Genomic DNA, 57,671 nt, shown 5'->3' on the forward strand with positions numbered 1-57,671 from the left:
GGCGGGCATCAAAATACTTGTTCAAGATTGAGGTCTGCAACGGTTGTTATCCCCTGCTTATATCAGCATCGCCCTGCTCTGGATCGACGGAGCATGAATCAATGCGGCCTTACCGGCTCTTCCGATGGAGCGATCTAGACAGCTTCATCCGCATGATATGAGAGTGGCTCTCTATCGTCGTCCCGGCCGTGAGCGTGTGGCCGCCTTACGCCGCTTACGGCCCCAATTGAAAAGAACGATGGAATCATCGGAATCATCAGAGCTCTGGGTCTTCCAGGCTATTGCTGATGGGCAGCAGCCGGATTTGGGCCGAGCGAACAATCTATGCGCAGAGGCCAATTTACGTGCCCCGCTCCCAAGCGTCATACCAGCCATGACACAAGCGAAAATCGAGCACCCAGTCAACGGTTTGAGAGACTGCAATTCGAGTCATGCAGTCCACAGACTCGACGCAATCTTGATATGCGTCGGAGATGCGACAGCGCCATTTGGCGGAGCCGTGACAATCGTTGATGCATAGTTCAATAAATTCGCGCGATTGATGTGCCTTCTCGACCTCTGCAGCAGAGATGCGTGGCACGGGCTGGCCGCTGGATGGCGAGTACCCGTCGGTGCTGCCCGAGGCCTCCTCAGGTGTCCGGATGAGGTAGTCAACGACATCATAATCCGATCTACCGGAGTCGTTGCTGAAGTGAACCTTCGTCTTGACTTGCAATCGATCACTCCCGCGGAGCGTCAAATTTGCCCTTCTTGCTGAGGACCTATACCTCCATTCAACGTCTAGGCTTCCGTTGTCTGCCTCGGCACTCTGCGTCAGCGAGATGCCCCAATGGCAGTCGGTCGGACGACATTTGCTCCATGCATGAACCAGGGCTACGTCGAACTGCTGATCGATAAAAATGTGTGTGATAATACCCGTGTTCGGAGTCTCATTGGACACACTTTCCGGCAAAGTCGGCGATTGTCGGGCCTCCGAGATCGCGCGGCACCGGAGTTTTCGCGTTGGCGTGCTCGCCAAATACTGGGTTGAGAAGCGCGAGCGTAAGCAGCGTGACCGCGAATAATCGCGACATCTTCTTTGTCCTGTTAGTTTGACATTCAAGAAGTTGGCAACAACCATGCCAGCCAGCTGGATTGGGAAATGGGTGGGTTTGGAGCAGATCTCGTGTGCCAAGCTCAGCGGTGCCTCGTCGTAAGTCCGACAATCGAGTGCACCAGCAGACGCGCGTGTTAAGCACCATACCCGTCGTCTTTGGATGCGAGCGCGAGCTTGATCGTTGCAGAGGAGGTCGCCGATGGCATGACCGACCCATGCGTTGACCAGGTCAAACTGCGCAACTATGTTGCCGCCCGAAAGGCTTCGCAATGCCGGTTGTTGACCTCGTGTCGATCACGCCCCAAACACGTTGGCAACGGCGTACCTCTTTTTTCCAGCGAGACGTTGAGATAGCGAATGCCCACCGCTCGCCTTTTGCGCCCGGGGGCGGCGCCTCTGCGGGCCGAAATCCCGACAAATTGAGAGCTTGGCAATGGTCGCCGCCGCGGCGTCACGGCAGGTATCACCGACGTTGGCTGAGAAGGAAGGGTTGCAAGGCTAATGTGCCGTTCTCTTTTGAAATACCCTGGACATCATCGTCCAACAGTAAGGTTTTGCGATCGGAACTTTCGGTTCGCAAAAGAGAAGCGCCACAATCCGATGCCAACCAAAAAGCGCTTCCACCAATGCGAGTAGAACGATAGGTCGCTATGACCTTAGGCCAAGACGGCGCAGTCTATAGTCGAGTTTCGGTCTGCTGATCTTCAAAAGGCGCGCGGCGGCCGATACGTTGCCGTCTGCTTGGACCAGCGCCGCGCGATAGGCGGCGACTTCCATTTCTGCAAACGACCCGTCCGTCAACGATGCGCCTCCATTGACCGAGGCAGTGTTTTTGTCTTGCACTGAAGCTGGATCCACTCCAACTAACGGCGTGCGTCCCAGTCGTCCCTCACTTGTGAGCTGGATTGAGAATGGCGGTAGCAGCTCCGAGCCACTGAACAGATGACCGATATCTATGATGCTGCCGTCGGCGGCATAGACGACGCCGCGCTCGATCAGGTTCTGCAGTTCGCGGATGTTGCCGGGATAATCGTATTTGAGCAGCGCGTCGGTGGCGCGGCGACTGAAGCCCATCAGCTGCCGGGCGTGGCGCGCGCAATAGATGCCGAGGAAATGCGCCATCAAGAGCGGGATATCGTCGCGCCGCTCCCGCAGTGGCGGGATCGCAATCGGAAACACGCAGAGCCGGAAATACAGATCCTGCCGGAAGCGGCCGGCCGCGACCTCGGCGGTCAGATCAACGTTCGATGCCGCCACCACACGGACGTCGAGCGAGATGGTCTTCGCGCCGCCGACCCGTTCGATCTTTCGCTCCTGCAGCGCCCGTAGCATCTTGCCCTGGGCCGAATAGGTCAGTGACGCGATCTCGTCGAGAAACAACGTGCCCCCCGAGGCGCGTTCGAAGTAGCCGGCGCGCGAGGAGATGGCGCCGGTGTAGGCGCCTTTCTCTACGCCGAATAATTCGGACTCGACAAGTTGCTCCGGGATAGCCGCGCAGTTGATCGCTACGAACGGACCGCTACTGCGCCGGCTCATGGCGTGCAACTTGCTGGAGAACAGCTCCTTGCCGACGCCGGATTCGCCGACGAAGAGCACGGTGGCATCGGTCGCCGCGACGCGTTCGAGCTGGCGGCGGGTGCGGACGAACGCGGCCGAGACGCCGACCGCGACCGTACTGTCATCGCCCGCGGCGGCCGGGCTTTGGTCTGCCGCGACCGGGACCTTGCCGATCGCTTGCACCGAGCGGCTCTTCCATTCCAACCCGAAATAGTTGCGCTCCGGCGCGTCGTCGCCCCATGCATCGGCGTGTTGGCCGACCACAACGCAGCGTGGCGCACCCATGGCGGCGCATTCAACCTCGCGGAAGATGACGGGCCAGCCGCACAGCTTGGTGGTGTAGCCGGAGGGATAGCCGACCTGAAGCCAGCAGACCGGTTCGCTGGCGAGGCCATAGCTCGCAAGGTGCTCGGCGGCTTCCGAGGAGTCCTCCCACAGGAATTCGCCAAAATACGTGCATTTGTCGCTGTCAAATTCGAAATGTCGCGTCGTCACCTTGACGAAGCCCTCCAGTGTATGCACGCGCGGCCCGGCCGCGAGCGCGTGAGTGAGGTCCTCGTTCGGAAAGCGCTTCTGGATCAACTCGGCATCGCGCATGCCCTGCATGTAACCCACGCGCATGAATAGCGCCTTCGCGGTCTCGACCCCGAAGGCGTCGATGATCTCGGTGCGCAAGCGCCCGAGCACCTGCGACTGCATCAGCACCATGCGCTGGTCGTTGAGCCAGATGCGGCCATCACCGAGCGCGAAATGCAGCGACTCGGCGAGATCGTTGAAGGTCGGCGCGGCGCCGGTCTCGAGTTCGCTGCTGGCACCGCGGGTGAGAATCCGCGCGGCCCGGCGGGATGCCTCCGCCAGTGAAATCCGGGTTTCATCCTTCCTCATGAAGCGCCTTCGTATTCATGAAATCACAAATAGATCGATGGGAGTTTCATTATTTCATGAATTCGGGGCGATGGAAGGCCTTTGCGGGGGTCCCGCGCTGTGTACGGCGATACGAGAACTAAGTAACTGCTCAGATTAGGTAATTTAACGAATTCATCGTTCGGCCGGAGTTGCCCGGATTGGCTGGCACCAACCTTGCTAATTGCTGAGCCGTTCGCGGGAGGAAGCGAGGCAAGAGGACCGGTTTACGGTCTCGAACCAGAAGTGCGGCGCGCCATCAGCCCGCCGCGCGCGAGGGCAACGGCTTTGCCCTCTTTCTCCCCGGCAAGCCGCGGTCGCAACGGCCGCACCGTCAATTGTTCCGCGCGAAGCGGAGGGGAGAATCTATCGATGAATATGCAGGCGCGCGATTTCATTGCCGTCGACCGCTGGCGCGGCAAGGCGTTCTTGGGCGAATGGAGCGTCACCGACGGCGGCGTCATGGACATCAGTGACCCGGCGACGCGCGCGGTGCTCGGTTCGGTCGGCATCGCCGATCCGAAGGACATCGCGAAAGCCGCGCGCGAGGCGCGCCAGGCCCAGCCCGCATGGGCGTTGAGGCTCCCGCAGGAGCGTGCAGCAATCCTCAACAAGGCGGCCGATCTGCTCGAGCAGAACGCCGAAGAGCTGATCGGCTGGATCATGCGCGAGAGCGGTTCGATCCAGCCCAAGGCTGCGATCGAGATCGAGCACGGTGCAGGCTTCGTGCGGCATGCGGCGGCGATCGCGATCGAGCCGAACGGCATCATGCTGCCGTCGATGGAGCACGGGCGATCCAACACAGCCAAACGCGTGCCCCATGGCGTGGTCGGCGTGATCTCGCCGTTCAATTTCCCGCTGGTGCTCTCCATCCGCGCCATCGCCGCGGCGCTCGCAGTGGGTAACGCCGTCGTCCACAAGCCCGATCCCCGCACGGCGGTATCAGGCGGGATTATCGTCGCGCGCATCTTCGAGGATGCGGGACTGCCCAAAGGAGTGCTGCAGGTCGTGCCGGGCGGGGCTGCGGCAGGTGAGGCGATGTGCGCCGATCCCAACATCGCGATGATCTCCTTCACAGGCTCGGCGGAAGGCGGCAGCAAGGTCGGCGAGGTTGCAGGTCGTCATCTCAAGAAGGTGCAACTCGAACTAGGCGGCAAGAATTCACTGATCGTGCTCGACGATGCCGATGTCGACGTCGCGGCCTCCAATGCCGCCTGGGGTGCATTTCTGCATCAGGGACAGATCTGCATGTCCACTGGCCTCGTGCTGGCGCATGCCGACATCGCCGATGCGCTGGCGACTAAGATCGCCGAGAAGGCGCGACATCTGCCCGCCGGCGATCCGTCGTCCGGGCAGGTTGCGCTTGGCCCCATCATCAGCGACGCACAGGTGGCGAAGATCCAAGCGATCGTCGACGATGCGGTGGCGAACGGCGCGCACCTGCTGGCTGGCGGTGGCCACGACGGGCGATATTACCAGGCGACCGTGCTGGTCGGCGTGAAGCCAGGCATGCGCGCGTTCGAGGAGGAGATTTTTGGCCCCGTCGCCTGCCTCGTCAGTTTCGCCAGCGACGATGAAGCGGTCGAGTTCGCCAACCGCTCCGACTATGGCCTCGCCGCCGGCGTGATTTCCGGTTCAATCGCGCGGGCGCGCGCCGTGGGCGGTCGCCTTGCAGTCGGCCAGCTCCATATCAACGACCAAACGGTCAATGGCGGGCCGTTCGCGCCGTTCGGCGGGCGCGGCCGTTCCGGCAATGGCAGCCGGATCAGCGGTCCGGCGATCTGGGAAGAGTTCACGCAGTGGATGTGGACCTCGGAGAAGCCGCAGGCGACGCCGTATCCGTTTTGAACCGCTTCGTAACACCGCACAGCTTCCGGCACTTGCCTGCCGGAAGCCCTGCGCCTCAAACCGCCTGACCTATGGAGATTAGGGATGAAGATTCGTGCCGCCGTGGCCCGCGAAACGGGCGCGCCGCTCAAGCTTGAAACGATCGACCTCGAAGCCCCGCGCCCCGACGAGATCCTCGTCAAGGTCAAGGCCACGGGCGTCTGTCACACCGATCTCGTCGTCCGCGACGGCATGCTGCCGACGCCGCTGCCGGTCGTGCTCGGCCACGAAGGCGCTGGCGTCGTCGAAGCGGTCGGGGCTGAGATCACCAAGGTGAAGCCCGGCGACCACGTGGTGATGACCTTCAATTCCTGTGGCGCGTGTCCAAGCTGCCAGGATCATGCTGCGAGCTACTGCCATGAATTCTTCCCGCGCAACTTCTTCGCCGCGCGCGCGGATGGATCGAGCGCGCTGTCGGCGGACGGCGCTCGTATAAACGGCAATTTCTTTGGCCAGTCGTCGTTCGCAACCCATGCGCTTTGCCACGAGGTCAATGTGGTGAAGGTCACCTCCGACGTCCCGCTCGAACTGCTCGGGCCGCTCGCCTGCGGCGTGCAGACCGGCGCCGGCGCGGTGATGAATGCGCTGAAGGTTTCCGCCGGAAAATCCTTCGCAGTGTTCGGATCCGGATCGGTCGGATTGTCGGCGCTGATGGCAGCGCACGTGGTAGGTGCCACCACCATCATTGCGGTCGATATCAACCCTGCGAGGCTCGAGATCGCCAGATCGCTTGGGGCCACACATGCGATCGATCCGCGCCAAACCAATCCGGTCGAGGCGATCATGCGGATCACAGGCACGGGCCTGAATTTCGCGCTCGACACGACCGGCCTGCCTGCGGTGATCCGTAACGCCGTGGAGAGCCTTGGCCCGCGCGGCGCCTGCGGCATTCTCGGCGCGTCCGGGCCGGATGCGGAGATCGTGCTCAACGAGACGCATTTCATGAGCGCCGGTCGCCGCCTGATCGGCATCGTCGAGGGCGACTCCGATCCCGCCGTCTTCATTCCGATGCTGATCGATCTCTACCGAAGCGGCCGTTTTCCGTTCGACAAGCTCGTCAGGTTCTACACTCTCGATGAGATCAACACTGCGATCCACGATTCCGAGATCGGCACTGTGATCAAACCGATCGTGCGCATGAACTGAACGAAAGGTCATTCGTAGCGAGCAAGGGCCGGGCCTGGCACCTCGTCCGCCTTCAAGAAAAGATGGCAACAGACCGATCCACCGCATGCCACCCACCATCGAAAAAGGAGAAAACATGTCCAAGCAGCAGCTCGCAGCGATCCTACAGATGAGCGCGCAATTCCCGCCGCCGGCCAATGGCAGCCCGGCGGAGATGCGCGCCTGGTTCGAGGCGATCAACGCCCAGACGCCGATCCCGGATGGCGCGATGATCGAGCGGGTATCGTCGGGCCCTGTCGGTGGCGACCTGATCCGCTATCCCCACTCGAACGACAAGTGCTTGATGATCCATTTTCACGGCGGCGGCTTCCTCTTCGGCTCGTCACGCTCGCACCGCGTCGTTGCCGCCAATCTCGCGCGAGCGTCCGGCGTCGCCGTCCTCGCTGCGGACTATCGGCTCGCGCCCGAACATCCGGCGCCCGCCGCTCATGACAATGCGCTCGCCGTATACAAATGGGCGCTGGAGCAGGGCTTCGCGCCATCCGCGATTTGCCTGTCCGGCGACTCGGCGGGCGGTAACCTCACGATATCGACCGCGATGCGTGCGCGCGACGAAGGGCTGCCCATTCCGGGTGCGCTGGTTGTGATGTCGCCGGCACTCGACTTCACCGGCCAGAGCGCCTCGTTCCGCACCGTCACCGACGCCCCACTGCTCACCCCGAAATTGGTCGAGCTGTTCAAGCACGTCTATTTCGGCGCCAGCGTTCCCACGTCGCCTTATCTTGCGCCGCTGAATGGTGATCTGTCGGAGCTGCCGGCGACCTTGATTCACGTCGGGTCGTGGGAGCTGCTGCGCGATGACAGCCTGCAACTCGCTGAACGACTCCGCCAGGCGGGCGTCTTCGCAGAGCTGAAGGTCTGGGACGGCATGTGCCACTCCTGGCAACTGTTTGCGCCGATGCTCGACGAAGGCATGGCCTCGATCGAACAGGTGGCGGCCTTCGCGCGAGCGCGCCTTGTTCATTGATCCCTCAAGGCGTTCGCCGGATTTGGGATGTCAGGAGCGCCTCGAGAGACGTCAGTTCAATAGTTGCCCGAGCGGCTCATGTTTCGGGAAGCCGAGCAATAAATATCCTCCCGTTTCCGACTGCCTGTCGCGATCCCTCGACCAGTTCGCTCGTGCGTCTGACGGCTTCGCGACCGAAATTCTGTCCGACTTCATGAAGGCCTGGATCGATCCGATGGGGCGTTTGGACTGTCCGGGACACCTTCGAGGCAACGGCACAAGCAGCCTTCGATGAAGCCTGCGGCCAACTGGCCGAATACATCGTCAGGCGACGGCAGAGCTGACAATGCCACAGCCAATCATACGCCGACGTATGAGCCTGGAGCAGCTCACCAGAGGCTATGAAGACCTTCCGGCCGAACTGCGCGCCAATCCGATAGGCGCATCCTTCGCACTTGCGTCCGGGGGTCTGCGCGCTTTTTTTGATCTGGAATGAGCCGAACGCCACATTATCTCCGACGACTATAAGCGCGGCTTCATGTCGATCGACGAATCCCGAGTCGAGCGTCAGGAAATCACGTTTTTCGGGGGCATGGACCTCGCGGCGCTCATCCATAATTTGCAGAGCGACCCGGCTTCGACGAATGCATGACCCGCATGCGGGACGGCGATATCGAAGGTACCTACGTCGGGCTCGATTTCGGCCGGATGCTGCATCTGAACCAAGTGCCGTTTCGGTTCGTGGTGCCTCAGGGGATCGCAAGGCGCGACTACGATATCGAAATTCTTTATCCGAACGGCCTGATCGCGGCGGCCGACGCCAAATCTAAAATCGAGGGCACCTCCATTGGCGAAAATACGATCAGGAACACGCTTCTCAAGGCACGCAGGCAGTTCCCCGACGACATGCCTGGAATTGTGTTTGTAAAAATCCCGCCACCATGGGCTTCCGCTCCCGAGAACGTTCTTCTCACAGTGAGCTGTGCACGGGAATTTCTTCGAGGCACGCGACGCGTGGTTTCCGTTAAATTCTATTTGTCACCCATCATCATTGGGCCGGATTTTCTCCGGCACAATCACGTCTGCAAGGAAATATCGAATCCGATCGCCGATTTTGGCAACGACAAGGACTGGGATATTTTCGGCAAGTTCCATCTGCCGCCAGAATTCAACGGAATGCCGCCTCACTGGCAGCGGATCATTGTTTTCCCGATGACAAACTAGCTGGAGCGCGTCCGGCCGCGCCGTGACCGGGCTCTACGCCATCCGCACGCGCGGGTGTCACCGAGCCCCGCAAGTGCGGGTCTCGGCCAGAAGTAACGATCCCTCGCGCAAGATCTTTGGATAGCCTATGGCTGGCTTCATTTCATTAAATGCTTCAGAGCCTGCGGCCCGAAGCCCGGTCGCAGGGAGGACGACTCGCAAATCGTTGCCGAGAGTGATGCGACGGTGAGGGACGGGCGTCTTTCGTCCCTCGCACGTCTTCGCAAGCTCTTCCTGCCTGCTCAGTGCCCGCTTGGCTTTGTCCAGCCAGGGCTGGAGCAGCTTTCGGTGATGGAGAGGAAGAGCAGTGACGGGCGGGTTTGAGCCCGCCGGATCAAGAGAGAGCGCCGGGGGCTCGACCCGCAACTGCTCTCCTCAGGTCCCCCTCGATATGTTCAAGCTATCAGATTCTCCTGCGGCCGCTGCCGCCTTCGGCATCTCCTCGCTCGCCATAGCCTCTTCCATTTTTCGTGAGTTGCGGCTTCTACTGCTCAGCCTTGAGCGCGCCCTCCGCATCGGCGCGAAGATTTTGGGTGGCGCCATGGAAGAGGGCTTTCGTGCCACTGGCGGTGCCGGCGCCTCGGATCGGAAAACCGCCCATGGCGCCTGTGAGGCCGCAACGGGCTTGTTTCGTCGCGGCTGGCTCCTTGGCGATGGGACGGACACCGGCAAGGACCACCAGGTTGCCGGCATCCTGCTTGACGATTGGCTGAAGGGGCGGCGGCGCGGCGTCTCGATCACCATGCAGGACAAACGCATCGAGGATGCGCAGCGAGAATTGTCGGCGCGAAGCATCGAGCGGCTGCGCGTCACGCCGCTCTCGCGCTTCCGCCAGCGCACGCCGATCCGGTTCGACGAAGGCATCCTTTCTACGACCTATGCCACGCTGTGCACCGACGAGCGTGGTGAGAGGCTTTCACGCGTCAGGCAAATCGCACGATGGTTGGGCGCTGATTTCGACGGAGCGATTGTTTTCGACGAATCCCATGCCATGCAGAATGCCCTCAGTGGGAAAGGCGAGCGCTGCGACCAGACGCCGTCGCAGGGGCGGGCGGGCCTGTGGCTCCTACATGTCCCACCGAAGGCTCGCGTGGTGGCCTACGTATCGGTAACCGGCGCGACGACCGTTCATAACATTGCTTATGCCCAATGTCTTGGACAGTGGGGTGGTGCGGATTTCCCCTTCGCCACGCGAGCTGAATTCGTCGAGGCGATGGAGCAGGGCGGTGTCGTTGCCATGGAAGTCCTGGCGCGTGACCTCAAGCCGCTTGGACTCTATGCGGCCCGCTCGCTCTCATACAAGAGTGTCGAATATGAGCTGGTCGAGCACAGTCTCACTCCCGAGCAGATCCGCATCTACGACACTTGTGCGGGCGGGTTCGGCAACATCAATAGCAACCTCGACGCGGCGATGCAGGCTGCCAACATCGCCGGTGACACTGGAACGCTGTACGCCCAGGCGAAATTCGTCGCGCGCTCGGCCTTCACCGACAGCACGATCCACATCGTGCCGGGCCTGCCGCTGCCGATCTGGAAGCAGCTTCCGAGCGAACCGACGCGCATCTCTCGGCTTCAAACCGATGCCGGCGAGCGCTGCATAGGGAGCATGGTTTCACCAGCCTGGCTCATAGGCACGCTCGCAGCCGACGTGCCGGCGATCACGGCTGGCGCGATGATTGCCGCCCTTATGGACCGGCGGACCCTTTTCGAGCTCGCAGGGGGCTTTCAGCTCCGCCGCGTACGCGTGATGGGTGCTAGCCGCATTGAACTCTCCGCGCTCAACGACGCGATGCGGGGCTGCCTCAAGGCTTGCCGCTTCTTCCACGAAAACATCTCCTGGAAGCTACGCATGTTCATCCCCGCAGATACGACCGCACATGGGATCCTCGTCAGGACGCCGGAAGGCCATCCGCTCGAGCGCGAGGCGGCGTGATGGGACGCCAGCTTTCCGAACTGGCACACCGTCTCGCGCGCGAGGCCGAGGCGGTGTGCCGCTTCTATCTCTCCAACGGCCGTCGCCAAGGCCGCTACTGGATGGTTGGTGATGCCCGCAACGCACCGGGACGCTCGATGTTCGTGCGGCTGATCGCCTCCCCCAAGGGACCAGCTGGCAAATGGACTGACGCGGCAACGGGGGAGCATGGCGACCTGCTCGATATCATCCGCGAAAGCTGCGGGCTTGTTGAGTTCCGTGACGTCGCCAAAGAGGCACGGCGATTTCTCAACTTGCCTCGCTCGGACCCCGCCCCGTCCTCTAAGGTCGCTAACAATGGAGCACTGGCCGGCTTGCCCGAGGCGGCCGTGCGCCTCTTCGCCATGTCGCAGCCGCTCGCCGGAACTCTGGCCGAGGCCTATTTGCAGGCTCGGGGCATTGCACCTTTGCGCGTTGATGGTGAGCTGCGCTTCCACCCGCGCTGCTACTATCGATCCGATGAGGACGCCGAAACAGAGATCTGGCCGGCATTGATCGCTCGTGTCACTGATCTCAACGGTCGGATCACTGGCGTGCATCGAACCTGGCTTGATCCTGACGGCTTCGATCGCGTGCGCCTTGGAAAAGCGCCAATCGACACCCCGCGACGTGCCATGGGTGACCTTCTCGGTCATGCTGTCCGATTCGGGACCGCCGATGACGTACTTGCGGCGGGAGAGGGCGTCGAGACGATGCTCTCGCTTGGCTGCGCAGCTCCGAGGATGCCACTGGCTGCGGCGCTTTCCGCAAACCATCTTGCCGTCCTGCAGCTTCCGCTGACGCTACGCCGGCTCTATATTGCACGCGACGACGATCCGGCCGGCGATCTCGCGGTAGCGGCCCTGACCGAGCGCGCAGTCGAGGCCGGTATCGAGGCGATTGCCTTATCGCCTCGGCTTTCAGACTTCAACGAGGACCTACAAACGTTCGGCCTCGGTGAACTCCGCTCAGCCTTGCAGCTCCAGTTTACGCCGCAGGATGTCGCGCGCTTCATTTGCCCCGATGGCGACCAAGGCCGGCTAGATGCGATCTCACGCTGACGCCTGTCACTCCCAACGGTCGACTTTCCAACGCCGCCTTAAAGGCCAACGGGATTGAAATCGCTAGGAGGACCCAAAACCAAGCCGAAGCATCGAGCAAGCCATCTTCTGAAAGGATCTGCTGCCTGCGTAGCGACGAGCCGGCCCGGGGCTCAACCGATGCTCTCCTTTCCGGCCGAGTTGCCCCAAATAGGTGCCGCTCATGGCCTCGGTCACCACTCATTAATCCAGATCCGCATTTCGCCTTCGCCACGGTTGGCCCAGCTGAACCACGGAATGAATGTCAAGCGCTGCGATTGCCGCTGTCCAGGCGCTTTGTCGTAGTGATAAAGCGGTGCTTCCTCAGAGAGCGCGTGCTGCAAACGAAAGCCCTCAGCCTGCAGCAAAATCTTGCGGGCAAAGAGGCCCTTGCCTTCAACAATCGAAAACCGGCTCTCTGCATCCAGCCAAACATTATGCAGATCCGGGCCGTTGTCGGCTTCTTCCAGACAATAAATCAGGGGGCCACGCTGAATAGCCACTTTGCCGGCCAAGTGGCGAAGTTGTGGATGACCATACACGCGGCGTGCTTTCATGGGCAGCTGCAACTTGAAGCGATCGCCCTGCCGCCACGTGCGGTGAATGTGCAAATAGCCTTTGCGCGACTCGCAGTTGACAGGCTCACCATTCAGTCTGGCCTCAGGCTTGCTGCACCATTCCGGCAGTCGCAGCGCGAGCGTGTGGGTGATTGGCTGCTCCGATTCCACGGCAATCTCCACCTGGTCCTCCCAGGGATAGTTCCCGCTCATGCGCAGTCGCAGCGTATGCTCTCCGACCGGTAATGCCACGCTGTTGCCAACGTAGAGATTGACATAGAGCGCGTCGGAGCGTGGCGTGTAGATGTAATGACCAATTGATGTGAAAATGCGCGCGATGTTCGGCGGACAGCAGGCGCAGCCGAACCAGCGCTGTCGCACCGGCGAGACATGACTGTAGATGCGATTGGACCGCAACGTTTTGGGATGAACTTCGAGTGGATTGGCGTAGAAAAAATGGCGTCCATCCAACGCGATACTGCCCAGAACAGTGTTATAGAGCGCGCGCTCCATCACATCGGCATAGCGACTGTCCGCCTCCATCTCCAGCATCCGGCGGGCGAACATCATCAGACCAATCGACGCGCAGCTTTCCGCGTACACAGTATCGTTCGGCAGATCGTAGTCGCTGCTGAACGCTTCGCCGGCGCTTTGCGAACCAATGCCGCCGGTGATATAGATTTTCCGCTCCATGCTTTGCCATAGCCGCAGGCAAGCCTGGCGATGCTGCTCGTTCTGAAGCAGACGCGCCAGATGGGCAACCCCAGTCATGAGGTATGCAAAGCGAACCGCGTGACCTGTTGCAGTCCGCTGCTCCGCGACCGGCAGGTGCGCCTGGCTATAGGCTTTATCTTTGACCATCCAGGGCGCGACGTGTGATTTCCGGCGACGGGATCGCTTCTCATATTCTATGTCATAGAAGTGCGGCTCCGTGCCGCGTTGCTCTACGAAATAATTCGCTAGTGTAAGATATCGCTGCTCCTGCGTCGTTTCGTAGAGGCGCGTCAACGCAAGTTCGATTTCTGGATGGCCATCATAGCCGTGCAACTGATACTGCTCCGGACCAAAAACCACGGCGATGTGGTCAGCAAGCCTGCAAGCGACCTCCAGCAGGCGCCGTTTGCCAGTCGCCTGAAAGAAAGCGACGCCCGCTTCAATCAAATGGCCGGCGCAGTAAAGCTCGTGGCACTCGCTTAAATTGCTCCAGCGCTCCCCAGGCGCCTTGACCGTGAAATAAGTGTTCAGATAGCCGTCGCCGCACTGGGCGGCCGCAATTAGTTCAATCAGGTCGTCGGCGGTTCTCTCCAGTACTGGATTAGATGTTTGACACAGCGACCAGGCAACCGCTTCCAGCCATTTCGCCACGTCACTGTCCTGAAAAACCGTGCCGTAGAACTCGCCCTTTATTCGGTTGGCGGCGATCCGGAGGTTTTTTATCGCATGGCTCGGTGTGACTTCGGGAATACGGTCGTTCAGCGCCTCCCACTGATGAGGAATCGTCACTTCCCTCACCAATTTCTGACATTGTCCAATGAGCGGATCCGTGATCCGTAAGTCATAGAGATTGACTTCCGTAACCGTCGGCCGATTCATCTCGCTCTCCTTCGTGTTGGGTGCACGGGCCCATGTTCACGAAAGCCTGCGCCATATCTCATTGTTGGGATTGCGGGTACGTATTGGCAGCCCAGCATGTCCTGCCCGCTGTGGTCAGCTCATGCGTCTTTCACGTGCTTCCAAACCCCGGCCTGACGAGCGATTGAAGCATCAATTGGTCATGCAACCTGAACCAGGAGCGGAGAGATAGCTTACCTTCTTCGAATAGAATCGGACATTCCATGACGCTCGACACGAACGGCATTGTCGATCTCCGTACATCGCGCTGACCAGCACGTTCAAGGCAGCAATTTCCGTGCCGGGAATGGGCAGATCGTTGGTCTGCAACAGCACGTCCCCGGTATCCACTAGTCGATCGCGGCTTCAATGTGGAGTCTGCGCACCGCTTTCGGTGCGGATGGATTTTCGCTTTGCGTTGCTGCTACTCCAGTTACGGCGGGGCGTCGCGTCACCTGTCCGGTGGCGCTCTATCCGGCCACCTCCGAGTCCGAGACGATTTCGTTCAACCAGCTCAACCGACAGACCGGCCACCGCATCAAGTAGCTGAAGGTCGACGCCGACGCCGGCGACGAACGAGGACATCGTCAAGGGCTACAGCTGGAGAAGAACCAATTCATCGAGGTGACGAAGCAGGAGCTCGAGGAGATCGCGCTCGGATCGTCGCCGAGCTGGCGCTGCATGATCGGCTGCAGGCAGGCATTTCCGAATTCGCTGACGCATGGGGCCAAGGCAAGACGTGGCATGGGTTCGATGCCTGCGATGTTGACAAGCTGCGTGATGCGTTCGCGCTGGCCCAAGCGATCCTGGACAACAAGCATCTGGAGGTCGACTACCGGACCTTCTCCAGGAAGACGGTGGGCGACAGCAAGGCGCTCGAGCGGGTCGAAGGTGCCGTTGTCCGTCTCCTCGGCGGCATCCTCGATCTTCCGCCCGGCGCCCGGCCACGCGAGGCGCTGAGGGCCATTGGCCTTGAACGCTTCGCGCCTCCGCTCCTGATTGCGGGACGTATCGACTTGGACGGCGCCGATCTCTCGCGGATCTCTTCGGCTTATTTGGGTGTCTCTCCGAATGAGGCAGGTCACATTCGGTTCAGAGAGCCGCCCGCGTACCTTCTCACGATCGAAAACTTCGCGAGCTTCAACCGACACGTCACGGAGGCCGATGACGGTCGGATGGGAACGACGATGTATGTCGGCGGCTATCCGTCGCTCGCCACCCAACAGGAGCTGCGATTGATTGCAAAGATGGTGGGCGAGCACACTCCGGTCTTGCATTGGTCGGACATCGATCCGGACGGGACCTGGATCTTTCATACGATCGAAAGGGGGATCGGGCGCGTCATCCGGCCGCACCTGATGAGCGCGAAGATCGCCGAGCAATTCGGCAAGGTCCCCTTGAAAAAGACCGCTCCGGTGCGATATCCGCCAGATTCAGGCATCGCTGAGCTCGCCGCGTACCTGGTTCAGGATGGTGCCAAAACATTGGAGCAGGAGGAACTGGATCCCATTTTGCCTCAGCTGGCGCCGTGAGGTATTCGCTCAATGAGCGCTCGCGAGAAAAGCGAGTTCAATTTCGCAAAAACGGCCGTCCTCGAGCGCGACGCCGGCACCGCCGCGCTGACGGAGTTTGCATCCCAGGAGGCGGTGCATTGTCGAAACTTCCGAAGTCGCCATTCTCTCACAGGTGCCTGTTGCGTGAGGTGCGCAACTGGCTTGGTCCTGCCTTGCGGGAGTGTGAATAGCACGTGAGAGCGGCTGCGTTCCTGAGAATTGACGCGGCATACCGCGGATGGCAGCGGCAATGCAAGACGCCGAAAAACGTCGATAGAAGCGCGAGCGCGACTAAAATCTGCAAGCTCACGTTGGATATAGAGTTGCAATGATCGCGGATGGGCAATTTATCCTGGATGCAACGCTTGTGGTTAGGTGGCAGTGCTGGCTGTGGAACCTCCTTATGCTAGCGATTTCGAAGGTGCCGCGTCTGATGCCAATTCTCGTATAGAGATCATTCTCCAACGTTGACGTGACGACGTTTGTTTGAACCGTCGTCACGCGACAAGTCACGTCATTTGCGCTTCTTTGTATTCGAGAGCTTCTCGCCTGCGCCCTTGGCCGACTCCCCACCAGCGGACGGCAACTTTGACTTCTCACCGCTTGTGAAAGTGAAGGTATCGGCGCCGGCGCTGATGCCATTCCATGCGACCGGCTCGGCGAGGGAAAGCAGCCAAAGCCCCTGAAACCCGGATGCACCGTTGATCTGCCCGGTCCACACCGTCGTCGAGCCGCAGCCTACGAAGTTCACCGAAAAGCTGATCGCCGTGCCATTATTGGTCTGGGCAAGCCAGCCGGTCATCGCCTGAGGCGCCCCTTCGTCGCAGCTATTGCTTGCGTTATTCGTATAGATGCCGGAAATCGCGCCTGTGCTCTGGTCGTAGTTGTCGACCGCCAGAGTTGAGCCGTATTGGTTAGTCCAGGTCCAGATGGACTGCGCCGCCTTTGCCGGTGCCACCAATAACAGCCCTACGCAGGCTAACCCCATCCATTTCGTCATTTTCGAGTTTGCGTCAGACATTTCCAAACTCCGTGTTGCTCCCAAAGGATGCTCCTCACATATATAGATGCAAGCGAGACAAGTTAAACGGGTAATGCTATCTGGTAGCGCTATCAGGTTGAAATATTTCGATCCTGTATGTTAGGAAAGGCAATCTGTTGTGATTCACAACAGCGCGCGTCATGGCCGGATTGTTTTGCCGATGCTGTCTGCAGATTCTGCGTCATCATTTGCAGAAAAGTTGTGCGCCCACGACCGGGACCGCGCTCTATGATTTGCGGTCATCGAGTCTTCTCTCGCCTTTTCGGGGAACAAGGATTTTCGATTTCGAAGTCAATCCACTTTTGAGATCCGTTACATGCCCGGTTTGGATGTAGGAGCGATCATGCTTGGCTCGATGAGTAAGCCCCGACTTGCCCATCGTGAAGCAGGATCTAGTCCAAAGGCGGCGCGACACGCTTTGATGCATGGATGGATCTGACATATATGGTGTCTAGATGTACGTGGTCATTCGCAAATACACCAAGGTTCGTTCGGTTGTAGATGCTGCTCGTCGCGCCAGGAGCGGCGTCGGTCAGATCCTAAGGGAGTCGCACGGGTTCAGATCATATTATGTATTGGATGGGGCGGAAGGCACCTGTGTTGCCGTGATGATTTTTGAGGATCGCGAAAGTGCCAGTGCGGCTAGCAAAAAGCTCTCGGAGTTTGTTCAAGAAAGCCTGCATGAGCTTCATCTCGGAGACCCCGAAATCATCGCGGGCGAAGTTTTGGTCGATATAGAATCCGATGGGTGACTTTTCGTAAAAGACGACCCGAGAGCTACATGCGCAGATCAGATTGGTTGTTCGTTGGGACGAACATAGATAGAACCCTTTCCTTCAACGGCACAATCAAAATTCCATTTCGTTGACAATGCACCAAACGCGCCTCACGATTGTTGCCGCGCCGCTGGTTGCATTGGGATGGTCGGCATCGACGAGGTGAACCGGCATCCGGTCATCCAAATCCGCTCCTACAAACGTGCCGAGGTCGCCTGAATATGGTTCCAATCCCGGAAACGCTCGGTCTGATCAATTGTAACGTTGGCAGTTGAGCGAGCGCAAATTGCCAGATCTCGCGATAGGATTGATGCACGAAGGCGAGGAGCGATGAATTCGACGAAAAAGTTTCCGGTAGATGCCGTCCGCCAATTGCGAAGATATCTATCCCTGAACCCTCGGTCTGCAGCACGATCTAACGAAAAGGTTTGCTCCAGTGAAAATGCGCTCCACAATTCGCAAAGCCTCGGTATTGTCGATTTCGTATCCCCGAGATCGCCGCGCCGCTGCGAGCTGTAGGCCGCCCCTTTCAACCAGATAGGCAAGAACTCCATGTGAACCTTTATGGCTCCGGAAATATCGTCCAGAGCTTGGCCCATCCGCGACAAGGTTTGCTGCGGTTTGTTTCGTGCCAAAACTTGAGATTAAGCCGCTATACGACAACAGAATTGCGCGCAGCGTTTGTGACGGATGGGAGTGCCGTTCACCTCAACGCAGATGGGAGCCGAGGCCGGCGGTAAGATGACCGGCAATCTTGGGAGCTTTGGCAGTCATTGCGATCTCTGGCTCGGAAAGTCCTCATCGGCTAGACCGAGATTACCATGCTGCGAGAGCGCGCGCTTAATCCTTAGTTCAGCGCCGGCGATCAGGCGGAAGATGCTGTTCAGCAGAGGCCTTTCCGTCTTAGGTGGAAAAGTCATCCATTGCGGAATGAGGCGGTCCCTTCGTGTGTTGCTGCCGAAGCGGAGGAGCTTGATGGTCCTACGGAGTGGCTCTGCGGTTATGTCGGCGCTGCGTTCGGTCATGCGTGCTTTGTTCCAGGCGTCCATGATCGTGACGATAGAGAAGGCCGTTGCATCGGGGTAATCCTTAGGCAAGCATTGTGGATGAAGGTTATTGCTGCAGGTCAGTGCCGGGCGGCAGGTATCGCGCTTCCGCACGGGCGAGTTCGTCGTACCTCAACAGATCGAAGACTTCGTCGAGCGTGGCGACATCTGACTCAATGCTGGCAATGCTTTCCTCAGCGATGATGCGACCGCAGACCTGTCGCATTGCCGATATCGTAGCTCGCATGGAGTGGTTAGCCCAGATCACTGTGGAGATGCGCGCATCGCGATATGCAGAGACCGGTGTTCGATAGTATTTCGTTGGAACGATTACGACGGGCAGTCGGTTCTGCCACGTACTCGCAAACGAAAGGATCTCGTCAGCGGTGCTCTTTCGCGAGTGAATAAGGATCGCATCGGCCCCTGCGGCAGCGTAAGCGCTGGCGCGTAAAAGTGCTTCGTCCATTCCACGGCCGGCGATCAACGCTTCGATTCGAGCCACGAGGACTAGGCCGTCCGCGACCGTGTCTTTCACCGCCCGCAGCCGGCCGGAGAATTCATCGATATCGGCGAGGGGATGACGCGCGCCGACAAACGAGTTCATTTTCGGAAAGCAGCTGTCTTCCAGCGCGACGCCAGCAGCGCCACGTTGATGGAGCTTGCGTGCCAAGAGACGCGCATTGTTGAAATTCCCGAAACCGCCGTCGCCGTCAACAAGAACGGGAAGTTCGGTCGAGTCGACAATGCGCTCGACCACGTCGACGAGCTGGCTCCATGAAGCTTCGTTGGCATCGCGGTAGCCGAGAGAGCAAGCAATCGACAGGCCCGACGCCCAAAGAGCTTTGAAGCCTGCCCGCTTGGCGAGTGCGCCGGAAAGTCCGTCATGCGCTTCCATAAGGAAGGAGAGCTCGTTGCTGGAGCAGACTTGAGCGCGCAGCGAGTCTGCGGGCGACGAGTCAGCGCTTTGATCAGGGCCGTCGGTGAAAGTCGATTGTGGTTGATGTTCCATGTCGAAATCTTTGCAGATGTTGACCAGCCCGACGTTCATCAACCGATTAGGTGACATGTTTCTGTAATCTAAATCAATGACTAGCGTTGGTAGTTGACCTGGGGGCAAGAGCTTTGCATGTCGCGGGACTTGATGCGAGAGTCTCGGCTAAGGCCCGACAATCGTAAGACGTTCGTTGCGTTCGTGGCACAAATTCAAAAAGACGGATGCCTTCACCCAGTCAACGCGTGGATCGCGTTCGCCGCACTGCATCGTTGATCTTGCAATCATCCGCGCGTCCATGGGACCGGGTGACGCGTGCTAAGGGAAGGTCTCGCGCTCTGGGGCCTTTCGGGCTGAAAAACTTCAGGCGCCTTCCGCTGCCACCGCTCTCGGCGAGATAAAGCATAACATCCTCATCCAGCGATTGACCTGAAGCCGAGCAGCAATTCCCCCCTTCTTTTCTTTTGTGAGCCAGCGCGAGAAACTGCGAATATGGCGCGAAATATCCTCGGCCGTTCATTCTCTGATCCGACCGGGACCGGCTCGGGCGCTCCGGCTGCCTCCTTGAAAGCACGAAGGATGGCATTGAGGGGTCTTATTGTCAGGATGGACACGGCGCTTGCCGGTAAGACGAGTCGCCGCGCTCCTCACGATTGCAGCAGACGATTCACAGATGTCGTGAGCGCGATCAACGGTAGGTATGGCATCCAGGTTAGACACGGATTGGTGCTGCGGTGCCCAATCGCCGACTGGCGACGGTGGAAGGCCATCGCTGGGCTATCGAGGACAGCCTTCGAGTGCGGCCTTGAGCACAACGAAACTCGCTCCTGCCTGGCATCGCCATGTCTCACCCGTCACGCTCGCGTTCGCCATGATGGCCGTCATCCGTCATCGGCTTGCTCAAAAAAACGTGGCAGACCGAAGCATCGTTCTTGATGCCTGGTCGATCCAAGAAATCCGCTGGCATCGCCATGAAGCCAACCCTGCGGCGCATCCCGCACGTCCGAATCCACGCCTGGTCATCCAGGCGCAAGGCCGATCAGACCAACGCGCGCAATGCCTATCTCAGGCAAAAGAATGCAGCTTTAGTGCTAAGGGCATCCTTCAGATTTGAAAGGACGATCCTATTGCTCGATCGATCCTTCGGGCACCCTTCCCATTTGGTCTGCACCATTCGTCGGCAGGACCCAAAGTCTATCCTGTGTGTGCTCCAGCGGGCCCGCTATCGCGTCGAAGGCGGCCTTCAAATTGGCATAGGCGGCCTCCTTCAACTCGACGTCGGCGGGATCCGCCTCCGCGTAGGCGGCCGCCGCCTCGGCATAGTTCGGGTACAGGGGCATTTGAGCCTCGTTGGTCCAGCCTAGGCCGAGATATGGGAAGTGATCGGCCGGCAGGGTGATCCGGCTGTCGTCCAGCTTCGCAAGGTAGTCCGCCGCCCAATCGTGGATTGTATAGGCTTCAAGTTTATCCATCATCGACCGCCAGCGCTTCTTACGCTCATCGCACGGCATCTTGGCCGCCTCGGATATCGCGGCCGCGATCTCTTCGGGGCGGTTCGGATCTACGAGCAGTGCTTCATCCTCATCGAAATCTTCAGCCGCACCGGCAAACTTCGATAGAATCAGAACGCCGGGTTCGGCCGGATCTTGTGCAGCAACATATTCTTTCGCCACCAGATTCATGCCGTCCGCCAACGGCGTCACGACACCAACGTGCGCGGCACGGTAAAGACGCGCGAGTGCAGCCTGGCTGAAAGAATCGTTTTTGTAGTGGATCGGATTCCATTCGTCCGTGCCATGCTCGGCATTGACCCGGTCGATCGCTTTCTCGACATCGGCCTTGTACTTCTGATACTCTTCGATGTCGGCGCGGGAGGAGGGTGCGATCTGCAACAGCGAGATGCTGCCCGGCTCGGCCGCCAACACGTGATTGAAAGCTTCGACCCGCTTGTCGATACCCTTGGTATACTCGAGCCGATCGACACCGATCGCAAGCTTGGGGCCCCTTGAGATTCTCCAGCAAGGACGAGATGTTTGCTTCCTCCTCGGCAGGCAGCTCTGCAGCAAGATATTCGGCGAACTTCTTCGGATCGATACTGATTGGAAATTTCTGACATCGCGACTGGCCATGCTCCGAGAGCACAACGCCATCCTTGCTCTCCAACCCGAGATGTGACTGGAGACAGGCAAGGAAATTGTTCACGTCCCGGTTGGTCTGAAATCCGATCAGATCGTACTCCAGCATCGATTTCATCCATTCACGATGATTGGGCTCTCGCTCAATCATGTCAGGCGTCGGCCATGGCGTATGTAGGAAGAAGCCGGTCGGCCGCTCGATGCCGAGCTCATGCAGTTCAGCCCCGAGCGGAATTAAATGATAATCTTGCACCCAGAAGGCGTCGCGATCACGCAAGTCGAACGCCGCGTGCGCATAAATTCATTGATCGCGCGATAGCTTTCGTAGTCGCCTTCCGAGCCCGAGATTCGGTCGGGCAACGAGTGGAGCATCGGCCAAAGCATCGAATTCGAGAACCCTCGGTAATAGACACGATAGTGCCTGGCCGGCAGATCGAGCCTGGCCACATAGCCTTCGCCAATCTTCGCGAGCGACACGGGCCGCTCAGCCCCATCGCTCCGATGGTCCGAGGAGCCCATCCAGACCGCGCCGGAACGTTCCACGACGGGCTCAAGGGCCGCGGCAAGCCCGCCGGTCTGGGGTTTAGTGGGGTCGAAGGGCGCAACGCGGTTCGATATGACGACAAGCTTCATGTCTGATTGTTGGGCTAGCGCATTGCGGTTTACCTCCGGCTGGTCCGAGTCAACAAGACCGGCAGGATCCGCACCGCCTTGCGGCTCCCGTCCTTGTGGTGGCGCGCTCAGGTGCTGGTCGAAGACCGCTTGGTCAATCAGTTCACGTTGCTGAGTAGCGTCTAATGTACTGTCGGGAACCGACGCTGCTGCGTTGAGTGTGTCAGAAATTCGATCCATTCTGTATCTCCGTTTGATACAGCCTCTCAGATTTCTTTGGTTCTCACTTTTTCAGTTAGCAGGAACAGCTTTCTGGAATCTGACGAGTGTTGGAGCCAGTGCCCGCATTGTGTCCTTTTGCCACCTTCATGTGCTCTAGCACCACACGTCGATGCCGGCATCGTCTGAAGCAATCGCTATGAGAGCTGATCTCATCCGCCCCACAACTGGAAGCCGTCGCGCGATTCATGCGTCCGGTCGCGTTTCGAACTCGGTCCAATGCGGACGGCTCGCGATGCTCGTCATGATCGCATCCTGTGAGGTCGCCCTCGCGGATAGAGTCGCCCCCTTGCCTTCTAATGGGCGATCGCACGGCAAGCGGCACGGCCCGGCAATGGCAAAGGTCCGGCTATTTTCCGCCGGCGCGTTCCGCGCCTTTGCATCGCGAAACAAAATAGCCGCGCCTTTGCCATCCTCCGCCTCGCTTCGGCCCTTCGCTTTGCTTCGGGTTCTGGTCCGTTCCGCCCGCCGTCAGATGATCGCCACGAAGGCCGCGGTGGGCGCGGCCGATCCGGCATAGGACCTCACCGATGACAACCGACCACGACGGCCCTCATTTCGAACCCCTCCATGCTTCGTCCCCGACCGATCACGTTCTCGCCGAACTTCAGCTCTTCGGTTTTCGTCCCTCGCAGGACGAGCCAGATCCACGGCCGCTCCCTGAAACCAAGGCGATCACCGGCGCCGTCGCCGACATCTTCGATGCGCTAGTCTCGACGCTCAATGACACGCGTCTGGAGCCAGACCTTGAGGACTTGCTCTGGTCGACCGTGAATGTCTTCCATCGGGCGGCGGACCGCATTGAACGCGAACTCGACGCCAATGAACAGGCGCAGCAGAGAAGCCAACGTGAGCAAAACGGCTCGGAGGTACGATCCGTCGAGCTCGAACGGCTCACCGCCCAGGGCATCACACTCATCGAACGCCGCAACGCCATGGAGCTCTTTCGCGATCAGGCCGGCGAATGTTTCGAAGTTCATACCGGCTTGCCTTGGCGACCGCGCTCCGGGTCCGTCGTCAACCATCGTACCCTCACAGCCGCGATGATCGACAGCCGCGACTTTCTCGCCGCCAGGCGTAGGGCCGAAACCGAAGTGATGCTCCCGCCTGGGCCAAAGATCGCCCTCACCGGCGGGCTCGATTTCAACGACGTCTCGCTCGTCTGGGATCGGCTCGACAAGGCCCACGCAAAACATCCCGATATGGTTCTGCTACACGGCGGCTCGCCGAAAGGCGTCGAATTGATCGCTGCAAAATGGGCTAGCAATCGCAAAGTGCCGCAGATTGCCTTCAGGCCGGACTGGAAGAAACATGCGAAGGCCGCACCATTCAAGCGCAACGACGCGATGCTGGAGGTGATGCCGATCGGAGTCATGCATTTCCCCGGCACAGGCATTCAGGACAACCTCGCCGACAAGGCGAAAAAGCTCGGCATTCCGGTCTGGAAGTTTGGCAAGGACGGCGCGTGAGCGCCGTCTTAGTGGACGCTGAAAGCTATGGCGAAGCAGGTTGAAAGGGCCGATTGTCGCAGTAGGCCTGGTGCATCCGGGGGGCGAGCCGGTGGGCGGTCCTCTTTGTTTCCTCGCAGTTCACTATTTGCGCGGGCAGTGATCCACGGAAGAGCGCTTGCTCCGGTCGCTGCCGTACCGGGAGAATGACGGGGCGCCAAGCCATCCCGGCGATATCTATCAGTTATCTTCCGGCGGCATCTGATTTGGACCGCCTAGCTAGACTTCCCTGTACGAAATAGCGAGGTTTTCGCAGATCGAGGCAAATGCCTTTTTTGCTTCGGCGTCCTCGAAGCAAAAGCGTGCCCCTTGATCTCCACGCTCGAGCGACCAGTCCGCCTTGTGTCCTCGTGAAACGCGGGATGCCTCTTGGCGCAACTGATCCAATAGTCTTCCGTACGCACGCACAATTACACAGTGTTCCATCTGAACGCTCATTGGAGGAAAGCAACACAGGTTAGGCAACACATACCCAGAAGACGCTGCTATGACAAATGCGAATCTGCATCATGCCACCGCCCAATGTTCTTTCGGACAAGATGTTGAAGCCCGGGGCGTGTTTTCCTCGCGCGCCCGGCTTTTTGCGTTGAGTTCCTGCGGCTGCCGATATAACCGAGCAGAAGAACTTCTGCGACGGCTTGTACCAATGTTTTGGTCGAGTGGGCAGCTTTCGATACGCGCCTAGGCTGGGCGAATTCTAAAAGTGCGATTGATTCGCAAGGGCGCGATGCTCGTCGCTTTTTCGCCGTGATGGCCTCCAACTGTCGACTGGAGCTCGGCGAAAGATTATCTGGCCTACCTATTTGCGCTTGCGGCCGGCGCAATCGTGGGCCGTTTGATCAAGTGCGCAATGATCCGCCGTGCCTATGCCGAGATGCGTAAGTCTACGGCGCCGAATGGGGGAACGGATAGGTAACTACTCCCTATCCGGCGAAGGTGAACAGCGGCCGCCAGCTCGCGAGAGCAAATCAGACAATTTGATCGTCGGATTTGGCTCCGGCGCTTATCCGGCAACGCTGTTGACCGGCACCAGGCAGCGGTTTTCCAGATTCAGCTGGGCGCGCCGGTGCGGCGAGGCGGTATCGCGGATGTTCGTTAACGCTGTCCCGCCAGTGCTGGTACGTGTGCTCGCAGCATATCACCTGCGCACCATCACGATCTCGCCCTCACCGACGTTGCGGACGACGCGCGCCAAGTCATCCGTAAGGGCTGTGTGCTCGTCCGTCGCCGCGCACTCAGTATTCAGGAGGATTGAGTCCTGGTCCTTACGAATCGCAGCCTACGTAATGATACGGAGGTCACCCGTCGCACTTTCTTGATCTACGACATGCATCCTCATCTGCATGACACCGTACAGACCAATCTACGATCCACAACTCTGGCGAGGTCGTGCGCAAGCAACGCGGATCAAAGCGGATTCGCTCGGACCCGGCAAACCCAGAGACAGGCTTCTGAGAGTCGCCGAAGAATACGACAAGCTAGCCCAGCACGCAGAAGGGCGCGACGCGCGCAAAACTGACGAAGAGTCAGATTCGCGTCACGATTTCTGATCGTTCTTTCGCTTTCTTGACTAGATCCTCGAGCGGCTCGCTCCGAGCCAAGACCGATGCCTTGACCCGATCTTGGCCAATTGGTTCGGATGCCCTTGCTTCTGAGCCCGCGGGTGCTGGGACATTCCGCGAAATCAACCGCATCATGCGCGTTGCTGATCCGCAACGTGCGCGCCCAATGGCGCCAATTGCTCGGAACGTACACACTCGCCGATAACTGGTCTCAAAAAAGGTTGAGCTAACGATCAGGAGAGGCAATCGGTACTGATTCAGGCGGAAAAAAGCGTGGTCGAGCACATGCTCTCGTCATTGACAATCAGCACGCTACAGAATGGGGTCGTCCCACCCACGAACAGGTGATGCATCATTAGAAGCTTGCGTACGAAAGAGCCGGTCTCATCCTGACGCGGGCATCAACGATCCGGATATTGGAGTGTATCTCACGTGAGATCAATAAGGCTGAGACGGTGTTAGAGTTGATCGGCCGAGGCGAGGGCCAACTGCACTGAGTTGGCGAATGAAGCTCCTCACGCTCCTGGCTATCACGCGATCTTGGTGGCGGAAGAAATCAGGAAGTCAGGTTGAGCTCGCGGTCTGACGAGCCTATCCCGTCGGTGATCTCTGCAGTAATGCCAATCATTGTGCCTTACGCCGCCGCCCGTTTCCTGAAGGCCTAAGGAAGCCGTCGCGAGCGTGGCATTTCTCCGGCACCAGGCGGCGCACGATCGAAACGCGATTTCGACCAGATGCTTTCCGTGTTCGGCCCGCAAATCAAAGGAGGCGAGGAGCGCCTCGCTATCCTCGATCGGCGATTCGACCACTTTGCCATGTTTGCTCACCGACCAAGTAAGCGCTGCAGGTGATTGCAGAGTGGTGTTCGTGCACACGCCAACGTCGATTGGTCGAACAACCTCTAGGCCGAGACCTCGGTCGTTCCTGTCCTGCGTCCGCGCGCCAAAACGTCGATGTGGTACCCGACCCATTTTGCGAGTAGCGGAACTTGTGGAGCGTGGAAACGAGTTCCTAACTCGGCAAGAGATATCTGGTTAGAACGCGGCCCGGTTTGGAAGAGGCCAAGGATGTGCGCGGCCGCTTTGGTCGATCCCAGCAAAAATCGGACGGCGCGGCCGAATCTTCCGACACGTCAATCGCTGCAAAACTGCACGAAGCAGATTTGCGCCGCGATTTGATCATGTTTTGGTTCTATACAATCAGGCGCGCCGTGGTGGTGGTGGAAGGCGCACTCCGTACATCTCTGAGCGGGACCACCACCGTGTTTGCCCTTGGACTTGCCCTCAATCTCGTTGGGCTCGGCCTCTTGTTCTGGCTGACCTTTGCCCTCGCAGTCTACGCCCTCCCATTCTTTGTTGCGGTCAGCGCCGCTGCAATGGCATTGGAGCGCGGCGCCGGGATGACTGTTTCGCTCATTGTCGCCATCATCGGTGCCGCCGTGACGCTCGCTATGAGTCAATTCGCCCATTCTATGGCGCGGCTGATCATCTTGCGCGGCATGATTGGTGCAGTTTTTGCCATTCCGGCAGGAATTGCCGGCTACCATGTGATGCTCGCGTTATCGCAGCTCAGCGTATCGTCGCCGTTCTGGCGTGAGGTCTTCGCGTGCGTCGGTGCGATCTTCATCGCTTGGAAGGCCTGGACGCAGATCACTGTCTTGGCCCGGACAGGTGCGGAGCCGGGCAGGGCGACGAATTCTTCCTCAATCGGCTCTCACGTTCGCGAGGTGTGAGGAAATCGCGCCCAGCCGCTGGGTTTGCTTTTCCTCTGCCGGTGGTGATCAGGCCTAATTGGGAGAGCTGTTTCGGGAGAAGGCGGTTTTCGTAGCGCTCAATTGGACTGTGCCGACCGCATTGGGCCTGTCACCGTCACCGGCCGACGGCAGAGGCTCGGTTGCAGCGTCTACCTAGAGCGTTTCACATTTTGACTGAAGCATAACCGGCGTTGGCGAAGTAGTTGGCGCATTCGCGAGGCTGGATGTCGTGGACGAGGTGACCGATGTGGCGCCAAGTGTCCTCGATGGTGCGCTTCTGAGCTTGCCGCATCCAGTGTTTGATCTTGGAGAAGGCCTGTTCGATCGGGTTGAGGTCGGGCGAGTATGGCGGCAGGTACCAGAGCCTGGCGCCAGCAGCCTGGATCATCTGCCTGACAGCTTTCGACTTGTGGCTTCCGAGATTGTCGAGAATGACGATGTCGCCTTCGCGCAGGGTTGGCAGGAGAAGGTGCTTCACATAAGCGCGGAAGCATTCGCCGTTGATCGGGCCGTCGAAGACGCAGGGTGCCGTGAGTTGGTCATGACGGAGCGCGCCGAGGAATGTGAGGGTACGCCAGTGACCGTGTGGGGCGAAGCCGCGCAGGCGTGCCCCTTTGGGGCCCCAGCCCCGCAAAGGGGCCATGTTGGTCTTGATCCAGGTCTCATCGATGAAGACGAGCCGGCCCGGATCAAGTCCGGCCTGCCAGGATCGCCAACGCTGGCGCCTACGAGAGACGTCGGCGCGAGCCTGTTCGAGGGCGAACAGTGTTTTTTTTGAACCGCAGCCCTTCCCGACGCAGGAACAGCCAGACCGCGTTGTGTGAGACCTTGACCCCACGGGTTGCCAGTTCCGCCTTCAGACCATGCAGCGTCAGGTGCGGCGTCTGAGTGATCCGCTCGACGATGAAGGCGCGGTGCGGATCAAGCACAGGCTTGCGGTGACCGCCCATCTTGCCAGGCACAACCGAGCCGGTCGCCCGCTGCCGCTGTGACCACTTCACAACCGACGAGACCGCAACACCAAACCGTTCCGCCACAGACCGGCAGCTCTCGCCCGCCAAAACCGACGCCACCACACGCTCGCGAAGATCCAGGGAAAGAGGTCGGGTCATGCGATGCTGGCCTCCAATCCAGTCAGCATCTTGAATCACAATCCGCCAAAAACCGGAATCCCCTCCGATTCCATTAAGCAATGAAAGGCTCTAGCAACAATGTCGCCTTTTCCCGCACGCTCTGCGCCGAAACCTGCCGCCTTCTTGTGTTGCAAAGCGAGGTCTGCCACGTCTTCCGCTTAAGTCTGTATTCAGCGCTCGGACGCAACTCGCCTCGTTGGCTTGATCTGGCCGAAGACCGGCTGCGCCTCGATCGTCTGAGACGCAACGCCGTCGTAGAGACTTTCTTCCCCTGGGCTAGCGCCCATTCCTCGCGAGACAAGAAAGTCTCCCCGCCGGCATCCTCCGCTTAACGCTCCGGCCCGCGGGTGCGTCGCCGATCGTCTTCGGTCCTAGATCGCCATCGAGGCCGCGGTGGTCGCGGGCTCGAAACAACTCAAGGAGAATTGACATGGCTACCATCGGTACTTTCAAGAAGACGGGTTCCGACTTCCAGGGCGAGATCGTCACGCTGAGCCTGCAGGCCAGGGGCGTCCGCATCGTCGCCGAGGCCAACCGCGCAAACGAGAACGCTCCCAGCCACCGCGTCTTTGTGGGCCGGGCGGAGATCGGGGCGGCCTGGTCCAAGCGCTCCGAGGAGGGCCGCGACTACCTCTCGCTCAAGCTCGACGACCCCTCGTTCAACGCGCCGATCTACGCCAACCTGTTCGACGATGAAGCTGGCGAAGGTTACACGCTTCTCTGGTCGCGGCCGCGCAAGACCGGCGAGTAAGCCTCGCTCCGCCAGCGCCCCGCCCGATCTCATCGGGCGGGGCGCTCTTGAGGTGCTTCCATGAAGCAATCCATAACGTGTAAGCGAACAAGACTGATAGTGAGTTTCACATATCGCTCTCAATGAGCCTGCAACGAGAAGGATATCCGGATCTTTTCACCCTGATTTCGAGATGGACCTTCGACTGGGTGCGACGAGTTCCGCAAGCTGATCAAGACCCTCGCACCGACCTCAGTTCTCGGCTCACAAGCTCTTGGAGGTCTATCGCGCGAGAAGTCAATAGACGCATGGCCGCCCCGAACACCATCGGCACGATGGAGCACGTTTCGGCCTCGCGCACGCCTGTGGTTGCAGCAGATGCAATCATGAGAACCCGACTGCCGTTGATGAATTGCGGCGGCCCCTACGAGGCGGAGAACGCGTGTAAGTCTAAGCAGCGAGACGAGTGCATATGGATGCATTCGCTATGTTCCGTCAGGCAGCTAGAGGTCGACATCTGTACCTTCCTCGACCTGCAGACAAACAGTCGTAGGCCTTCAAATGAACACTTGCGAAGCGACGCTCGCAAGAAAGCATGGTTCACCGGGAAGATGCCTGGCGACGCTTCCCGATGATCATGGCGAGATCGTGCCGAAATCCGAGCACGACAACCAACTTCGCTGCGACAAACAGCGGTCCGACTAACAGATGGGTAGGATTGTCGATCATCGCCGGCCGGCGGCGCTCGAACACCAAGTGCCCCATGATCAGCAATGCAACGCCCGTGACCATCAGGATGGCAGTAAGCGACCACATCCCGGTGGGCGTCACATGGTTGAGGATCATGGCCGCCGCTCCAAACAATGCGATCGCAGCGCCAAGGATCACAGCACCAAGCGCGAAGTCGAGCACGAACCAAAAGATCAGCACCGGCACAAGCGCGATGGCTGCCACGCAGGTCTTGATCCCGAATACCGTGATGAACCATAGGCGAAGAGGAAGAAGGGTAGCCAGGAACAAGAACAGGATGCCGAAGACGTGCATCGCGCAATTCCAGGGGGTGCGATGATATTCCACGTAGTCCGCAAGGAGGCGCCAGAAATAGGAGTTCATGCGATGCTTGCCTCGCCCATCGTGTCGGCAGGCACGGCACGATTACCATCTACCAAGCGCATATGTTGGCGCCCCCGTCGAACACACCCCGTTGCTTAAACACGGGAAAGCCTCGCGTCAAATCTCCCAAAAACAGCACATGTGTTAGATTCGTGCACCTGCTCCCTCAACTACGCGAACCTGTTTGACGGAAGGCTACGCACGCGTTCTGGTCGTGGCGTGCAAGATCGGCGAGTAAGCCTCGCGTGTGACCCCCGCTCGATCTACTCAGAAGGAGCGTTCTTGAAGCCGACAGCAAGGCACCTCAAATTCTCTTGTTTCGATCGGCGCGGCGGGACGACCAGAACTCGTGCGACTGGAGTACGCAGCCGTTCCGATCGGACTGCCAGCAAGTTCGTCATGACAGGTCGTCGGCACGCCGGCGATTAGTACAAATCGAGGGGCTTGGCGCTAAATCCGGGGAACAAAGTTGCCCGCGTCCCGCCGGGCCGCAATTCAAGCTCTGGCATTGGCGCTGCTGCGGCTGCGCCCGGACGGGGTGGCGGGAGCGGCCTTGTACGGCAGAGCGCGGGCAATTCGGACCATAAGTTGCCTCAGCCACCGGTGGGCGGCCGAATGATGAGTCCGGTTCGTCCAGGTCATGCCAATCTGAAACGGCTCGGGGAAGGGGCACGATATTGCCACGACGGATTTGGCGATGTTTGAAGCGATGCGGCTTGGCACCGTCGAGATTAGATCCGTGGCGGGGAGAATGTGCGTGAGATCGGAGATGCTCGGTATCGCGACCACCTGGGTGAGCGATAGGCCACGTTCATCGAGTTCTCTGAGGTAGCCTGACCGCCAGGTGCCGCCATAGGTGACGACGGCGTGGCTCGCCTTGACATAGTCGTCCACGCGCAGCCTCCTGCCGGCGAGCCGATGGCTGCGATGCATGACGCACACATAGTGGTCGTCCAGCAGGTGGCGATGATAGAAGTTCTCCTCATGCACGTCGTAGGGGCCGACGAGAAGATCGGCTTCACCGCGTTTCAGATACGCGATGCCTTTGGCACGCGCCGTCTTGATCTCCAAGACCAGTCGGGGCGCCCGGCGCCTGACCTCGGCGATGGTGCGCGGCAGAATGATCGAGCGTTCGTAATAGTTGCAGGCGATCGTGACCCGCCCGGACGCGCTGGCGGGATCGAAATCCGTAGGCTGCACCAGGCCCTCGAAGGCTTCGAGCATGCGGCTGGCACATTCGACGATCTCGGCGCATCGGGGCGTTGGCGCGATGCCGCCGCGCTGGCGCACGAATAGCTTGTCGTGGAACGCTGCGCGCAACCGGTCCATCGTGTAGCTGATCGTCGATTGGTTCGTGCCGAGCGCGTCGGCGGCCTTGGAAAACGAGCCCAGTTCCGAGACCAGGCGCAAGGTACGGATCGCGGCAAAATCAATCGCGAGTGGATCCCAGTCCTTCGCCATCTCTTTAGGATCCTCCTGGCAGAAAGCTGCAACACCATATCGAAAGAGTAGATAAGGGATATCAACTCTGTCCGATTGTCCGATAGCTATTGCCAACGCAATCTGCTCGAAAATGGGAGTTAAGACGGCAAGCCCGTGACCATCGCCAAACCATGGAGATAGCTGCCCCATGAACGCACCTAAACCGTTTCCGCTCAATGCCTGGTACGCGGCTGCGTGGTCCCACGAGATCGCCCGTGAGCTGTCCGCCCGTACCATCTGCGGCAAGAACGTCGTGCTCTACCGCCGCACGGACGGCATCATCACAGCGCTAGAGGATGCCTGTTGGCACCGGCTGCTGCCCTTGTCGCTCGGGCATCTGAAGGGCGACGACGTCATGTGCGGCTATCATGGGCTGGTCTTCAATTCGGCCGGCCGCTGCTCCTACATGCCCGCGCAAAAGACGATCAATCCGTCAGCCTGTGTGCGCGCCTATCCGGTCGCTGAGCGGCATCGCCTGGTCTGGCTGTGGCCCGGGGATCCAGCGCTTGCCGACCCTGCCAAAATTCCGGATTTTCACTGGAACGACGGAAAGCAATGGGTTGGCGAGGGCGGTACGTTCTACCAGCTGAAGTGCGACTACCGCTTGGTGGTCGACAACCTCATGGACCTCACGCACGAGACTTATGTACACGCCGGCAGCATTGGCGACGAGGCGATCACGGCCGCGCCCTTCGATGTGACCCACACCGACGACACGGCAACGATGACGCGCTGGATGATCGACATCGAGCCGCCCCCGTTCTGGGGGCGCCAGCTTGCTCGGCCGGGCCGTGTCGATCGCTGGCAGGTCGTGACGTTCCAGGCACCGTCGGTTGTCGTCGGCGACGTCGGCGTGGCACTGACCAATACGGGCGCGCCGCAAGGCGACCGCTCGCAGGGCGTCAGTGGCGCGTTCTTGGCGGCGATCACGCCCGAAACTGAGACAAGCTGCCACTATTTCTGGAACTTCGTCCGAGATTATCGGAAGGATGATGTGCAACTGACGAAAGAGCTTCAGCTTGCCCACGTCAATGGTGGCGCAGGCGTCTACGATCAGGATCACAGGATATTGGAGGCGCAGCAGGCCGCCATCGACAAGAACCCGCGTTCGCCCTTCTATGATCTCAACATCGACGCGGGCGCGCTTTGGGCACGACGGCTGATCGACCGGATGATGACCAACGAACAGGCCAACGTCATCGCAAACGTTGCGGCCGAGTGAGCGAAAAAGTGATGGCCAAGCCGATCGAATGGACGAGCGCACGCCTGTGCGCCACGCGCGAACTCACGCCTGACGTCCGGCTCTTCGAGATCGCTGCAGACCGCGTGTTGATGACGGCAACGCCTGGTAGTCACATTGACGTCCTCATGCCGATCGACGGCCGGCCGCAGGTTCGCAGCTATTCGTTGGTGGGGCCTTCATCGGACGGACTCTATCGCATTGCCGTCAAACGTCTCGCATCGAGCCGCGGCGGATCTGTCGGCATGTGGCGCCTCAAGACGGGTGAACGGCTCACGGTCTCCGAGCCGAGGAACAGCTTTGAATTGAGCTATGGTCGGCCCGAATATTTGCTGCTGGCCGGCGGCATCGGGATTACACCGATCTACCCGATGGCGCTGGCGCTGAAGCAAGCGGGCGCGAATTTTCGCTTGCTCTATGCCGCGCGCAGCCGTCGCGATCTGGCGCTCGCGGACGAGTTGGCCCGCTACATTGGCGGACAGGTTCATTTCTTCGTCAATGAAGAGGGACAGCGGATCGATATAGCCGGTGAGATAGCCCAACTGGATCCGCGCGGCGAGCTCTATGTCTGTGGCCCGTTCGGCATGTTGGAGGCGACCAAGCAGCTTTGGCACCAAGCGGGCAGGCCGGCGGCGTGCCTCCGCTACGAGACGTTTGGCAATACAGGTGGCCTCGCGGACGGCCCGTTCAAGATCAGGGTTCCCCGATTGGGCCTGGAAATTGACGTCCCTGCCCATCGCTCCATGCTGGAGGCGCTGGAAGATGCCGGCGTCGACATGATCTTCGGTTGCCGGCGCGGGGAATGCGGTCTTTGCGTGCTGCCAATCCTGGAGGCGTCGGCTGAGGTCGATCATCGTGACGTGTTCTTCAGCAGTGAAGAGCGGGCGACAAACAGCAAGCTCTGCACCTGCGTGTCGCGCGCGAGAAGCGGTAGCCTAACCGTCGATACGCCCGATCGAACGCGCGTCCTGCGTCATGGCTCCACGTCAGCGTGGTGTAGGACCTGACACCCGCAAGACCGCCGCATAGACCTCGCGATCTACGCCCGCCCGATCGGGCGGATCGCGACCGCACCTTTTTTGCACCCCGCTTCGACCGCCCCGAGCTTGGCGCTACATCACCAAGACCCGATCGCGATTGGATCACGATCAGCCGGTCGATCGCATCCCTTACCCGAACTAGGTACGGCCCGCCGCAATTCAGTGAACGGACGGGGCCGGTGGATCTACATCAACCGGCTCTGATGGCCTCGACACGCGAGCAACAGTCCTTCGCTTCAGTGCTCACGGTTGCCTATACGCCTCTCGAGGACGGAGAGGCGTTCCATCGTTACTGCTCTTCGGGAGAAGGCGGCTTTCGTAGCGCTCAATTGGACTGGGTCGGCCTCGTTCGGCCCTGTCACCGTCACCGGCCGACCGCAGAGGCTCGGTTGCAGCGTCTACCTAGCAACAATGTCGCCTTTTCCCGCACGCTCTTTCTTTCTCTGCGCCGAAACCTGCCGCCTTCTTGTGTTGCAAAGCGAGGTCTGCCACGTCTTCCGCTTAAGTCTGTATTCAGCGCTCGGACGCACCTCGCCTCGTTGGCTTGATCTGGCCGAAGACCGGCTGCGCCTCGATCGTCTGAGCCGCAACGCCGTCGTTGAGACTTTCTTCCCCTGGGCTAGCGCCCATTCCTCGCGAGCCAAGAAAGTCTCCCCGCCGGCGTCCTACGCTTAACGCTCCGGCCCGCGGGTGCGTCGCCGATCGTCTTCGGTCCTAGATCGCCATCGAGGCCGCGGTGGTCGCGGGGCTCGAAACAACTCAAGGAGAAGTGACATGGCTACCATCGGTACTTTCAAGAAGACGGGCTCCGATTTCCAGGGCGAGATCGTCACGCTGAGCCTGCAGGCCAGGGGCGTCCGCATCGTCGCTGAGGCCAACCGCGCAAACGAGAACGCTCCCAGCCACCGCGTCTATGTGGGCCGGGCGGAGATCGGGGCGGCCTGGTCCAAGCGCTCCGAGGAAGGCCGCGACTACCTCTCGCTCAAGCTCGACGACCCCTCGTTCAACGCGCCGATCTACGCCAACCTGTTCGACGACGAAGCCGGCGAAGGCTACACGCTCCTCTGGTCGCGGCCGCGCAAGACCGGCGAATAAGCCTCGCTCCGCTAGCGCCCCGCCCGATCTCATCGGGCGGGGCGCTCTTTGATGCCGAGAGAAAAATGTCGCCAAACGCGGCCGGATCGATTCGGCATCGATCGGATCCTATGAATTTCGCTCCGCTGTGTGGGACTTGCTTTGCAAATTCTTCATCAAGAGAAACAAGATCGACGTGGCTGACGCCCAGCGTGTTTGGGAGCTCGAATAGAGCAACAGCGGGTGTCGACACTCCAGCCCGCTGATGTATTGTTGAGTAAAGCCGGGGACCTCGGCGAATCTCTCCTGCGTGAAGCCTTTCCGCTTCCACGGTCTCTCGGAATTCCGGTCCATGCAAGCAGTGCGCTATTTCTTCTTGTGACGTAGACGAGCCGGCTTGCGACCTTTGCGCAATGTCTTATGGGACGTTGCTCCTTTGGGTGGTTGGACAAAGAACTCAGATAAATGGACACCAAGCGTTCTAGCGATCCGATCGAGAAGATCGATTGTTGGGTTCTCCTCTTGCCGCTCAACACCGCCCATATATGAGCGGTCAATCCCCGCATCGTAAGCCAATTGCTCCTGCGGAATCCCGCGATCCACGCGGATCCGCCGCACATTCCAGGCCACAAGCGCACGAGCTCTCATGCGCCAAAGCAGCCATTCGGCCGACCATCAAACCACTGGCTATAACCGCTCTATTACGGTAAGTTCTTCAAATGAAGATAACGAATTCGCCGCGTGAGCTTACATGAAAGAGCCGCCGTTAGATCCAGATGTCGCGGATGCGGCGCCGAATGAGTTGGTGCCCACGTCCTATGACGAGCAGCATCTCGTGACGTATTGGCGTCTCCTTGATGCTGAGGTCGATGGCGCCGACTGGAAAGAAGTCGCCCGGATCGTGTTGCATCTTGATCCTGATCGCGAGCCCGCCCGCGCTCGCAAGGCATTCGACAGCCATTTGGCCCGCGCAAAATGGATGACGGATCACGGCTACAGCCACTTACTTCGCACCGGCGCCCCCAACTAGCAAAAACGTGTCGTCTGGGTTGCGCTCCCGAGAAAAGATCTCTCCCATTGATGGGTGATCGCCTGCGTGCATCACGTGATGCGCAATTAGAGACTTCCGCAACAACCCAGAGCTTTATAGACACTGCGCCGCAATTTTGCTTTGGCGGGAGATCACAGCAGTGTCTAAATTCAACTGGCGCTCACCGGAATCGTATCAGAGCGTTACAGCCGGCGAGATGTCGGATTTCGCTTGGGAAAGCCTCCGTCGCAATCCCGCATATCAAGCCGACTACCGGGACACGCTCCCCAAACACGGGCAGGTGACTCCTGAGTTTCGGAGGAGATGGGGCCTCTGCTTTCGCCCATGACCCGCAGAGGTCTTTTCACGAACAGACCATCTTCTGGGCGCCGGAGGCTATGCCAGCCGTGCTATCGATTGCTGAAAGCGCTTCCGGTTCGGACAGCGTTGCCGCTAGGCTTGAACTTGCCGATCTGGCGCCGGACAGCATCAGACAGGCAGCTGATGGTTGGCATGCTGTATTGCGCATTCACGGATCCCAACATCACCTGTGGCTGAAACAGGCCCCGCGTTTAGGTGCCGCTTATACCATCGAACTGCCGATATACGATGCAGACTTTGAGATCCGCGCCCACGCCTCACTTCGATTGTGGCGCGCGATCAATCGTCGCTCGCCAAGACCTCCGATTGATCAACTGTCGGCACAACGACGTAGGCGATTGGCCCTGACCCTGCGCGCTCTCGATGGGCACATGGACGGCGGCTCCTATCGTGCCATCGCCGAGGTGCTGTTTGGCCCAAGACGCATCTCTGAGCAGGCCTGGAAAACCCACGCGCTGCGTAGCCGAGTTATCCGGCTGGTTCGGGCCGGTTTGGCACTGACGCGCGATGGCTATCGCGCATTGCTCCGTCCTTCATCTCGCAAGGAATAGAACAGAGATCGAAAATCGATCCGCAACCTTCATTTTACTCCCTCAGCGCCGTTGTGACTGGACTGCGATGTAAGGTCCTTGGGCTGTAGAGGCGTCGATGTCCTATCGCCACGCTCCGGAGTGGAATAGGCGAATGTCCAGTCTGACGCCACACCTGCCAATCTGGATTGCGTAAGGCAGCCGAGGTCAAGCAGTCGGACGCTTGATCGCAGCTTCCTGAATTTTGAGAGCTCAATTGCAGAGGAGTGGCTTGTGTATGGCGCGTGCGCCTCGAGATCGGGAAATTCTGACGAGAGCAAGTCAGCAATTCTTCTCAGCTGTGCCGGATACCTTGGCCATCTGTGCGTCAAGTGCCGCAATTTGTGGGTCATCCAATTTCACGTTGCTTGCGCATGACCTTGAATCGCGCCTCACCTTCTTCTGAATGAGGAGCGCTGCGCAAGCCGCACGATCTTGCGCCCACAACATCATCCCGGCAGTCATCATGAAGGGCCCCCAGACGGTGCGTTTTGATCGGCCTTCGAAGCCGTGAGTTCCTGGTTCAACTGCGCCGCGATTGCAGTTGCCACCTGCAAATTCTCCTCCTTCTTGAACGCGGCCAGACGATGCGCTTCCCGAAGTATTGAGGAGCCAAAAGCCGAGGAGTTCTCTCCCACTTGCGGACCAATACTGCTCAGCTCGGTGCCACCGGCAGCGATGTCGAATGATCCTCCAGTCTTGCCGTCCAGAAAATCCCAGCAAGTTCGAAATAACCGGCGATAGCCTTCGGTTGCTTCCGGGCCCTTATCAACGACGCCCGCTTGTTCTGCGAACCGAAGATCCTGCTCATAACCGAGCTCTATCAAAAGCTCTGACCCAACTAGATCGGTCACGACCTGCATCTCTTCGGTGCTCAATTCGGTTTGCCAAGCCTGGACTGAGCGGTCGTCGACGGTCTTCTTCTCTAGGATCTTTCGATCTCCGAAAGTGCTGGACCGCAGATAGTCCGTTTGCCCTGTCGTTGCTGATGTCATGTCGGTCGCCGCATAGCCGAGACCAGCGAGTACGCGCCGGATTTCGTCGTCAGGATGTGCCACAAGGACTTCGTAATGCACCATTTGCGTCCCACGCCGGCCGCGGCAGGCTGCAAGCGCAGGCAGACCCAGAACAAGATCGGCGAGGGAAGATGCGATCGCAGGCGTAGGCTGACCCAGCACGATGTCGGCGAGACACGACGCGATCGCGGACGGGGAACTTGCGGCCAGGAGGGGAACGGCCCACGTCGATTTCAGTGATGCGGCAATGGCGTAGGGACTACGCATCAAAACGATTCGCGGTGCTTCCGGGTAGAGGGAATCCAAAAAATCGAGCACCGTCCAATAGCGCGGTGTCTTGTCTATCAAGGTGCGCTTGCCCGCTGCTGCCAAATACTGGCCATAAGCTGCATCGGCGAAAGCGCGGGTGACGACCTGTCTATCTATTCGGCTCAAGAATTCCGAGGTCGCAGCCTGAACCAGTGACGCGCCGGCTGGGTGACGGTGGTCCACCCTACCAAATGCCTCAAGTGCCAGCATCAGCCAGGGTTCAGGCGGAGCGACAATATCTGGGTGCCGCTGAAGCAAATGCGCCAGCAGTGTCGTCCCCGAACGGGGAAGACCCAGAAGAAAGCAGACCGCTGGCAAATGGCTTACATCCTGATTCACGATTCAACATCCTCATCCCTTGGACAGACCGGGCGGCCGTCCGAAATCCTTCATCCGAAGACTTGGCCTATGCACATTTTGTATGATGATGTCTGCCATGAATTTGATTTGGCCAGATCACAGCGCTTCTCACCTGCATTTGGTAGCTACCACTTGAGAAACCGGAGCGTTCCAGGGTTCGCCGGTCGCACGGAGTTACCAGTATGGACAAGCTTGGCAAAGCCATACCGAGGTTTATCGGTAGCAGGCGCACTACGGGACAAGGAGGAAGCTTGTCGCATCGAGCTGGCGCGATGCCGCTCGCCTAAGCTGCCGAGGAGGGGATTCGCGACATGCGCCCCGGTCGTTGCTTGGCGCAGGCCGGAAATTCTTCTCAGAGCCGGGACAAAATGATAGCCCATCCGGGTATGCCTGAGTTCTACTAAACTGACCTCTTTATCCACCATTTGTAAGATACGCAAGAATCCATAGTTTTGATCGGGTGCATTCGGACCGTGGATAGATCGCGCCCGAAAGCTGTGCGGGGGCTCAGTGCCACTTATGGAGACGCCTCACATTTGATGAGTGCGCAACATCGCCATCCACCAAGATCTCTTCATCGGCTTTGACCCCGACGGCCGGAATGATCGACCTTTGTGCTGCGTGTCGAGCCGGACTTTTGGGGGATTGTCGAAGGTCCTCGACGACCGCTCCGACCTCGTGGCGGCTCTGCTCGGATTGACGGAATGCCCTTACCCGGCGCAACCGGTCCACTTGAGCATCTATTTTGCGGGCGCCTTTTCCTGGACACTTTTCATCGAGAACAAGACTTCGTTCGAGCGCGCGATCCGTGACGCCGGAGAAGCACTGCTGCAAGGGCGATCGTCGCCTTACGCCGGCGCCGCCTTGATCTATTCCAGCGGTTTCATGGGGACCGCCGGACGAATGCGACGGTCGTCCGGCTCCAGAACGTTCTATTGTCTGGATGCGGCATCGAGCGCGCGCCATCCTGCAGCAATCCGCTGCTGTCATCCTTCAACTCCTCCTTCGTCGCCACACCGATGCTGCGGCCAAGCGCGCGGTCAGATAACCCGGGCTTTGACCTATTCCGGTAATTGTAGCCCGCCACCGAAACGAGGCCAGAGCCTTCGACTCCGCCTTCTACAGCGATGTAGACGTCGACACGGTCTTCTGAGGAGACCTGGACCAGGCCGGCATGGCAATCCTTTCGAGTCTGCCGGCCAGTTTTCCGTCCACGCGGGCATGGGAGCCGGGCTACGCGCCGATGCTGGTTTGCCTCGAAGCCGGAAGGTCACACTCCGGAGGAAGCCAGAAAAGGGGGGCAGAAGCCGGTCTTATCGACAGGGAGCGGTTATGCCGACGACGTCTTGATCCCGGCTGGCGATGCACCAATGCTTCATCGACCAAGAGTAAGCAATAAACCAGGAGGAACATAACAACTTTGACAGCCGGAGCACTTGCGTCACAACTGAGCTATCTCGTCAGCAACGAATGGTCGAAATAGGCAACTACCGCGGCGGGACCGGGGTAGACCTCGATACATCCGGCCTTCAACACGTTCTCCATGAACCACCGCAGAGTACGCCGATCGTGCGGACCCCGACCTTGCCGGCCGCTCCCGCATCGTAAGGCGAGCCGCCGATGCCGACCGCGCCACGGCCTTTCATGTCCAGCTTGGTCAGAACCGCCTCGAAGACGTCCGGCTCGGGCTTGGATTCGACCACGTCCTCGGATGACACGGTTGCATCGACGAGCTTGGCGATGCTCGCGATGTCGGGATATTTATCGAGTTCATCTTTTTGGCGGACGAGGCGATGACGATCCGGAGGCCTGCGTCCCGTGACCGCTGCAGCAGATCGGCCCCCCGAGAACGCTCGGATCAGCGGCAGGTATCTGACTCTGAAACGTTCGCCGCGCCAGGCATCGAGCTCCATGCCATGGTCTCGCCGTTCCTCATCCGACGGGAATGTCGCGATGAGCTTGTAGCCGCCCTTTCCGATCTGGCTGCGCCTGTTCGAAGCCGACGTCGTGGCCAAACTTCGCCATGGCTTCGTGCCAAGCGATCGCGTGAAGGTCCACGGAATCCAGCAACGTGCCGTCCAGATCGAAGATGGCTGCTTTTGGCAATCGACGTCCCTAGCTGGTCGTGCTTGCGCTTCGCAAACCTGGTCGCGTACGACAAGTTCCATGTGCCGATTGAAATCCGGTGCGCCATCATCCCGCCACACAGGCCCGCGCTCGCCGAGCGCCCGCTTGGCGTCGTCGACGGCATGATGGGCGGCAACTTCCGCGTCGATATCGGACGCTCGTTTGGCATCGCTGACAGCGCGCCTGGCATCCATCAGCCGGTGAACGGGTGCGGCCTTCCGATCGTCCGGAATACTCGGATCGGCCATGCACCAAAACCGCCCGCGGACGAGGAGGCATCGACCGTCTGGTGTGACCGGATGTTTCAAGCCGGTTTGGGCCGCTGCCGCGCGGCCGACTTCATGGCGGCTAATCGCCCTGCCGAAAATCAACAGATATCCGGCTGGGGCCAAAGAGAGAAGATTGCTGTCTCGTCTTGGATCTGGGTCAATGCCGCTTGACGACCGTGGCTATGACGCCGACTGACAGCAACCCGTGATGCCACTTCCCGGCCGTTGCCCTTTTGGATGTTATTTCCGTCGATAGAAGAGCACTTTGCCCTCCGGCAACAGTTGTAGCAGGATATCGAAGTCGGCAACGTTGGCGGTCAGCACCGAGAAGCCCAATTTTAGGGCCTGCAAAAACAGCACGCAGTCTAGCAAAGCGCGGAGCCTGTAGTCGCCGGCATAGCTTTGTAAGCGACAGATCATGCCCGATAGCAGCGCCGCGCGCCCCAGCACATCGGCATCAGGAACGAACGTTCGGTGCGCCGGCATCGACAGAATAAGGGTGCGTATTGCATCAAGGACGGTACGCGAGCGGCCGTCCTGGGGATCGAGAACGCCGATCGTGTGCATCAACTCCTGGATAGCGACGCTGGAGTGGTTGGTCTGTCGATTCGCGATCAATACTTCAAGAAAGCCGGGTGTCCGGCTCTGCATCTGGTCGATGTACACGCAGGTATCGAGCAGGAGTGACTGGCCTCCGATCCGGTCGCCGCGGACGAACGAGAGATCACTGTCTTGCCGGCGTGCCAACGTCTTTCGCGGATCAAACCGCGCCCATCGCAGAGCCGCATCAAAATCGAAGCCGGACACCTCAGTAGCCGAGTTTCAGGTCTCGATCGATTTGCCTCGCGCATCCTTGAATGCTTCAGCGAACTTGTCTTCAAGAGCCAAATTCGCGAGAGCAAAGGCGATCAGATCGGTGTCCGCTTCGATTCCTGTCCGTCTCTTCGCTTCTTCAACAAGCAACGGGCTAACGCGACCGGCGATACGGCTGCTCTTCTGCTTGAGAAGCCCTGAACGCTCGGCCGCCTCCATCACGGTTTCGAACCGGAACCTGTCTGAATCTGTGCCGCTGGTGGGCAGACCTTGCTTCATGCGCTCAGCCCTTCCGCGTGGCGCTACCCTACGAGCCCTCCCACGGCGCTTCCGGACGCGCCGAGGCGATTTTTCTCCGGGCTTGGGAATGGCGACCCCCGCGTTGAACATTTTTACAATTTGTGTAACATATATCATTCCGAGTGTTGCCGTTCGAGGCTAAGCTTAGTGCGCCGGTTAAGGGGTAATCTCGGAAATGCCGATGTCCGGTTTTGCGGGTTGAAGGCATCGGTTCGGACGTGATTCAAGCGTCCGAGGCAGACTCTTTGGGTCTTATATTTGAGACGTGTGCGGTTGCCTGAGAGGATGAGCGACAAACTCAAGGGAAACGGCTGACCAATTCCATCTGCACATAATCCGCCTATTCAAGCGAAGCCGGGCTTCACGCCATTCCCGGCTCGTCTGCCATTCGCAGCGCTCCATGGCTGAGCCGCGATCGATCGCTCGCTTAAGCCGCGACGGCTTGGGCATTTTGAAAGGACTTTATTTTCACGAGACGATCGGCGCATCTCGCAATCTGGAAGAACTTTGGATCTCCACCAAAAAATCAATCTGCTAAATCCGCTATGCTTTGGGCAAAAAGTAAGGACTATATTGAGCGTCAGCTTCGGCTTCCCCCCACGCATCACACACCATAATGGGCATCTCGCGAGCAAGCGAGACCGACGCCGCTTTGAAACCTTGAGAAACGGCAATAGAGCCCTGAGTGCGGAACTTACGGCCAAGCACGCCATGACGTAACGCGAGCTGCGCAACCTTGTCCGAAACAGGCAGCCGGCTCGCCACACGAGCGGGCGGCTCACAGGTCAGTCATTCCTGCCTGCTAGCTGATCTCGCCGACGGCACGCCAAGCCTGATCGATGGCCGCTTGGGTAAGGGGCTCCCAGCCGGAATCGGAATTGGCGATCGCAACATTGCCGAAGGGGCGCCGCGCCACCGTCATCATGTGCGCAATCTCATTCGTGTCGTCGAACAGGCTGTTCGGAGAATAGGCATAGCCATGGGGCCAGCGATTCACGGTAATGCCCTGTATATCGCGGCTTTCATCGAAGCTGCTGCCAGCGAGCTGGCGACTGAGCTGGTCGCGGACATCGTGCTCCAACTTGTCGAAGGGCGTCTCGAGCAATCTCTGGCGGCCGAGCCTCGACTGGTCGCGCGCATCTAGCCCTTGATTCGGCGTGGTCGGAGCGCAGTACATGTGAACGCACATCGTCTCTGACGGATCCTGCGGGTGTTCGTATCCGCCGAGATTGACTGGAAAATCCATCTTGACGCGGGCGTATGTCCCGGTTGGCGCATAGAGTTCGTGAATGCCGAGCTCGAGAAACGGCTTCCAAGTCCGCACCACCACGTTCGTATAGATCAGCGGCATCTTGACGTTCTGCTTGAGCGCTAGCTTCTGTTCCTCCGGCAGTTCAGGATACAGGAATGGGATCATCATGTTGTATCCGGCGAGGATGCATTTGCGTCCCCGAACCTTGCGTAACGTGCCTCCTTTCACATAGCTGACATCTGCATGATCATCGAAGTTTCTGACATTCACCGCGGTGCTGTTGAGGCGCAGGCGCACCCGCGAAGTGGCTTCATCGAGCTTGCTATAGTCGAACCGTGCAAGGGCGATGTCATCCATTGTCGTGCCCGGCGCCCCAGCAGGGATGAGGCTGCGGACCAGCAGGCGGGCAATGGAGGCATTGCCGTCCGGGAAATGGCATATATAGGGATCATCCGCATACCTGTCGGTTGCCGGTGCCGGATTCATGCCGAGGCCATCGAAGCCCGGAAAGCCGGTGTTCATCGCAGTCAGCGCCGATACCGTGTCGGAACTTGACGCGAAGAGGTCGTTAAAGCGTCCTTGGAAATACTGCGCAGCCTTCTCGCTCAGACCGGCGTGCTTCATGACATAGTCGCGATAGCTGGTCCTGGCGAGAATGTTCTCTTTGGCATCCAAGGCCATTCCCTTGAGGTAATCGATAGGCTTTTCATGGAAGGCAACGAGAGCCGCCTTGTCCGCTTCCGCGAGTGGAAAATCGGCGATGAAGGCCTTTAGCGGGCGGGCGTTGAGCCGGTTGGGGAGTTGGTCGTCGGCTGCCATCCAGAACGGATCGCCGGTCACGAGCTTGTCTTCGCCCCAGTTCTCCTTGTTGAAGAAGACACCGCGGCTCAGATTCCTAGATGCGTAGAAGGTACGGTCGAATGCCGCGGTGAAGCGATCGACATCGATGGCCAGCGATTTGAGCAGGCCGGCTGCGACTTCACTATAGCCGGTGTGCTGGGAATCGATGGTTTCTGTGCCACCATAGCCGATGATTAACCGGCCACTGATTGTGAATTCGTTGCGCTTGGCGTGCCCGCCGAAATCATCATGGTTCTCAAGGATGAGAATTGTTTTATCAGCACCATGCTTTTGTCGATAGAACCATGCGGCAGACAAGCCGCTGATGCCGCCGCCGACAACCACCAGATCGTAAGTTTCCTCCACAGGTGTTTGTGCAACTTCGAAATCCTTACCCTCGCGTCCAACTGCGTGTGCCGCCTCGAATGAGCCAGGATGGCTGCCGCGTAGGCCAGTCAGAGCTGGCGGATAGTCAGGTGAGAACTGTTCAGCCCGAAGGAAGTCGATAGGTGCCATACCTGCGACGATGGCAAGGCCAGTACCAGCCAGACAATCGCGACGGCTAATCATTTGAAGGTTGGTCCTTGGTTGCCTTGCTGAGAAGGATCGGTCCGAACTTCCTCATCAGCCAATGGGATCTTCCGCGGACCGGACAACCGGGCCGGAGGGCCAAGTTTAGCCGGTCTTGAGCTGGCGCTGCACGATCTGCTGGCCGGATGCGAAACCAGCCGGAAAGCGTGAGCCAGGAAGTTTGCGGCCTCGCGGACGTAGCAGCAACGTGTTGGCGTTGGACCGAACCACCGCTTGGTAGGCATCGACCTTGTCTCCGAAGAGCTTCGAGTGTGCCCAAAAGCAATCAAACTGGTGTGCCTTGCGATCCCGAAGGCTGCAGCAGCCGCTGACATCCTGGATAAAACACGCGAGAGCTGGCTTGCCGGCACGTTGGGCGTTCTCGCCACCGAGAACCGGGATCGTGCCCACCGCTCACCGCGAAACCCCATACAATATTCCTCGGCACGGCCTCTGCCTCGCCAGGAGTGCAAGCCCGCTCTTGCGCCCGCGCCAATCCCCGCAGGATCCCACGTTCGAGCACGCCCGCGCGTAACGAGCACCGGCGTTACGAACAGTCCGCTGTCCTTGGCATTGATGGCCGCACGGCTGAGATCGGTCCCGGGTCCGCCCATTCCTTGCTCAAGCCGGCGAACAGACTGGTAGGCTTTAGCTTTATCCGGTGGTGGCGCTAACCTACCATATCCGGTAGGGGCAATGGCGGATTCTCGTCGCTCACTTCAGCCCTTCCTCGCCTTCAGCCCGAGTCCCGCGGCTCGCTGGAGGGCTTCTCAGCGCATCACTGCTTCTCTGCGGGCGCGTTGCCTTCGCCTGACGGGGCGGGCGGTGGTGACGGCGCTGGCGTGTCCACCGGCAGTGTCGCAGCAACGCAATCACCTGCCCAGATCTTCGTGCCTCTGACCGTCCCAACTAGTTTACAACCCATCGATGCCCGCGGCTCGACGTGAGTGGATGGCTTCTTTGCTGCCCTGGGTGGAGCAGTTTGAGCAAAAGCGCCGCTCGCAAAAAGCAGCGTGATTAGTGCGATCAGCAGTTTCATGGTCACCCCGGATCGTTCAATGTGTTCCCGCTCACTTCTTCGCCTTCAGCCCGAGCTGGACCAGGCGACGCACGGCCTGAGCGCGCGTCATCTCCTCGACGCTCTTCGCGATCCATGCGTCGATTGCAGCAAGCTCGGCTTCATGCCACCGCTCGCCGATCTGCACTCCCTTACCTGTAGTTGGCGGGCGACCTCGCTTATTCTTAGCGGTAACACGAATTGATGTTGTCATGATTACTGTTACCATAAAAGCGAGCCGGAGAGAAGTTGGCGCTTCCACGCGCCGCCTCAATCATACTGCTAAGGGCGCTTCGCGGTTCTGGCACAGGCCCCTAGCACAGTTGGGTTCGGCCGTCGTGCGACCGGCCGCCAAGCGGCAGGATGTACATTCTCTTTCTGCGGGGGAATCGTCGATGGTTTCGTAACGCCAACCCGATCGACCTCGTGGCGGTCTTGGGCCCGCAGGTGCAGTTTTCGCTGCGCCCCGAAAGCCGTTCAGAGGTTCTACCGCAGCAGAAGCTGCTGATCACCAAGCTGAAGTATCAGATTGACGGCCACGGTCGGAGTGTTCGGCGCGGCTGACCTAGCAGTTGCCATTGGCACCCGAAGAGCGAGTGCCAACGCCACCGAGGACGAGCTGGCAGCGGCATAGACCGTGGCCAACACGACGACGGCGAGAGGGTTACCCGCAAGCGCGCCGAGCGCCAGACCTTCCCCGAGCACCTTCCCCCGCAGCGAGTGAATATCGATGGGCGGACGGCTTGTGAATGCTGCGACAGTAATCGCCTTCACCGCCTCGGTGTGGACGTGCCGCGCACGCTGGAAGTGGTGACGCGCCAGTAGAAAGCCGCGCCATGCCCATTGTCATCTGCCATATCCGATACGGCAGACTTCCTGGCGATGGATGTAAGTAACTAAGTGCGCTGCGAAGCGCCATCCGGCGGATCCACAGCGATTGAATTCCACCTTTCCGCCGGCTCCGCGGCAACCCGGGCTGCAGCGGCGGCTTTTGCCATCGAGGAGAAAAGCTAAAAGCGCAAGACCAAGGTTTGATTTCCGATATGAGCGTTCGATATTTGGTGTTTAAGACAACTATACGAAGGTATGTAATGCGCCTTTTTTCGGCTACAGTCGAACGCGAAACCGCTCACGAGCGCCTGTCGGAATGGAATAAATTGCTATATTTTTTGTCTGATTATTGATCTCTCCGCCAGAAGGGCCACACGGCTACAAGCATGTTTAACCAGCTCACCATGTTGGGACGTTCAGCGACGCAGTTTTTCTTCGGTGGCATTACGCTCGCGGTGGTAACGCTGGCTTCCTTGTATATTCACAGCCCTTTCGCAGCGACGGCGTTCGCCTACCTGGTGGTGATCCTGCTGTTTTCGCTGATGGGCAGCTTCATCGCATCATTGGCGCTTTCCATCGTCTCTGTCGCTGCTTTAGCCTACGTGTTTGCGCCCCCCACGTTCAGTCTCCAGATCGAAGACTACCAGGACCTTTTGGTGGTTGTCGCTTTCTTTACTGCCTCAACTGTCGGAGCGCACTTGATCGGAAAAGTCCGCTACGAAACGGAAGCTGCGCGCGAGGTCGCAGCCAAGTTACGGCGCAGCGGGGCCGATCTGCACAATCGCGAGAAACTGTGGCGCGCAATCTTCGAGCATAATCCGGCTATGTACTTCATGGTCGATGAAGCTGGGACGATCCTTAACGTCAATACTTTCGGCGCGACCCAACTCGGCTATGCGCCAGCAGAACTAGTAGGCCTATCCGTGCTGAAAGTCTTTCTGGAAGACGATCGTGAGGTCGTCCGCAAATGCATCGGGGAGTGTCTTACAGATATCGGCCAATCGCGTACCTGGGATATCCAGAAGGTCAGAAAGGACGGCTCGGTGCTATGGGTGCGCGAAAGCGCCAAGTCCATGCTGGGGGCCGACGACAAGCCAATCGTCCTCATCGCCTGCGAAGATATCACCGAGCAAAAGCGAACCGAACTTGCTCTGCAGCGGAGCGAAGCCCATTTGGCCCAGGCACAGGAATTGAGCCGCACCGGCAGCTTCGGCTGGAACCTCGCCACTCGAGAGGTTTTTTGGTCCAAGGAGACTTTTCGGATGTTCCAGTACGATCCGGAAACGAAACCGACACCGCAGCACGTCCTTGACCGTACCCACCCAGAAGATAGAGCTTCCGTCCAAGAGACTCTGGATCGAGCGTCTCGAGGCGAGGATTTTGAGCACGAGTACCGACTGCTGATGCCCGATGGGTCGGTAAAGCACATTTACGCGCTGGCACGAGCCACGAGAACCGCGTCTGGTGATACCGAATTTGTCGGGGCGGCGACGGACATCACGGCAGCAAAGCAGACGGAACAGCAACTGCGACGTAGTGAGGCCTATCTGGCCGACGCGCAGCAGCTCAGTCGCACAGGCACCTGGTCCTGGGACTGTCAACGTCGCTGTTTTGCATATCGCTCCGCCGAAGTCAGTCGTCTCTTTGGCTTTGATCCGGACGAGCCCGTGTCGCTTGAGGCCATCCGGTCGCGCATCCATCCAGACGACTTGCCGCTGCAGCAGGAGGTGCAGCGTCAGGCTATCGAACAAAAGACCGGGAACTTCGAATACGATTTCCGAATCCGTCTTCCCGATGGCACGATAAGGCACATACACTCAGTTGCGCACGCTGTGTTGGGTAGCGACGGCTCCACCGTCGAACTCATCGGAACGCACATGGATGTCACCGAGCAACACGCAGCCCGGGAACGCTTGGAAAACACTCTTGCTGCTCTACGTGAGAGCGAGCAGCGCTTTCGTGACTACGCCGAAACTGCTTCCGACTGGCTCTGGGAGACCGGGCCAGACCACGTGGTCACCCTCATATCAGAACACGCCAGCGCTGCGGGCGTCTTGGCCACAGGGCATCTCGGGCTGCCTCGCTGGGAAATTGCGCGCGACGTCGAAGAAGAACCCGAGAAATGGCAGCAGCATCGGGTGATGCTAGACGCACACCTCCCATTTCGCGATCTGATTTATCGCGCGGTGAACGGGAGCGGATCTGCGATCTACGTCCGGACCAGTGGCAAGCCGTTTTTTGATGTAAGCGGCAACTTCCTCGGTTACCGTGGCGTCAGCAGCGACATTACCGCGAAGATACGGGCAGATCAGGCCGAACAAGAGCTGCGCAAGGCACAAGCGGATCTTGCGCATGTGACGCGCGTGACGACGCTGGGAGAACTAACAGCCTCCATCGCGCACGAAGTAAACCAGCCGCTCGCGGCCATCGTCAGCAACGCCGATGCGTGCTTGGGCTGGATCCGGCGCGAAACTCCCGATGTGTCCGCCGCGCGCAGGTCGCTGGGGTGGATCATCGACGACGCTATACGGGCAAGCGAGGTGATCCGCAGGGTCCGCTCGCTTGCGAGGAAGGGTGATATCGAGATGGTGCCGCTTGATATCAATGACGTCGTTAATGAGGCCATCGCGCTGTTGACCCGTGAGCTGGTTAATCACCAAGTGACCTTGCGAACCGAGTTGGCGCCAACACTTCCCACGATCCTCGGGGACCGGGTTCAGCTGCAACAGGTGATCATCAATCTGGTGATGAATGGGATCGAGGCCATGCAAGCAGTTGACGACAGGACGCGCGAATTGGCGATTCAGTCATCCAGGGACGATATGGGGCGCGTGCAACTCTCCGTGACTGATTGCGGCGTCGGGATCACTGAGGATGATAGAGTCCGGATCTTAGATCCGTTTTTCACCACGAAATCGAGCGGCCTTGGAATGGGTCTCGCGATCTGTCGTTCGATCATTGAAGCTCACGGAGGGCGCCTATCAATCGTCCGCAAGCAAGAGCCGGGTGCGACATTTCGATTTGCCCTGCCGGTCGTGTCGTGTTTGGACAATCAGACGGTTGCGAACCTTCAAGTTCTTATTTGAGACCTTAAGTCCGTGCGGGCAGGCAGTGTTGAAACGGGTCAATACAGGTCCAATAAACGAGCAAACAGCCGCGAGCTCGGACTCGCGAAGCTGGGCATCACGACCAATTCGTGGCAGTTCCGGACGATCCCGGAAGGGATCGCCCGGCTCGATTTTTCTGCAGTTGCGCAAAAACCGGGTTCACCGGAGCCGCTCCGCAGCGCTCTGCACCATTTTGCAGCCATATGAGCGCGTGTCTCTCCAGCCAGCGCTGTGAGAAGTCGACATTCGCGACAAGAAGGGCCCTCGGGCCCTTTAACTTTATGAAGCAACGGCCGCGAGTTGCGACGCCGATCAACTCGCAACGGGGCGGGGGTGCCGAATTCATCTCCCACATCTTCGACATCCCCTTAAGCACTTCTACTCCGCCATTATGCTCGTCGGCGCGCGATCAAACTCGCTCGCGCTCCAGACGCCCACGGAGCTTCTCAAATGCCCGATCCCACCGCCGGCTTGCCGCCCCGATACTTGCGTACCCCTGAAGCTGCGCGCTTTCTTGGGCTCTCCGGGCGGACCCTTGAAAAGCATCGCACCTATGGCACGGGCCCAACTTATCGCAAGCTCGGTGGCCGCGTCGTTTATGCGCTTGAAGACCTGAAAGCCTGGGTAGATCGCGGAGCCAAGACGTCGACCAGCGATCCTGGCCGCGGCACGGTCTTGCCCGCCAAACGGCACACACCCATTCCATATGCAGGCAAGGAGCGGCGCTAATCCATGTCTGACCTCAGGCCCTTTGCTTCTGAACAGCGCCATTTGGAACGCGATCAGCTCGATTTGTTTTGCGCAGTACCCGGCGATCGGGCACCGCACGACGCGCAAGACTTGATGGCATATCTATTCTTTTCCTTGGCAAAGTCGAAACGGATTGTGGCGATTGATTTTCGCCCCAGGACGATCACGATCGGTGAGGAGGTTGTGCCGGAACATGGCATGGCGACCATCTGGGATGCGGACATTTTGATCCGAGCCGCTTCGCAGATTGTCGAGGCCCGCGACGCTGGCCTGAAGACGCCTCGGCTGGCCGCCACCCCCTACGAGATCCTGACCTTCGCAGACCCCGGCACCAACGTGCGCAACTACGATCGCCACGACGTTGCACTCGACAGGCTGCAATCAGCAACGATCGTGACGTCGATTCGTCAGCCGACCGAACGCCGACGGCATCGCCTTTCCTGGATCAACGAAGGGAGGGAGACGCCGGCTATGCTCGGCCTCGCCTTCGGAATCGAGATGATCTTGCTGGATTTGTTCGACACGGGTGTTCTCAATGAAGCTCTCGTGCTGACCATCGACCGCGCCTATTGCGATCTGACTGGCGAATTTGAACGCCGGTTCTATCGCCTCTTACGCAAAAATGGCGGCCGTCAAGCGGGCCATTGGAGCTTTGATCTCGTGCATCTCCATTTCAATTCAGGCAGCCGACCCCCGCTCAAGAACTTTGCATACGACCTGCGCCAGATCGTCCGTCGTCAAACGCTACGCGGATATCGGCGTGTCATCACGCGTGACGCTAGCGGTGCCGAGAGATTGGGCTTCGCGCCAATCCGGCGCAATCCGATTCCAGAACGATCGCGCAGGCGCGGGCGCACCTCTCGGTCGGGGGAAAACCTTTTGCGATCACGGACCAGAAGTCTCGTGCCATCGGGGACCGGACGTTCGTGCTATTGGGGACGGAGATTGCCGCTAACGCTCTGTTCTGCAGCTGCTTCCCGCTCCCGTAACTCTGCTAACTGCGAATCCTTATTCCTTCGAACGAATCTGGGCCTCTCGTCTGCGATCAGCGAGGCGACCGCCGCGAAGGTTCCACAACAGAGCCATTGCTGGCCGTCGCCCCGACGGCTCGGCCGCAGTCAATGTTGTTGCTGCCAATCGAGCGCGGATAAGCACCTGTTGGCATGGCCAGCAGACGTCCCCGAACAAGGGGGCGTCAGATGAATGATCTCACACGTGTTGAACTCTTATGGCTCAAAGGGCGGATCGAGAACCGTATTCGGTTTGGCCGGCCCGTGTCGGAAGAGATCATCGACCGCCATCGCCGCGTTCTTTCATTTGCGACCGGCAGCATTTTCGCGTTCGTGCGTTGGACGTCAAATGATTTTGGAACCGTTCTGTCTCGCATCGACATTTTGCGCGCCGTGGCGCCACGGCAGCGGTATTCAACCATCCCTTGGGTCACTCCCGGAGGAGAGAGCCTGCTGCGATTGTCAGGATGGACAAGGGTCGAACGCGCACTGCAATTGATCGATGCCGTGGAGGCTCTTGGTATCAATCCTGCCGATGCTGCGCCAGATTACTGGCATCACGTTCATAACCGTCTCTCTGTCAGCGAATCCCCGCGAACCTACACCCGTGCACGCCATCAGGCTTGGCTGCGCCGTCGAAGACGAGGGCTCTGATGGGACGGCTAACGATCATTCTTGCGATCTGCGGATCGGCAGCTCTCACGTTGTGCTCGGACAAAGATGCGCCGCCATCGTATATCTGGAACGCTTCGGAGAGTGTTCCGATTGGCCTCTATCGTCTGCAACCAGCGCGAGGATTGACTGTCACTGAGCTCGTAGCGGTTCAGCCGCCTGAGCCAATTGCGAGCTTCCTTGACCTGAACGGTTATCTGCCGATCGGTGTTCCCATGCTCAAACGCGTCCTGGCGTTGCCTGGACAATCCGTTTGCAGAAATGGCCCCGTCGTCTCCGTCGACGGCATCGAGATGGGACTGGCGAGCGAGCGCGATGCGCGTGGGCGGCCGCTGCCGGTGTGGCTCGGATGCCGCCTTATAGCGCCAGATGAAGTCTTTCTCATGAATTGGCAGTCGGCGGACTCGTTCGATGGGCGCTACTTCGGGCCAATTCCAGCATCTGCGGTCATCGGACAAGCCCTACCTGTGTGGACAAAGGGAGATTGATCTTGCTCGGCCCGCTTCGTGGATATGAACTCTCCCCAGTCGATGGATCGCAGGACCCCTACTCCGTCCCGGCCAAATGTCTGACGACGACCGTGCGCGGTGCTTGTGGGCGGTCACCTCACACTCAGAGGACGGACCGGCGAACCACGGTGTTATCGAGCGTAATCACCAGCGCTTCGATCCCTGCAATGGCAGTCTGCGTCTTGGGAGCTGTGCTGGTTCTCAAATTGCCGTCGGACGCTTGGGCTGAGACAGCAGTACCGACGCCCGGCGCGCAATCGCCAAGCTCTCAGGACGCAGATTCATACCCTGCCTTCGTGGCTGAAGCTTCTCGACGATTTTCGCTCCCGGATCACTGGATCCGTGCCGTGCTGCAAGTCGAGAGCCGTGGAGACGTACGCGCCGTATCCCTTCGGGGAGCGTTGGGCCTGATGCAAATCATGCCCCAGACCTGGGTCGACCTAGGTACTCGCTACAACCTCGGTGTCGACCCCTTTGATCCCCGCGACAACATTCTCGCAGGCGCGGCCTATCTTCGCGAGATGCTGGACCGGTTTGGTTTCGAAGGATTTCTCGCTGCCTACAATGCGGGTCCAAGGCGCTACGAAGCGTACTTGGCGACGGGGCAACCACTACCTCAGGAAACTGAGATTTACGTCGCCAGGCTCGTACGATTGATCGAGATGAAGCAGCACGAGCATGCCACTCTTGTCATCCGACATACCATTCCGTGGCAGCAAGCCGTGTTATTCTTTGACCGCTCTGGCGGCTCGTCGGCGACTGCCAGAACGGCATCAGCTCTGCATCCAGTGAGCGGTCCGAACGACCGCCCAAGCTTGAGTGCGCCTGCGCTGGTACTTGGCGCGACCCAGCTCTTTGTGCAGCGATCAACCGGAGCTCAGTTCCGATGATCGCAATCGCATTTCGTCGAGCAGCCTCGAAGCTTATCGCAAGTTGGAGAGTGCTAGGGAACGAGCAGAGATTAGCCGACCGCTGATGGCAAGGGAAAAGGCCGGCCGTCGGTCCGGCCGATGTGATTGGTTGGATTGGTCAATTTGCCATCGGCGCAGACGATCCTGCCAGCCATTCAGCAAATTACCCTAATGGAATCAATCTTCCTTGCGCCATCCTTCACCAGCACAGGGCAGTTTTGCGCCATGGCAGTGCACGACGATGACCTGCGCGTCCGGCCCGGTCGCATTGACCATGGTAACCGTGGCGCGAGGCGGCCGCAGACCTTCGTCGGTCAGGTCATGCGAGCTGCCAAAAGGGCAGGGCATGTAGGCAACAGCTTCCGGTCAGGTCCAGACCGCAGCCGTTCCCGCTTTGGCCGCGGCCGGCGTGCGGCAATCTCGATCCGCTTGCGCTCAAATGCCCGGCGTGTGGTCACGAAGGCGCGCGTGGTGCGCCACCGGGGAACGCGATTCCGTTCCGCCCCGCTAGGCAAGCACGTCGCCTACCTCAAGCGAGATGGCGTTACACGGGATGGCCGGGTTGCCTCGATGTTTGACGCGAGCTCTGATGCAGCCGACGAGCGGGGCTTCACTGAGCGCTGCGCGGATGATCGCCATCATTTCAGGTTCATCGTTTCGCCCGAGGACGGCGCGGCCCTCGGTGACCTGAAGGCATTCACCCGCGAGCTGATGCGGGATGTCGAAAAAGATCTCGCGACCAAGCTCGACTGGATTGCTGTCGATCACTGGAACACGGACAACCCACATGTCCATCTCCTTATTCGCGGGCGTGCAGACGACGGACAGGATCTTGTAATCAGCCGCGAGTACATCAGCCGCGGTTTGCGCGATCGCGCCGCTGATCGTGTCACCCTTGAGCTTGGGCCCCGGAGCGAACAGGAAATTCGTACCAGCCTCGAACGAGAGGTCGACGCTGAGCGTTGGACCAGCCTCGACCGAGCGCTGCGGAACATCTGCGATGACGGCGCCGGCGTGGCGGACCTCAGGCCCGGCCGCGATGGCGAGGATCCTGAACTGCGCCAGCTTCTGCTCGGCAGGGCAGCCAAGCTCGAACGCCTCGGCCTCGCTGAACCCATAGGGCCCGCCTGCTGGAACTTGAAGCCAGGGCTGGAGCAGACCCTTCGCCAGCTCGGCATGCGCGGCGACATCATCAAAACCATGCATCGGGCGATGAGTGAAAACGGTCGGGAGCCAGACATCGGCACCTTCGCCCTCCATGGAGAGGAGCCTACCGATCCGGTCCTTGGACGTCTTGTTCAACGTGGTCTCGATGATGAGTTGAAGGGGACCGCTTATGCGATCGTGGCTGGCGTCGACGGCAGAACCCATCATCTGCGCTTTGGCGACCTTGAATATACGGGCGATGCGCCAGCCGGTGCTATCGTCGAGCTGCGCGCCTACGCTGATGCCAGCGGAAAGCGGCGCGTGTCACTCGCCGTTCGCTCGGACCTGTCGATCGAGGAGCAGGTGACAGCGAAGGGCGCCACCTGGCTTGATCGGCAGCTTATCGCGAAAAACCCACCGCTCAGCGGTGGCGGGTTCGGCGCGGAGGTCCGGTCCGCAATGGATGCGCGCCTGGATCACCTCGTTGAGCAAGGTTTCGTGCGCCGGTACGGACAGCGCGTCGTGTTTGCTTGTGACTTGCTCGCTACCCTGCAGCGGCGCGAGCTTCAAACCGCTAGCGCCAAGTTTTCGGCTACTACCGGACTTGCCTATCAGCCCTCAACCGAGGGCGATCATGTGACAGGCATCTACCGTCAGCGCGTGACGCTCGCCTCGGGACGTTTCGCTATGATTGACGATGGGCTCGGCTTTGAGCTCGTGCCATGGCGACCAGCTTTGGAACAGCACCTCGGAAAAGAGGTGTCTGGCACCATGACGCTCAGTGGCAGAGTCGAATGGAATCTAGGCCGCAAGCGAGGATTGGGAATATAGCCTGATGAAGCGGGACTAGTGGTCTCAGCCGAAGCAGCCATAGTTCGTGGCCGCGCCGACAAGCCCGACGTGAGTTGCTACCGGAAGGTTGACAGGAACTTCCACAAGCCGCTGTCGGGACCGTACTTCCACTCCCCGAAGCATCGGGTGGTGCAGCTCTCAGATCACCCCAAAGGGTTCAATGCAAGTCGCGGCGAGAAGTAAGGAAGGACGAGACAGTCCCTAAAGAGCCTTACCCATTCATCCGCTGGATGCCGAGCATGAAGCCTGTGCGTTACGACCGGCGCCTGACGCGCACTTGTTTCAAGCATTACCGGTCTTGTTGCGAAGGCGACATCCTAGCGAGCAACTAAAGGGTATGCTCGCTGCGAGTCAGGATCTGTTTCGATGGGCTCGCATCGAGGTCTGACGCCGGGCGACCAAGGGACAGTTCGCAGCCAAGACACCAACCGGAATGCGCTGCGCATCGGCATCAGCGCTGAGCTATGTTACTGGATCGTTGGCGCGTGAGCGCCGATGTTGCTTACCTGCCTTGCACGGATTTCCCGGGGGCGCGACAACCATCCACTGCGCGATTTCACGCGCTTCACCGATCAGCGCGGGGGCTGTGGCGGCGGGGGGCAAATTGAAGGCGTTCTATCGTACCTCATCATCAGCAATTTCACCGTCGGCATCGGTGGGCGTTAACGATGTAGAGTCCGAGCGATAGCGAGGAGTTCGCCACCAAAGCCAAGCAGGCAGACAGCCGCCTAGTCACTTCTGGGCCCTATCTGCGAATTATCACATGGAGCGATGGGGTGCGTTCCCCGAGGCGTCCTACAACTTAACTAAAACTCGCTCCTCGTCGCCACACTCTTCGGAAGCCGCCCGAACGATACGGCGCCGATGAAGGCTCAGGTTCCGTGCCTCGCGTCAGCCGGAGGCCGCAAACTGCAAGCTTTTCGGTCGTTAAGGCTCAAAGGCTTGCATCGTTACGACGGAAGGGCCACGCGCTGCGAGCGGCTAAAATTATTATTGTAGCCGTCAGATCTGTCTCACGCTTCCCGCAACCTGAATGCTCGATTTTCCTCTGATAGGATGAGGCTCGACCATGGTCAGATGCGGCAACTGCAACCGGCGTGTCGATTCCTCTGTTTGAGCTCCTCCTCTCAAGATCGTTCTGCACTCACGCCACAGCCGCCATTTCTACGCTCGCGCAAGTTTAGCGTTGTGAAACGCGGCTCGCAGTGTTTCATCAACGCTTATCATGTCTATAACGAAGGTCCTTTGGGGCCAGATCACGCTTGTCCTTGCCATCGTGCTCGTCACCACCTGGGCGGCGACCCAGTGGGTGGCCTGGAAACTCGGATTCCAGCCGCAGCTAGGACAACCGTGGTTCGAGCTCGGGCACGGAAGGCCCGTCTACCTGCCGCCTGCGTTTTTCTGGTGGTGGTACGCCTACGACGCCTATGCGCCGATGATATTCACTGAGGGCGCCTGCATCGCAGCGTCGGGTGGCATCATTTCGATCATGGTTGCATTTGCTCTATCGGTCTGGCGAGCCCAAGAGGCGAAGACGGCCGCTACCTACGGCTCCGCACGTTGGGCGCTTCCCAGCGAACTTCGATCGGCACAGCTTACTGGACCCGATGGCGTCATTCTCGGTCGGTTCGATCGCAACTATCTTCGACACAACGGGCCCGAACACGTACTCTGCTTTGCGCCGACGCGATCAGGCAAGGGTGTCGGCCTCGTCGTTCCGACACTCCTGACCTGGCCGGGTAGTTGCGTCGTCCACGACATCAAGGGCGAGAATTGGACTCTGACTTCAGGTTTTCGCTCTTCGCATGGGAGGGTACTGCTATTCGACCCAACGGATCGAAACTCCGCGGCATACAATCCGCTACTCGAGGTTCGTCGGGGAGAAT

45 protein-coding genes and 7 pseudogenes (2 of these 52 cut by a window edge) are annotated in these 57,671 nt (G+C 59.4%); 29 read left to right on the top strand and 23 right to left on the bottom strand.

Translation table 11 applies throughout. The features are described 5' to 3' along the window. The 3 genes and pseudogenes from hemN to ACKWRH_RS05630 all read right to left on the bottom strand — a co-directional run. A pseudogene (hemN, locus tag ACKWRH_RS05620) lies at positions 1 to 40 on the bottom strand (oxygen-independent coproporphyrinogen III oxidase) (it extends 1,292 nt beyond the left edge of the window). Between the two features lie 300 nt (positions 41 to 340). Then, entirely contained in the window at positions 341 to 715 is a 375-nt protein-coding gene (locus ACKWRH_RS05625) for a hypothetical protein (RefSeq protein ID WP_445219652.1), read from the bottom strand. A 1,029-nt stretch (positions 716 to 1,744) separates the two neighbouring features. Further along, positions 1,745 to 3,538 carry a sigma 54-interacting transcriptional regulator gene (locus ACKWRH_RS05630; RefSeq protein WP_445219653.1) on the bottom strand — a complete coding sequence of 598 codons (1,794 nt, stop codon included), beginning with the start codon at positions 3,536 to 3,538 and terminating at the stop codon, positions 1,745 to 1,747. 390 nt (positions 3,539 to 3,928) lie between these two features. Here ACKWRH_RS05630 and ACKWRH_RS05635 point away from each other — a divergent pair, with 390 nt between their 5' ends. The 3 genes from ACKWRH_RS05635 to ACKWRH_RS05645 all read left to right on the top strand — a co-directional run bounded on the left by ACKWRH_RS05635 (position 3,929) and on the right by ACKWRH_RS05645 (position 7,595). Next, a complete protein-coding gene (locus ACKWRH_RS05635) occupies positions 3,929 to 5,404 on the top strand; it encodes a benzaldehyde dehydrogenase (protein WP_445219654.1) in 1,476 nt (491 codons plus the stop codon). Between the two features lie 84 nt (positions 5,405 to 5,488). Next, positions 5,489 to 6,589, top strand: coding sequence for an NAD(P)-dependent alcohol dehydrogenase (locus ACKWRH_RS05640; protein ID WP_445219655.1), 1,101 nt, complete (start codon positions 5,489 to 5,491; stop codon positions 6,587 to 6,589). Positions 6,590 to 6,704: 115 nt separating this feature from the next. Beyond that, entirely contained in the window at positions 6,705 to 7,595 is an 891-nt protein-coding gene (locus tag ACKWRH_RS05645) for an alpha/beta hydrolase (RefSeq protein WP_445219656.1), read from the top strand. 76 nt (positions 7,596 to 7,671) lie between these two features. On the opposite strand, the gene ACKWRH_RS05650 is transcribed toward ACKWRH_RS05645, so the two are convergent. Continuing rightward, positions 7,672 to 8,190, bottom strand: a complete 519-nt coding sequence (locus ACKWRH_RS05650) for a hypothetical protein (RefSeq protein WP_445219657.1) — start codon at positions 8,188 to 8,190, stop codon at positions 7,672 to 7,674. A gap of 32 nt (positions 8,191 to 8,222) precedes the next feature. On the opposite strand from ACKWRH_RS05650, the gene ACKWRH_RS05655 reads away from it, so the two are divergent. The 3 genes and pseudogenes from ACKWRH_RS05655 (at position 8,223) to ACKWRH_RS05665 (ending at position 11,849) form a co-directional block, all read left to right on the top strand. Then, positions 8,223 to 8,798: a hypothetical protein gene (locus ACKWRH_RS05655; protein WP_445219658.1), complete on the top strand. Its 576-nt coding sequence runs from the start codon at positions 8,223 to 8,225 to the stop codon at positions 8,796 to 8,798. A gap of 667 nt (positions 8,799 to 9,465) precedes the next feature. Continuing rightward, positions 9,466 to 10,323: pseudogene (locus ACKWRH_RS05660) on the top strand (strawberry notch family protein); the annotation flags it as partial. Positions 10,324 to 10,769: 446 nt separating this feature from the next. After that, complete coding sequence (locus ACKWRH_RS05665) at positions 10,770 to 11,849, top strand: DUF7146 domain-containing protein (protein WP_445219659.1); 1,080 nt, start codon at positions 10,770 to 10,772, stop codon at positions 11,847 to 11,849. 212 nt (positions 11,850 to 12,061) lie between these two features. Here the strand turns inward: ACKWRH_RS05665 and ACKWRH_RS05670 are convergent, their stop codons facing one another. After that, a complete protein-coding gene (locus ACKWRH_RS05670; RefSeq protein WP_445219660.1) occupies positions 12,062 to 14,017 on the bottom strand; it encodes a glycoside hydrolase family 127 protein in 1,956 nt (651 codons plus the stop codon). A 468-nt stretch (positions 14,018 to 14,485) separates the two neighbouring features. Between ACKWRH_RS05670 and ACKWRH_RS05675 the strand changes: the two are divergent. Beyond that, positions 14,486 to 14,701: pseudogene (locus ACKWRH_RS05675) on the top strand (Ku protein); the annotation flags it as partial. Here ACKWRH_RS05675 and ACKWRH_RS05680 read toward each other — a convergent pair. Continuing rightward, complete coding sequence (locus ACKWRH_RS05680) at positions 14,623 to 14,856, bottom strand: hypothetical protein (protein ID WP_445222644.1); 234 nt, start codon at positions 14,854 to 14,856, stop codon at positions 14,623 to 14,625. The pseudogene ACKWRH_RS05675 and the gene ACKWRH_RS05680 sit on opposite strands and share 79 nt — an antisense overlap. A 36-nt stretch (positions 14,857 to 14,892) precedes the next feature. On the opposite strand from ACKWRH_RS05680, the gene ACKWRH_RS05685 reads away from it, so the two are divergent. Then, a complete protein-coding gene (locus tag ACKWRH_RS05685; RefSeq protein ID WP_445219661.1) occupies positions 14,893 to 15,567 on the top strand; it encodes a Wadjet anti-phage system protein JetD domain-containing protein in 675 nt (224 codons plus the stop codon). A gap of 535 nt (positions 15,568 to 16,102) precedes the next feature. Here ACKWRH_RS05685 and ACKWRH_RS05690 read toward each other — a convergent pair. Then, on the bottom strand, positions 16,103 to 16,609 hold the full coding sequence (locus ACKWRH_RS05690) for an avidin/streptavidin family protein (RefSeq protein WP_445219662.1): 507 nt from the start codon (positions 16,607 to 16,609) through the stop codon (positions 16,103 to 16,105). Positions 16,610 to 17,085: 476 nt separating this feature from the next. On the opposite strand from ACKWRH_RS05690, the gene ACKWRH_RS05695 reads away from it, so the two are divergent. Further along, positions 17,086 to 17,382, top strand: coding sequence for a hypothetical protein (locus ACKWRH_RS05695; protein WP_445219663.1), 297 nt, complete (start codon positions 17,086 to 17,088; stop codon positions 17,380 to 17,382). Positions 17,383 to 18,519: 1,137 nt separating this feature from the next. Here the strand turns inward: ACKWRH_RS05695 and aepX are convergent. Further along, positions 18,520 to 19,347: a phosphoenolpyruvate mutase gene (gene aepX, locus ACKWRH_RS05700; RefSeq protein ID WP_445222323.1), complete on the bottom strand. Its 828-nt coding sequence runs from the start codon at positions 19,345 to 19,347 to the stop codon at positions 18,520 to 18,522. An 845-nt stretch (positions 19,348 to 20,192) separates the two neighbouring features. On the opposite strand from aepX, the pseudogene ACKWRH_RS05705 reads away from it, so the two are divergent. Continuing rightward, positions 20,193 to 20,379: pseudogene (locus ACKWRH_RS05705) on the top strand (IS701 family transposase); the annotation flags it as partial. 188 nt (positions 20,380 to 20,567) lie between these two features. Here the strand turns inward: ACKWRH_RS05705 and ACKWRH_RS05710 are convergent. The 3 genes and pseudogenes from ACKWRH_RS05710 to ACKWRH_RS05720 all read right to left on the bottom strand — a co-directional run bounded on the left by ACKWRH_RS05710 (position 20,568) and on the right by ACKWRH_RS05720 (position 22,430). Further along, positions 20,568 to 21,593: a trehalose-6-phosphate synthase gene (locus ACKWRH_RS05710; RefSeq protein WP_445219664.1), complete on the bottom strand. Its 1,026-nt coding sequence runs from the start codon at positions 21,591 to 21,593 to the stop codon at positions 20,568 to 20,570. Next, positions 21,517 to 21,831, bottom strand: a pseudogene (locus tag ACKWRH_RS05715) (trehalose-6-phosphate synthase); the annotation flags it as partial. The pseudogene ACKWRH_RS05715 and the gene ACKWRH_RS05710, both read right to left, overlap by 77 nt. Next, positions 21,813 to 22,430 carry a hypothetical protein gene (locus ACKWRH_RS05720; RefSeq protein ID WP_445219665.1) on the bottom strand — a complete coding sequence of 206 codons (618 nt, stop codon included), beginning with the start codon at positions 22,428 to 22,430 and terminating at the stop codon, positions 21,813 to 21,815. The pseudogene ACKWRH_RS05715 and the gene ACKWRH_RS05720, both read right to left, overlap by 19 nt. Positions 22,431 to 22,999: 569 nt before the next feature. On the opposite strand from ACKWRH_RS05720, the gene ACKWRH_RS05725 reads away from it, so the two are divergent. Together ACKWRH_RS05725 and ACKWRH_RS05730 are read left to right on the top strand one after the other, a co-directional pair. Then, complete coding sequence (locus tag ACKWRH_RS05725) at positions 23,000 to 23,938, top strand: DUF2493 domain-containing protein (protein WP_445219666.1); 939 nt, start codon at positions 23,000 to 23,002, stop codon at positions 23,936 to 23,938. 2,652 nt (positions 23,939 to 26,590) lie between these two features. After that, positions 26,591 to 27,271 (top strand): hypothetical protein, encoded by a 681-nt coding sequence (locus tag ACKWRH_RS05730; protein ID WP_445219667.1) that lies wholly within the window; start codon positions 26,591 to 26,593, stop codon positions 27,269 to 27,271. Positions 27,272 to 27,455: 184 nt separating this feature from the next. Here ACKWRH_RS05730 and ACKWRH_RS05735 read toward each other — a convergent pair. Continuing rightward, positions 27,456 to 28,404, bottom strand: a protein-coding gene (locus ACKWRH_RS05735; protein ID WP_445215585.1) for an IS630 family transposase whose coding sequence is annotated in 2 segments (ribosomal slippage) — positions 27,456 to 28,067 and positions 28,069 to 28,404 — 948 coding nt in all. Because the reading frame shifts where the segments join, the coding sequence is not laid out codon by codon here. Positions 28,405 to 28,855: 451 nt separating this feature from the next. Here ACKWRH_RS05735 and ACKWRH_RS05740 point away from each other — a divergent pair. After that, entirely contained in the window at positions 28,856 to 29,176 is a 321-nt protein-coding gene (locus tag ACKWRH_RS05740) for a DUF736 domain-containing protein (protein WP_445219668.1), read from the top strand. A 579-nt stretch (positions 29,177 to 29,755) separates the two neighbouring features. Here the strand turns inward: ACKWRH_RS05740 and ACKWRH_RS05745 are convergent. Continuing rightward, entirely contained in the window at positions 29,756 to 30,268 is a 513-nt protein-coding gene (locus ACKWRH_RS05745) for an Mpo1-like protein (RefSeq protein WP_445219669.1), read from the bottom strand. Between the two features lie 495 nt (positions 30,269 to 30,763). Next, complete coding sequence (locus tag ACKWRH_RS05750) at positions 30,764 to 31,900, bottom strand: LysR family transcriptional regulator (RefSeq protein WP_445219670.1); 1,137 nt, start codon at positions 31,898 to 31,900, stop codon at positions 30,764 to 30,766. Here ACKWRH_RS05750 and ACKWRH_RS05755 point away from each other — a divergent pair. The 3 genes from ACKWRH_RS05755 to ACKWRH_RS05765 all read left to right on the top strand — a co-directional run bounded on the left by ACKWRH_RS05755 (position 31,899) and on the right by ACKWRH_RS05765 (position 35,125). Further along, the gene (locus ACKWRH_RS05755; RefSeq protein WP_445219671.1) at positions 31,899 to 32,972 is read left to right on the top strand and encodes an aromatic ring-hydroxylating dioxygenase subunit alpha; all 1,074 of its coding nucleotides are present in this window, start codon (positions 31,899 to 31,901) and stop codon (positions 32,970 to 32,972) included. The two genes, ACKWRH_RS05750 and ACKWRH_RS05755, sit on opposite strands and share 2 nt — an antisense overlap. An 11-nt stretch (positions 32,973 to 32,983) precedes the next feature. After that, a complete protein-coding gene (locus ACKWRH_RS05760; protein ID WP_445219672.1) occupies positions 32,984 to 33,997 on the top strand; it encodes a PDR/VanB family oxidoreductase in 1,014 nt (337 codons plus the stop codon). A gap of 807 nt (positions 33,998 to 34,804) precedes the next feature. Next, positions 34,805 to 35,125, top strand: a complete 321-nt coding sequence (locus ACKWRH_RS05765) for a DUF736 domain-containing protein (RefSeq protein ID WP_445219673.1) — start codon at positions 34,805 to 34,807, stop codon at positions 35,123 to 35,125. Positions 35,126 to 35,470: 345 nt separating this feature from the next. Here the strand turns inward: ACKWRH_RS05765 and ACKWRH_RS05770 are convergent, their stop codons facing one another. Continuing rightward, positions 35,471 to 35,752: a helix-turn-helix domain-containing protein gene (locus ACKWRH_RS05770; RefSeq protein ID WP_445219674.1), complete on the bottom strand. Its 282-nt coding sequence runs from the start codon at positions 35,750 to 35,752 to the stop codon at positions 35,471 to 35,473. Positions 35,753 to 35,855: 103 nt separating this feature from the next. On the opposite strand from ACKWRH_RS05770, the gene ACKWRH_RS05775 reads away from it, so the two are divergent. The 3 genes from ACKWRH_RS05775 (at position 35,856) to ACKWRH_RS05785 (ending at position 37,066) form a co-directional block, all read left to right on the top strand. Further along, positions 35,856 to 36,134, top strand: coding sequence for a DNA -binding domain-containing protein (locus ACKWRH_RS05775; protein ID WP_445219675.1), 279 nt, complete (start codon positions 35,856 to 35,858; stop codon positions 36,132 to 36,134). Between the two features lie 217 nt (positions 36,135 to 36,351). Next, on the top strand, positions 36,352 to 36,483 hold the full coding sequence (locus tag ACKWRH_RS05780; protein ID WP_445222324.1) for a transcriptional regulator domain-containing protein: 132 nt from the start codon (positions 36,352 to 36,354) through the stop codon (positions 36,481 to 36,483). 49 nt (positions 36,484 to 36,532) lie between these two features. Further along, complete coding sequence (locus ACKWRH_RS05785) at positions 36,533 to 37,066, top strand: DUF2285 domain-containing protein (RefSeq protein WP_445219676.1); 534 nt, start codon at positions 36,533 to 36,535, stop codon at positions 37,064 to 37,066. Between the two features lie 482 nt (positions 37,067 to 37,548). Here ACKWRH_RS05785 and ACKWRH_RS05790 read toward each other — a convergent pair whose 3' ends face one another. The 3 genes from ACKWRH_RS05790 to ACKWRH_RS05800 form a co-directional block, all read right to left on the bottom strand. Continuing rightward, a complete protein-coding gene (locus ACKWRH_RS05790; protein WP_445219677.1) occupies positions 37,549 to 38,748 on the bottom strand; it encodes a sulfotransferase family protein in 1,200 nt (399 codons plus the stop codon). A 1,550-nt stretch (positions 38,749 to 40,298) separates the two neighbouring features. Continuing rightward, on the bottom strand, positions 40,299 to 40,682 hold the full coding sequence (locus ACKWRH_RS05795) for an HAD family hydrolase (RefSeq protein WP_445219678.1): 384 nt from the start codon (positions 40,680 to 40,682) through the stop codon (positions 40,299 to 40,301). A 19-nt stretch (positions 40,683 to 40,701) separates the two neighbouring features. Beyond that, positions 40,702 to 40,827, bottom strand: a complete 126-nt coding sequence (locus tag ACKWRH_RS05800; protein WP_445222325.1) for a hypothetical protein — start codon at positions 40,825 to 40,827, stop codon at positions 40,702 to 40,704. A gap of 41 nt (positions 40,828 to 40,868) precedes the next feature. On the opposite strand from ACKWRH_RS05800, the gene ACKWRH_RS05805 reads away from it, so the two are divergent. After that, on the top strand, positions 40,869 to 41,336 hold the full coding sequence (locus tag ACKWRH_RS05805) for a hypothetical protein (protein WP_445219679.1): 468 nt from the start codon (positions 40,869 to 40,871) through the stop codon (positions 41,334 to 41,336). A gap of 69 nt (positions 41,337 to 41,405) precedes the next feature. On the opposite strand, the gene ACKWRH_RS05810 is transcribed toward ACKWRH_RS05805, so the two are convergent. From ACKWRH_RS05810 to ACKWRH_RS05830, 5 genes are all read right to left on the bottom strand, one after another. After that, positions 41,406 to 41,972: a type II toxin-antitoxin system VapC family toxin gene (locus ACKWRH_RS05810; RefSeq protein WP_445219680.1), complete on the bottom strand. Its 567-nt coding sequence runs from the start codon at positions 41,970 to 41,972 to the stop codon at positions 41,406 to 41,408. Between the two features lie 15 nt (positions 41,973 to 41,987). After that, positions 41,988 to 42,257, bottom strand: a complete 270-nt coding sequence (locus ACKWRH_RS05815) for a hypothetical protein (protein WP_445219681.1) — start codon at positions 42,255 to 42,257, stop codon at positions 41,988 to 41,990. Positions 42,258 to 43,080: 823 nt separating this feature from the next. After that, entirely contained in the window at positions 43,081 to 44,940 is a 1,860-nt protein-coding gene (locus ACKWRH_RS05820; RefSeq protein WP_445219682.1) for an NAD(P)-binding protein, read from the bottom strand. A gap of 105 nt (positions 44,941 to 45,045) precedes the next feature. Beyond that, entirely contained in the window at positions 45,046 to 45,351 is a 306-nt protein-coding gene (locus ACKWRH_RS05825; protein WP_445219683.1) for a hypothetical protein, read from the bottom strand. A 659-nt stretch (positions 45,352 to 46,010) separates the two neighbouring features. After that, positions 46,011 to 46,145 carry a hypothetical protein gene (locus ACKWRH_RS05830; RefSeq protein ID WP_445219684.1) on the bottom strand — a complete coding sequence of 45 codons (135 nt, stop codon included), beginning with the start codon at positions 46,143 to 46,145 and terminating at the stop codon, positions 46,011 to 46,013. Between the two features lie 335 nt (positions 46,146 to 46,480). Here ACKWRH_RS05830 and ACKWRH_RS05835 point away from each other — a divergent pair. The 9 genes and pseudogenes from ACKWRH_RS05835 to ACKWRH_RS05875 form a co-directional block, all read left to right on the top strand. Further along, a pseudogene (locus tag ACKWRH_RS05835) lies at positions 46,481 to 46,819 on the top strand (IS66 family transposase); the annotation flags it as partial. 395 nt (positions 46,820 to 47,214) lie between these two features. After that, positions 47,215 to 49,914, top strand: a complete 2,700-nt coding sequence (locus ACKWRH_RS05840) for a PAS domain S-box protein (protein ID WP_445219685.1) — start codon at positions 47,215 to 47,217, stop codon at positions 49,912 to 49,914. 471 nt (positions 49,915 to 50,385) lie between these two features. Continuing rightward, the gene (locus tag ACKWRH_RS05845) at positions 50,386 to 50,664 is read left to right on the top strand and encodes a helix-turn-helix transcriptional regulator (RefSeq protein ID WP_445219686.1); all 279 of its coding nucleotides are present in this window, start codon (positions 50,386 to 50,388) and stop codon (positions 50,662 to 50,664) included. 3 nt (positions 50,665 to 50,667) lie between these two features. Further along, a pseudogene (locus ACKWRH_RS05850) lies at positions 50,668 to 51,564 on the top strand (replication initiator protein A); the annotation flags it as partial. 320 nt (positions 51,565 to 51,884) lie between these two features. Continuing rightward, complete coding sequence (locus ACKWRH_RS05855) at positions 51,885 to 52,349, top strand: DUF2840 domain-containing protein (protein WP_445219687.1); 465 nt, start codon at positions 51,885 to 51,887, stop codon at positions 52,347 to 52,349. Then, positions 52,349 to 52,855, top strand: coding sequence for a S26 family signal peptidase (locus ACKWRH_RS05860; RefSeq protein ID WP_445219688.1), 507 nt, complete (start codon positions 52,349 to 52,351; stop codon positions 52,853 to 52,855). Before ACKWRH_RS05855 ends, ACKWRH_RS05860 begins: the two co-directional genes overlap by 1 nt. A 188-nt stretch (positions 52,856 to 53,043) precedes the next feature. Beyond that, a complete protein-coding gene (locus ACKWRH_RS05865) occupies positions 53,044 to 53,766 on the top strand; it encodes a lytic transglycosylase domain-containing protein (RefSeq protein ID WP_445219689.1) in 723 nt (240 codons plus the stop codon). Between the two features lie 246 nt (positions 53,767 to 54,012). Then, positions 54,013 to 55,764, top strand: coding sequence for a relaxase/mobilization nuclease domain-containing protein (locus ACKWRH_RS05870; RefSeq protein ID WP_445222326.1), 1,752 nt, complete (start codon positions 54,013 to 54,015; stop codon positions 55,762 to 55,764). 1,246 nt (positions 55,765 to 57,010) lie between these two features. Further along, positions 57,011 to 57,671 carry the 5' portion of a conjugal transfer protein TraG gene (locus ACKWRH_RS05875; protein WP_445219690.1) on the top strand. 1,346 nt of this gene lie beyond the right edge of the window, so only the first 661 of its 2,007 coding nucleotides appear in the window; it begins with the start codon at positions 57,011 to 57,013; its stop codon lies off the right edge, out of view.

The sequence above is a fragment of the Bradyrhizobium sp. Pa8 genome (assembly GCF_052588265.1).

Bases quoted from the DNA above. Each gene is read 5' to 3' on its own strand.
- ACKWRH_RS05630 (WP_445219653.1), bottom strand. From the start codon at position 3,538: ATGAGGAAGGATGAAACCCGGATTTCACTGGCGGAGGCATCCCGCCGG.
- ACKWRH_RS05635 (WP_445219654.1), top strand. From the start codon at position 3,929: ATGAATATGCAGGCGCGCGATTTCATTGCCGTCGACCGCTGGCGCGGC.
- ACKWRH_RS05640 (WP_445219655.1), top strand. From the start codon at position 5,489: ATGAAGATTCGTGCCGCCGTGGCCCGCGAAACGGGCGCGCCGCTCAAG.
- ACKWRH_RS05645 (WP_445219656.1), top strand. From the start codon at position 6,705: ATGTCCAAGCAGCAGCTCGCAGCGATCCTACAGATGAGCGCGCAATTC.
- ACKWRH_RS05650 (WP_445219657.1), bottom strand. From the start codon at position 8,190: ATGGATGAGCGCCGCGAGGTCCATGCCCCCGAAAAACGTGATTTCCTG.
- ACKWRH_RS05655 (WP_445219658.1), top strand. From the start codon at position 8,223: ATGACCCGCATGCGGGACGGCGATATCGAAGGTACCTACGTCGGGCTC.
- ACKWRH_RS05665 (WP_445219659.1), top strand. From the start codon at position 10,770: ATGGGACGCCAGCTTTCCGAACTGGCACACCGTCTCGCGCGCGAGGCC.
- ACKWRH_RS05670 (WP_445219660.1), bottom strand. From the start codon at position 14,017: ATGAATCGGCCGACGGTTACGGAAGTCAATCTCTATGACTTACGGATC.
- ACKWRH_RS05680 (WP_445222644.1), bottom strand. From the start codon at position 14,856: ATGCTTGTTGTCCAGGATCGCTTGGGCCAGCGCGAACGCATCACGCAG.
- ACKWRH_RS05690 (WP_445219662.1), bottom strand. From the start codon at position 16,609: ATGTCTGACGCAAACTCGAAAATGACGAAATGGATGGGGTTAGCCTGC.
- ACKWRH_RS05695 (WP_445219663.1), top strand. From the start codon at position 17,086: ATGTACGTGGTCATTCGCAAATACACCAAGGTTCGTTCGGTTGTAGAT.
- aepX (WP_445222323.1), bottom strand. From the start codon at position 19,347: ATGGAAGCGCATGACGGACTTTCCGGCGCACTCGCCAAGCGGGCAGGC.
- ACKWRH_RS05710 (WP_445219664.1), bottom strand. From the start codon at position 21,593: ATGGCGTTGTGCTCTCGGAGCATGGCCAGTCGCGATGTCAGAAATTTC.
- ACKWRH_RS05720 (WP_445219665.1), bottom strand. From the start codon at position 22,430: ATGGATCGAATTTCTGACACACTCAACGCAGCAGCGTCGGTTCCCGAC.
- ACKWRH_RS05725 (WP_445219666.1), top strand. From the start codon at position 23,000: ATGACAACCGACCACGACGGCCCTCATTTCGAACCCCTCCATGCTTCG.
- ACKWRH_RS05740 (WP_445219668.1), top strand. From the start codon at position 28,856: ATGGCTACCATCGGTACTTTCAAGAAGACGGGTTCCGACTTCCAGGGC.
- ACKWRH_RS05745 (WP_445219669.1), bottom strand. From the start codon at position 30,268: ATGAACTCCTATTTCTGGCGCCTCCTTGCGGACTACGTGGAATATCAT.
- ACKWRH_RS05755 (WP_445219671.1), top strand. From the start codon at position 31,899: ATGAACGCACCTAAACCGTTTCCGCTCAATGCCTGGTACGCGGCTGCG.
- ACKWRH_RS05750 (WP_445219670.1), bottom strand. From the start codon at position 31,900: ATGGGGCAGCTATCTCCATGGTTTGGCGATGGTCACGGGCTTGCCGTC.
- ACKWRH_RS05760 (WP_445219672.1), top strand. From the start codon at position 32,984: ATGGCCAAGCCGATCGAATGGACGAGCGCACGCCTGTGCGCCACGCGC.
- ACKWRH_RS05765 (WP_445219673.1), top strand. From the start codon at position 34,805: ATGGCTACCATCGGTACTTTCAAGAAGACGGGCTCCGATTTCCAGGGC.
- ACKWRH_RS05770 (WP_445219674.1), bottom strand. From the start codon at position 35,752: ATGAGAGCTCGTGCGCTTGTGGCCTGGAATGTGCGGCGGATCCGCGTG.
- ACKWRH_RS05775 (WP_445219675.1), top strand. From the start codon at position 35,856: ATGAAAGAGCCGCCGTTAGATCCAGATGTCGCGGATGCGGCGCCGAAT.
- ACKWRH_RS05780 (WP_445222324.1), top strand. From the start codon at position 36,352: ATGTCGGATTTCGCTTGGGAAAGCCTCCGTCGCAATCCCGCATATCAA.
- ACKWRH_RS05785 (WP_445219676.1), top strand. From the start codon at position 36,533: ATGCCAGCCGTGCTATCGATTGCTGAAAGCGCTTCCGGTTCGGACAGC.
- ACKWRH_RS05795 (WP_445219678.1), bottom strand. From the start codon at position 40,682: ATGGAGCTCGATGCCTGGCGCGGCGAACGTTTCAGAGTCAGATACCTG.
- ACKWRH_RS05815 (WP_445219681.1), bottom strand. From the start codon at position 42,257: ATGAAGCAAGGTCTGCCCACCAGCGGCACAGATTCAGACAGGTTCCGG.
- ACKWRH_RS05820 (WP_445219682.1), bottom strand. From the start codon at position 44,940: ATGATTAGCCGTCGCGATTGTCTGGCTGGTACTGGCCTTGCCATCGTC.
- ACKWRH_RS05840 (WP_445219685.1), top strand. From the start codon at position 47,215: ATGTTTAACCAGCTCACCATGTTGGGACGTTCAGCGACGCAGTTTTTC.
- ACKWRH_RS05845 (WP_445219686.1), top strand. From the start codon at position 50,386: ATGCCCGATCCCACCGCCGGCTTGCCGCCCCGATACTTGCGTACCCCT.
- ACKWRH_RS05855 (WP_445219687.1), top strand. From the start codon at position 51,885: ATGAATGATCTCACACGTGTTGAACTCTTATGGCTCAAAGGGCGGATC.
- ACKWRH_RS05860 (WP_445219688.1), top strand. From the start codon at position 52,349: ATGGGACGGCTAACGATCATTCTTGCGATCTGCGGATCGGCAGCTCTC.
- ACKWRH_RS05865 (WP_445219689.1), top strand. From the start codon at position 53,044: ATGGCAGTCTGCGTCTTGGGAGCTGTGCTGGTTCTCAAATTGCCGTCG.
- ACKWRH_RS05870 (WP_445222326.1), top strand. From the start codon at position 54,013: ATGGCAGTGCACGACGATGACCTGCGCGTCCGGCCCGGTCGCATTGAC.